This window comes from Salmonella sp. NW38, from assembly GCF_051807745.1.
Lineage (GTDB): Bacteria > Pseudomonadota > Gammaproteobacteria > Enterobacterales > Enterobacteriaceae > Salmonella > Salmonella enterica.
In genome coordinates this window covers 57,672-115,342 of the sequence record NZ_JAMMTO010000014.1, presented here as the reverse complement: position 1 = coordinate 115,342, position 57,671 = coordinate 57,672, and the positions used below count along the sequence as shown (strand labels likewise).

Sequence of the window (57,671 nt, the reverse complement as noted above, 5' to 3'; positions counted from 1 at the left end):
ATCCTGTCCATAACGAAAACTCACGAAGAGAAAGACTATGGAACTCTATCTGGATACCGCTAACGTAGCGGAAGTTGAACGTCTGGCGCGCATTTTCCCGATTGCCGGCGTCACCACCAATCCAAGCATTGTGGCAGCCAGCAAAGAATCTATCTGGGATGTGCTGCCCAGGCTGCAAAACGCCATCGGCGAAGAAGGCACTTTATTTGCGCAGACCATGAGCCGCGACGCGAAAGGGATGGTGGAAGAAGCCAAACGGCTGAATAACGCCATCCCCGGCATTGTGGTTAAAATTCCGGTGATCGCCGAAGGTCTTGCAGCGATTAAATTGCTGAAAAAAGAAGGCATCGTGACGCTGGGCACCGCCGTCTACAGCGCATCGCAGGGCCTGCTGGCGGCGCTGGCGGGCGCAAAATATGTCGCTCCCTACGTCAACCGCGTTGATGCGCAGGGCGGCGATGGCATTCGTATGGTTCAGGAGCTGCAAACGCTACTGGAACATCACGCGCCCGACAGCATGGTACTGGCGGCCAGTTTTAAAACGCCGCGGCAGGCGCTGGATTGCTTACTGGCAGGTTGCCAGGCGATTACCCTTCCTTTAGATGTAGCGCAACAAATGCTCAATACGCCTGCGGTAGAGTCAGCAATAGAGAAGTTTGAGCAAGACTGGAAAAACGCTTTTGGTAATCTGAACCTGTAGGAGAGAAATGTATGGATCGCATTATTCAGTCACCAGGTAAGTATATTCAGGGTGCAAACGTCATCGCGCGTCTTGGCGATTATTTAAAACCAATGGCGAACAACTGGCTGGTTGTGGGCGATAAATTCGTGCTGGGATTTGCCGAAGAGACGCTGCGCAAAAGCCTGACGGGTGCCGGTTTGTCAGTAGAAATCGCCCCGTTTGGCGGCGAATGTTCGCAAAATGAGATCGACAGGCTGCGCGCCGTCGCCGAGAAAAGTCAGTGTGGCGCCGTACTGGGTATCGGCGGCGGTAAAACGCTGGATACCGCCAAAGCGCTGGCGCACTTTATGAACGTCCCGGTCGCTATCGCGCCGACCATCGCCTCTACCGACGCACCGTGCAGCGCGCTCTCGGTTATTTATACGGATGCCGGTGAGTTTGACCGTTATCTGCTGCTGCCGCATAACCCGAATATGGTCATTGTCGATACGCAGATAGTGGCGGGCGCGCCGGCGCGTCTGCTGGCAGCCGGTATCGGCGATGCGCTGGCGACCTGGTTTGAAGCGCGCGCCTGCTCACGCAGCGGCGCCACCACAATGGCGGGCGGTAAGTGTACACAGGCCGCGCTGGCGCTGGCGGAGCTATGCTATAACACGCTGATCGAAGAAGGCGAAAAAGCCATGTTGGCCGCCGAACAGCACGTCGTCACGCCAGCGCTGGAACGCGTCATCGAAGCCAACACCTACCTGAGCGGGGTCGGTTTTGAAAGCGGCGGTCTGGCCGCAGCGCACGCGATTCATAACGGTTTAACGGCGATTCCGGATGCGCACCACTATTATCACGGTGAGAAGGTCGCTTTCGGTACGCTGACGCAACTGGTGCTGGAAAACGCGCCGGTCGAAGAGATCGAAACCGTTGCGGCGCTGTGCCATTCCGTTGGTCTGCCGATTACGCTGGCGCAACTGGATATTAAACAGGATATCCCGGCAAAAATGCGCACCGTCGCGGAAGCCTCCTGCGCAGAAGGTGAAACTATTCATAACATGCCTGGCGGCGCAACGCCGGATGAAGTGTACGCCGCGCTGCTGGTCGCCGACCAGTACGGTCAACGCTTCTTGCAGGAATGGGAATAAGGTCGGCTTGCAATGAAAAATCCCCGCAATTGCGCGGGGATTTTTTTGCCCGGTGGGCATATGAGACGGTAGGCCGGATAAGCGTTAGCGTCATCCGGCATAAGATTTACAACAGATCGAAACGGTCCAGGTTCATCACTTTCACCCATGCCGCGACGAAGTCCTTCACAAACTTCTCGTGCGCATCGCTACACGCGTAAACTTCCGCCAGCGCGCGCAGTACGGAGTTGGAACCAAACACCAGATCGGCGCGGGTCGCCGTGTATTTTACCTCGCCAGTCAGACGATCCCGGCCTTCGAACAGCTCATTAGATTCGTCGGTCGGTTTCCACTCGTAACGCATATCCAGCAGATTAGCGAAGAAGTCTGTACTGAGCACGCCCGGTCTGTCGGTAAAGACACCGTTCTGGCTGCCGTCAAAGTTGGTTCCCAGCACACGCATCCCGCCAACCAGTACCGTCATTTCCGGCGCGGTCAACGTTAACTGCTGCGCTTTATCAATCAACAGCGATTCGGTCGTCGACACATCCAGACGCGCACGATAGTTACGGAATCCATCGGCAATCGGTTCAAGCAGCGAGAACATCTCGATGTCGGTCTGATCCTGACGCGCATCCACCCGGCCCGGCGCAAAAGGTACGCTGATGCTGACACCCGCAGCAGCGGCCGCCTGCTCGATACCAACCACGCCCGCCAGCACAATAATATCGGCCAGCGAAGCTTTATTCGTCGTTTTCTGGATCTCTTCTAATACCGGCAGAACGCGAGCCGCAACGGCGTTGACCTCCCAGTCGCGCTGAGGCGCTAATGCCAGACGCGCGCCGTTAGCGCCGCCACGCTTATCGCCGCCGCGGAAAGTAGACGCGGATGCCCAGGCAACCGAAACCATCTCGCTAATAGAAAGCCCGGATGCAGCGATCGCCGCTTTCAGGTTGATAATGTCTTCCTGCGTTGGCTGGTAGAACGGTTGCGGCAATGGGTCCTGCCAGATCAGATCTTCTTTCGGCACTTCCGGTCCGATGTAACGCGCTTTTGGTCCCATATCTCTGTGCGTCAGTTTGAACCAGGCACGAGCAAAGGCTTCATTAAAGGCCTGCGGATCGTTAAGGAAACGACGGGAAATCTTCTCGAACTCCGGATCAAAACGCAGCGTCAGGTCGGTGACCAGCATGGTTGGCTTACGTTTTTTCGACGGATCGAACGGGTCCGGGATGATGTCCGGCGCGTCTACCGCTTCAAACTGGATAGCGCCGGCCGGACTACGGGTTTGTACCCACTCATATTTGAACAGGTTCTCGAAGAAATAATTGCTCCACTGGGTCGGCGTCTGCGTCCAGACCACTTCCAGCCCGGAGGTGATAGCATCCGCGCCAACGCCGCTACCATAGCTGCTGGCCCAACCTAAGCCCTGCGCTTCAATCGGCGCGGCTTCCGGATCGGCCCCTACATGGGATGCCGCTGCCGCGCCGTGGGTTTTACCGAGGGTATGCCCGCCAGCGATCAACGCCACGGTTTCTTCGTCGTTCATCCCCATATTGCCAAAGGTAGCGCGAATGGCGGCGGCGGCAGAAAGTGGTTCGCCGCTGTGATCCGGCCCTTCCGGGTTAACGTAGATAAGGCCCATCTCGGTCGCGCCCAGCGGCGCTTTTGCCAGCGCTTCAGGGTGTCGGTGAGTCAACCAGGCTTTTTCATCGCCCCAGTTCACATCCAGATCCGGTTCCCAGACATCTTCACGCCCGGCGCCGAAACCGAAGGTACGGAAGCCGGAGTTTTCCAGCGCCACGTTACCCGCCAGAATAAACAGGTCGGCCCAGGAAATTTTCTGGCCATATTTCTGCTTAATCGGCCACAACAAACGACGCGCCTTATCCAGGCTGACGTTATCCGGCCAGGAGTTAAGCGGCGCAAAACGCTGTTGACCACGACCCGCGCCGCCACGACCATCAATAGAACGGTAGGTGCCAGCGCCATGCCAGGCCATACGAATAAACAAACCGACATAGCTGCCCCAGTCGGCGGGCCACCACGGTTGTGAATCGGTCAGCAGCGCCTTGAGATCCCCTTTCAGGGCGGAGTAGTCTAACTTGCTAAACTCTTTGCGGTAGTCAAAGTCTTCACCCAGCGGGTTAGAACGGTTGGAATGTTGATTCAAAAGATCCACACGAAGCTGGTTCGGCCACCAGTCGCGGCTGGCTGTCCCTGCGCCTGCGCTTCGGTCATGCCCCCCCTGATGGAAAGGACATTTTCCAGTGGATAACGTGTTATGGGTATCGTCGGTCGTGCTCATATCTCAGCTCCCTTTTGAAGTGTTACCGTTACGATATACACCAGGAGCAAATAGATATAGTTGAATTAATCCACAGATTCGATAGCTAATACCTTTTATATTTTTAGTTACAGAGATGTAGATCAATATGAGGTGTAATAAAGCTCCCGGCAGGGAGCTGGAGGTTATAAACCCGGTCTTACGCCAAGTGTGTGGCAAATGGCATAACTCATTTCCGCACGATTCAACGTGTAGAAGTGGAAATCCTTCACTCCTTCGCGACTTAAAATTTTCACCATGTCCATCGCAATGTTAGCGCCCACCAGCTTGCGGGTTTCTGCGTCATCATCCAGCCCCTCAAACATCAGTGACATCCAGGACGGAATGCGGACATTGGTCATATCGGCAAATTTTTTCGCCTGTTTAAAGTTAGACACTGGTAAAATGCCGGGAATAATTTCTACGTCGATACCGGCGGAAACACAGCGGTCGCGAAAACGCAGGTAGCTTTCCACATCGAAGAAAAATTGGGTTATCGCGCGGTTAGCGCCAGCATCCACTTTACGCTTCAGATTAAGCAGATCGGCCTGCGCGCTTTTCGCTTCCGGATGTACCTCCGGATAGGCCGCTACTGAAATATCGAAATCGGCCACCTCTTTGAGCAAACCAACCAGATCGGCGGCGTACATCTCCGGCTTACCGCTGCCCGGCGGCAAATCGCCGCGCAAAGCAACAATGTGGCGGATACCGTTATTCCAGTAGTCGCGGGCGATGGTGCGCAGCTCATCGCGCGTGGCGTCAATACAGGTAAGGTGCGGCGCGGCCTCAAGCCCAGTACGCTCTTTAATGCCTTTAATAACGCTATGAGTGCGGTCACGTTCTCCAGAGTTGGCGCCATACGTTACCGAAACAAACTTCGGTTTCAGACTGCTCAGGCGATCGATGGAGTTCCACAGGGTTTGCTCCATTTCACTGGTGCGCGGCGGGAAAAATTCAAACGAAACGTTAATCTGACCCTGTACTTCCGCCAGGCTCTGATTCAGGGCTTCCCGCTGGTTGGCGTGAAAAAAGCTCATACCTTACCTCATCAATCGCATGTTATTATTTGTTGTGTTGTAAACATCTATCCGTTTAGACGTCCAGATGTAAAAATGACGGAAAAGCAGAAGGACGTCAACTGAAAAATCACGCCAAAGAATGAGGAATATTCAGCAAAGTTGAATTTTCTTCATGTCACGCCGCGACACTGAACGCGCCGCGGCAGGGGAAATTACTTCTTCACATCCGCAACGCGCATCCCTTTGAGCTGCTCATCCGTGATGGTGTTGCCCGCCTTAAAGTAATCAACTATCGCATTCGACACATAGTAGCCGCCGGAGGTATTCCGCGCCTGGCCTTCCGTGAACGCCGCAAAACCATCGCCGCCGTCGGCAAGGAAGCTGTTGGTGGCGATGTGATAAACCGCCGCATCGTCAATCGGTTTGCCATTGAGCGTCAGCACGGTAACCCGCTGACCGATAGGTTTGCTGCTGTCATACTTCATCTCCAGCCCTTTAGACACCTGCAATACGCCGTTGCTTAATCCGGCGCCATGCTCCATCAGGCTGCGCAATTGTTTACCGGTTAAATCCATCGTGACCAGTTCATTAGGGAACGGGAAGGTACTGATTACCGCCCCCATCGTCACCGCGCCAGCCGGGATTTCGTTGCGGATACCGCCAGAGTTAGTAAGCGCTAACTGGGTGTCTTTCCCCGCCGTAAAAAGCAGCGCATCCGCCGCCAGATTCCCCAGCGACGACGATTCGCCATACGCGCGGGTCAGCTCAACCGGCGACTGCGCCACCGTCTGCTGCACGACTTTATCGAGCTTTTTGTTCCAGCCGTCGATCACCTGTTTCGTTTGCGGATCTGGCTTCCACTCATCAGCAAAAATGGTCTTCAGCTCGAAGTTCTTCACGGTAAACTGATGCGGCTTTTCCTGGTAGTCCAGCACCAGTTTGCCGACATCAATGCCGCCGCTGTCCGTTGAGAGGATCAGCGTATTGCCGACTTTAATCGGTTCCGGCGTACCGACATGCGCGTGGCCGGTAATCAAAATATCCAGCCCTTTTACCTGACTTGCGGTCTGAATATCTTTATCCAGCGCGCGTCGCACATCGGTATTCCCCATGCTGGACTGGCGGGCCGGGGTGCCCTCGTGGATCAGCGCGACGGTCAGATCGACTTTACCTTTAAGTTCATCAATGTAACGTTGCAGCCACTTAATCTCATCGCGTGCCTCAATGCCCACGCGCGTCGCGGCAGAAACCGTATCATTAAAAGCAAAGACACCGTGTAAGCCGATTACGCCAATCTTGACGCCATCTTTTTCAACAATGGTGTACGGCTTATCCCAGAAGGGTTTACTGCTGTCCTCATAAAAAATATTGCCCTGTACGATAGGGAATTTCGCCCGGCTAAGTTGCAACAATGTATTGTCCCAGCCATGATCGAACTCATGATTACCGATAGTGGCAGCGTCATACTGCATGGTATTCAAAATATCGATAATCGCTTTACCCTTCGTCAGGCTGCTGATATACGGTCCGGTAAAGTAATCTCCGGCATCAAAAAACCACGTCGCCTTATTTTTGGCTTTTTCCTGCTTCACCAACGTGGTGATATTGGCCCAACCGCCAATATCGCGTTTACCGTCAGCAATCCACGGCACTTTATAAGGCTCCACATGGGCGTGTAGATCGTTGGTGTAAATAATGGTGACATCTTTAGCGCAGGCCCAGAACGGCAGCGTGAACAAAATACCGGCAGCAAGCAGTTTTACTTTCATAAATAAGTCCCTTTCAGTCATATAAAGATTCGCTACGTTACGTTCTGAAAGGTTTTTTTATGTGAGAGTCCTCACACCCGCGTACCGTTTTATGAAGGCAGAATCAACGACCTGCCAAAATCGTTGGTAAAATGTATGCCGCCTCTGTTCACCATTAATGCCTGCAAAAGCGCTGGTTGTCGCAATCTTGGGCTGCCTGACTCGCCGGATTATGTGTGGCCGGACTATCGCCTGGGTTATCCGGCATTGCATTGTCGAGCCTGCGGCAGTTATCCACCGCTCTTCAACGAGGGGGAATTTCGCCGCTGGGCGTCTGCTTATATCGCGCAATATGCCAAAGAGCATGGTCACTTTTGCCCCGACTGCTATCAAAAAACATGGATTCGTTATGGACGTAATCCCGGCGGAACGCAGCGACTTCAGTGCCAGTACTGTAAGAAGGTCTGGACGCCAAAACAGCACGCGCTGAATGTCGCCGAAACGCCGGAACAGATTTGCAGTATTCCGCTGCTCGTACCGTTTCAGGGAGCGAATGCCTTCCAGCAATTGTACTTTTTATTCAGTTTTGACGCTGTTCGCGGCAATGTTCTTCACCTTTCCAGCAATTTCACGTTACTTTCTGCCGGAAAGAGTTTGCATTACCACTGGAAAGGAATTGCGCCGCCCGAGGGTGAGGATGGCGATATTATCCACCGTATCGCCATTAAAGAACGGCAATTTTTACAGCGCAGTCAGTTCGATGAGATTCAGTATGGCCCGGCGGCGCTTAAACGTAACGCGCAAGGAACAATACTTCGCCCGGTCATTACGGCGCATGGTCATTTTCGGGTGCTGAAAAACCGCTTTCCTGATGTCACGACACACATCATTGCCCATGAGTGTTTTTTGCGCGGCGCGGTCATTACGGCATGGGCGGAGCGGTTTCGCCAGCGTCTCTCCTCGCTGTGGTTCGTTGAGGAAGAGATAAACGATGACGATTGCCGCGCAGAGTGGCAACTGTTAGGCAAAACATGGCAGGGATGGTGGCAAAATCAGTGGCAACTCTGGGGGCAAGGTCACAACCGCAAAATGGTCTGTTCGTTAACTGGTTCCCACTTAGAACAAGGTGTCGCCGTTAATCTGGCGGCCAGTCGCCGCTTTGTTACCTGGCTATGGCAACAACCTGAATTCCAGCAAAGCGCCCACTATTCCGCCAAACGCGTCACGCAAATTCTGTATTTGCTGACGGAAAAATATAACTCACAATGGAATCACATTTAACCCAATGATGTAATGCCACGCATAAAAAATCACAGAATATCATTCAGGAGGCGTTATAGATTTAATCACCTCACATCCTGCTTTTACACGCTGAAAAAGAATAGAACTATTTGATAAAATGGCCCTTCGTTTTAAGTTAAGATCGGCTATAAACGTTGTTCACATAATCAATATTTATTATCAAGTTAAATAGTTCTATACATTCTTATTTTCTATGGAAAACAAGGGATAAATATGGAAATTACTTTACCGTCAATGTCAGATAAAAAATGGACCTGCGCCGATCTCCTGAGTAGCTATCGATTCTGGGGGATCACTTTTTTCTTTTTGGTGCTCTCTTTTATCAGTTCGCTGGGATCGTCGTATGGTCTTTATTTTTGGAGTAAATCACTGTCTATTCCAGCCGATCGTATTGGTGTTATTCTCGTTTGCGTAAATGGCCCATCTGACGTAGTCAGGCTTATCATAGCACAGCAATATTGTGTCTGACGCTTAGCGGCGAAATCCGAACATTGCTGGCGAATGCAAACGAAAATACGGGGATAAAGAGCGGCTGGGCGCTATTTTGGGCCTTGCTGTTCCCCCCTGTCGGCATAGCCATTATTCAGGCGAAGATGAACCGATTTATCGTCGCCAATGCAGAAAACGCATCTGACGAAGAATAAACAGATACCCCGGTTTGCCCGCTGCCGGATCTGGCGAAGCCGCTATCCGGCAGGCAGGCGTATTACAATAGCTGCGCCAGGCGGTTGATGTCAGACTGAATCGCCCCGGCGGTCACATCGCGACCCGCGCCCGGCCCACGGATCACCAACGGGTTATCGCGATACCAGCGGCTTTCAATAGCAAAGACATTATCGCACGGCAGCAACGCCGCCAGCGGATGTTCCGGACGCACCGCTTCAACGCCGACGCGCGCTTTGCCATTGGCGTCGAAACGCGCCACATAACGCAACACCAGCCCCAGTTCGCGGGCTGCTTCCAGACGCTGTACCATCTGTTCATTCAGCACGTCGCCGTTTTCGAAAAAGTGATCGATAGACCCTTCTTCACAGTGCGCCGGCACCAACGATTCTACACGCACCTGATCCGGCTCGATGTCGTATCCCGCCTCGCGCGCCAGAATCACCAGCTTACGCATGACATCTTTTCCGGAAAGATCGACGCGCGGATCGGGTTCGGTCAGCCCCTGCTGCCAGGCCTGATCCACCAGATCGGTAAACGGCACCGTGCCGTCAAATTGCAGGAACAGCCAGGATAGCGTCCCGGAGAAGATCCCGCTGATCGAGAGAATCGTATCGCCGCTGTCAATCAGATCCCGCACAGTGTGGTTGATCGGCAATCCCGCGCCCACGGTGGCGTTATACAGCCAGTAACGCCCGGTTTTTTCAAACGCGTCATGAATCTGGCGATACTTATCGCTGGCGCTTGCGCCCGCCAGTTTATTGGCGCTAATCACATGAAAACCGTGGCTGGCGAAATCAAGGTACTGATCGGCCAGTTGCTCGCTTGCTGTCACATCCAGCACCACTAAATCATCATACGGATGCGCACGCATCCACAGGAATAGCGACTCTTCGTCCTGCTCAACGGCTTCATCATCAAAGAATGCCAGCGCGCGGCTGGCGTCCAGCCCTTCATAATTCAACAGGCTACGGCGGCTATCCACCACGCCCGCCAGCACAAATTCAAAACCAGTACGCGCGGAAAGCGTGCTTTGTTCACGGGCAAATAGTTCCAGCCAACGGGAGCCGATGTTCCCCTTACCGAACAGCATCAGGCCAATGCGTTTTTCGGCGCGGAAAACAGACTGGTGCAGCCCCTGAATCAGGCTCTCAGTCGGGCCGGTACGCAGCACCGCCACCAGACTGATGCCCTCCTCCGACTGCCAGGTAAACTCCACTGGCTGACCTTTCAACTGCTGCCAGAAGCGATGGCAGTGTAGCGGATTGCGAGTGACGCCCGCACCGACCATCGCCACCAGCGCCAGCCCCTGCCGCAGGCGCAATTCGCCCGGCAGCCCGACATCGTCGAGGAGTTTCAGTACGCTATCCGCTACCTCGGCGGTATAGCAGAACTGTAATAACTGGCGATCGCGATGCACGCCCACCGCCAGCGGACGCACCTGCGCCCGTTTTAAAATGTGGTCGAGCTCTTTATGCGCCAGCCTGAAATCCTGGCTGGCGGGCACCTGAAACTCAATCAGACAGATATCATCGTGACTGGTCACGATACGCGCGCCCGTCCCGGAAGCCAGCACCCGTTCAATTCGGGTTGAACCTTGATCCGGCGTGTAGCTACAGCGCAACTGCAAATCGATATCGCTGCCGGACACTGGCTGTAGCGTGCGGGCGTGCAGAACAGGCGCCGCCAGACGCGCCAGCTCGCTGGCTTCGTCCAAACGCAGCAACGGCAGCAGGCAGGCATCTTTCACTTTGCGCGGGTCGGCACTATAAACGCCCGCGACATCGCTCCAGATGGTCACGCGGGAAACGCCCGCCAGCGCGCCGATTTGCGTGGCGGAATAGTCGGAACCGTTCCGGCCTAACAGGACCGTTTCGCCGTCATGATTGCGGCTGATAAAGCCGGTCACGACCAGACGTTTGCCAGGATGCTGCGCCAGTAGCTGTTGCAATAAAGGATAAGATAGCCCTTCATCAACCTGCGGCTGTGCGGCGCGTTCGGCGCGTAAAAATGCGCGCGCGTCCAGCCAGGCGGCATCCAGCCCCTGCTGATTCAGGACGGCGGACATCAATCTCGCCGACCAAATTTCGCCGTGTCCGACAATCTCGGCATAGACGGCATCCGTTACGCCGCCGTCGAGCAAGGCGGCAAGACGTTCCAGATCGCTGATAAAAGCGCTGGTTAAGTCATCTGCCGCGTCGGCGGGAAGCAGCCCGCTAATCAGATCGCACTGGTAGCGGCGTAACGTCTGTAATACCTGATGCGCAGAAAGGCGATCGGTCTGGCTTAACTTGAGCCAGCTAATCAACTGGTTGGTGGTACTGCCTGCGGCGGACACTACCATCATATCGTCAGGCTGCGAATACTCCGCCATAATGCCTGCGACACGCAGGTAACACTTCACATCCGCCAGACTACTGCCGCCAAATTTATGCAGTTGACGACCTTTCGCCCCTGCCTGCGCAATCACACTCATGTTTACCCCTTGTTTGCAGCCCGGAAGCCATTTTCCAGGTCGGCAATTAAATCTTCGCCATCTTCAATACCGGTGGAGATACGCAGTAGCGTTTCGGAGATCCCGGCGGCGGCACGCGCCTGCGGCGACATACCGGCATGCGTCATGGTGGCGGCGTGCGAGATCAAACTTTCCACTCCCCCTAAAGATTCCGCCAGCGTAAACAGCGACAGCCCGCCCAGAAAACGACGCAGCGTCTCCTCATCCCCATCCAGTTCAAAACTCAACATTGCGCCAAAGCCTTTTTGCTGGCGCGCGGCAATTTCATGCCCCTGATTTTCCGGCAGCGACGGGTGATACAGTTTTTTCACCAACGGCTGGGTTTGCAGGTAATCCACAATCGCCTGCGCGTTGCGCTGCGCCAGCTCCATACGCGGCACCAGAGTTCGCAAACCACGCAGCAGCAGATAACTATCAAACGCCCCGCCCGTCACGCCAATATTATTCGCCCACCACGCCAGTTCAGTGACCATTTCCGGATCTTTAGCAATCACCACGCCGGCCACGACATCCGAATGACCGTTGAGATATTTCGTGCATGAATGCAACACCAGATCGGCACCCAACGCCAGCGGATTTTGCAGCGCCGGGCTTAAAAACGTGTTATCAACGACGCTCACTGCGCCCGCCTCGCGCGCCAGCCGACAGATTTTCGCAATATCCACCACGCGTAACAATGGATTACTTGGACTTTCTACCAGCACCAGCTTCGGTTTTTCTTCCAGCGCCGCCTGTAAGGCGCGTTCATCGCCCTGATCGACAAACCGCACACGATAACAGCCGCGTGTCGCCAGACTGTCAAACAGACGATAACTGCCACCATAGCAATCATGCGGCGCGACCAGCAGATCGCCCGGCTTGAGGAAAACGGTGGTGACCAGATGAATCGCCGACATGCCGGTATTCGTCAATACCGCGCCCGCGCCGCCTTCCAGTTCCGCTAATGCGCGCTGAACCACATCACGCGTGGGATTACCGCGGCGGGAATAATCATGCGCGCGCGGCTCATTGAAACCGGTAAAGTTATAGGTACTGGAGAGATGGATTGGCGGCACAACGCAGCCGTATTGCTCGTCGTCGTTTAATCCGCTACGCACTGCGATAGTGGCCTGTTTACGCGTCATATGAAGATATTCCTGGCTGAGTCGGTGAAAGTCAGGCCACAGATTAACCACTACCACAATAGACGTCAATACATCTGGACATCTAAACTTCTTTGCGTATAGATTGAGCAAACCGCAAATAGCCGTTAAAATTATATGCATTAGCGCACATCTGCGACCGCTAACTTCGTGTCAGGGCCGCGCCACTACGGTAAACTACGCGCGATTATGGTCCGGGCTCAGGTTCAGACCTCAATATTAATGACGAAGAGGATTAAGTATCTCATGGCTGAATGGAGCGGCGAATATATCAGCCCATACGCTGAGCACGGTAAGAAGAGTGAGCAAGTCAAAAAAATTACGGTTTCCATTCCTCTGAAGGTGTTAAAAATCCTCACCGATGAACGTACGCGTCGTCAGGTGAACAACCTGCGCCACGCCACCAACAGCGAGCTGTTGTGTGAAGCATTTCTGCACGCCTTTACCGGGCAACCCTTGCCGGATGATGCCGATCTGCGAAAAGAGCGCAGCGATGAAATCCCGGAAGCGGCAAAAGAGATCATGCGTGAGATGGGGATTGACCCGGAAACGTGGGAATACTGATAGCAAAGCATGCGGTCAGAACGCCTCTGGCCGCGCTTTTTTAACGATTCCCGCCGTACACGGCTATCTCCGACATTTTTCTAAATGTTCATCTTCCCGAATAGCCCTCGGTGGATAAATTTGTCAGACATGATAAGTTTCTCTTCGTTATTTTCCTGAAAAAATTCCCGGCATGCCATAACCGATATAATTTTATTATATTTAAACTTCCAATCTTTATTTAAAGTTTCACGTAGCAAAGCGCACATGAATAATAATACACCACCATATATTTACTGAACAAATAGTATAACGATGAGTATTGTTAAAAAGACCATGGACACCTCATATTTGTGACCAACATCATTATTCCCCTCCGCGGATTGTTTTACTTTTTTAAATGTTTTTTCATCTCCGATAAATAAGAAGGTTAATATACATTCATTTTATCGATAATATCGAATGGGGAAATAAATATGTTATTTACAAGGAAAGTCTTATCTGTATTATGCTGCCTGTGTTTGAGCGGCAGCGTTTTGGCCTCAGGCGTTTTAGACCCAAACAGGCCAATGGTCGCATCAGCAGATGTCATTCCAGTACATGAAGGGCCATTAGGTATGGTCGATGTCGCTCCCTACGGCGGCGTTTTCCCATTAACAGCAATCATTAATAAAGCCAATCATAATGTACAGGACGTGAAGGTTACCGTTTTAGGGAAAGGGGAAAAAGGCATCCCGATCAGTTATGATGTCGGCCCGCAGGCTATAAATACCCATGACGGCATACCTGTATTTGGCTTGTATCCAGATTATGTCAATAAAGTTAAAGTTGACTGGACTGAAGAAGGTAAAAAACAAACTTATACGTGGTCCATTTACGCCGCACCGGTATCATTACCCTCTACTACCGGGCAAACTGCCGTTCTTCCTACGGTAGAACCGGTTAAAGTCGATAGCTCGCTTAAAAATCGCTTATATCTTTTTAACCATATAACAGGGATGCCAAGAGCCGGCCACATTATGCATGTCGCAGGCGGCGCGGCAAACTGGGATTATACCGGTATCAACTGGATTAGCGATACGAATGGCGATGTTCGCGGCTATATGAATATTGATAAATTCCGTAACCAGGATGATATAACGCGCTTTGGTTCCATGATGAGCTTCCATCAGGTTAACGATGGCAATCTTATTTTTGGCCAGGGTCAACGTTACTTTAAATATGATTTCTTAGGCCGCGTTATTTCCGATAAACGACTGCCAAAAGGATTTATTGATTTTTCGCACGCCATTACCGAAACGCCGAAAGGCACCTACCTGCTGCGTGTCGCAAAAGAAAATTATCCATTAAATGGTAAATACACCATCAATACGGTACGTGATCATATTCTTGAAGTTGACCAGAACGGCGATACCGTCGATTACTGGGATCTGCCAAAAATCCTCGACCCCTATCGTGACGACGTTATTCTGGCGATGGATCAGGGAGCGGTATGTTTGAGCGTCGATGCCGAACATTCCGGTCAGGTCATGACCAAAGAGCAGCTTGCAAAGCAACCCTTCGGCGATATCGCGGGTTCCGGCCCGGGCCGCAACTGGGCGCATGTCAACTCCGTCAGCTACGATCCTCGCGACGACAGCATTATCATTAGCTCGCGCCACCAGTCTGCCATCATCAAAATTGGTCGCGATAAAAAAGTGAAATGGATACTTTCCGATCCATCCGGCTGGAAAGGCGAACTGGCGAAAAAAGTGCTGAAACCCGTAGACAGCAACGGTAAACCGCTGACCTGCGAAGCGCACCACTGCGACGGTGGATTTGACTGGACATGGACACAACATACCGGTTGGTTAGTGCCATCCAAAAGCACCGGAGGTAAAACCGTCGTGACCGCCTTTGATAACGGCGATGCGCGCGGCATGGAACAACCGGCCATGCCGTCAATGAAATATTCCCGCGGCGTGGAATATCAGATTGACGAAAAAAATATGACGGTTTCCCAAATATGGGAATATGGTAAAGAGCGCGGTTTTGACTGGTACAGCGCCATTACTTCCGTCACGGAATATCGCCCGGAAACCAAAACGATGCTCATGTACTCGGCTACAGCGGGAATGAGCGGTACAAAACCGATCGTTTCCGTTCTGGATGAAGTCAAAGACGGTACTCAGGATGTGATGCTGGAGCTAAAAGTACACAGTAACCGTGCCGGTATGCTGGGTTATCGGGCGCTGATTATCGATCCAGAGCAGATGTTTAAAAAATAAAGCGAGATAGTAAAAGTAAAACAGGCGGAAGCTAACTTCCGCCTGAATGGTTAAAACGTATTGTAGTTATGACATTCGCCTTATTGCCCTCGAAGAGGAATGCAAAAATATCAATGAATTACCAATCCGGCACCGACCCGATAAACGCAGCGTCATTAGACAAACGCCACAACATACCGCGCCTTTGCTGGTGATATGTCATGAAAAATCTCTTTATCGCCTGGTTAAGTTTACTGCTATATGGCTGCACAACCTTTCCACAAGCCGTAAAACCTACGACAGGCGGACATCCCTCCCCGACGGAAATCTATATCGTCAGTCATGGCTGGCACACGGGAATTATTGCGCCGGCCCATGATGTTAATACCGTTCTGCCACAGCTTAAAAAACGGTTCGCTCAGGAGACGCAGTGGTATGAAATCGGCTGGGGCGATAAGGGCTTTTATCAGTCACAAGAAATAACCACCGCGCTTACGCTCCAGGCCATGTTCTGGTCATCCGGCGCGGTTATGCACATCGTCGCCTTTTCCGGTAAACCAGAACGCTATTTCGCCGGTAGCGAGATAAAATCACTGCTCCTGCACACAAACCAGCGTAACAGTCTGATGCGTTATCTGGGCCGCAGCTTTGCTGCGTGACGCAGAGGGTAATCTGATTCCGTTAAAACAAGGAATTTACGGCGATAGCCAGTTTTACGCCGCGAATGGCCGCTACGGCATACTCAATACCTGCAATAAATGGACAGCGAAGGGGCTGGAAAGCGCGGGACTGACTATAAATCCTTCGTTAAAACTCACGGCAGGAAGCGTAATGAAAGCGATTACGGATCACAGAATGTGTCTGAACAAATACTGTTATCCCTAGAAAACAAAAAAAGCGCCCTGCGGCGCTTTTTTTCTGGCGGTAACTTATTTGCTGCCAGGGATGCTGAAGCGCTTGTTGAAGCGCTCAACACGACCACCGGTATCAACAACACGCTGCTTACCAGTGAAGAACGGGTGGCATTTGCCGCACACGTCCAGGTTCAGGTCGTGACCCACGGTAGAGTGGGTTTTGATAACATTACCGCAAGAACAGGTTGCAGTAATTTCTACGTAATTCGGGTGAATACCTTTTTTCATGGGGAACCTCAGTGTAAGGCCGCGTCGCTCTTCCAGCCCTAACGCCAGACACCACGCGAAGTTAATAGTAAAGGGTTTGATGCTCACAACACGCACCAAAGGCGGCGAATCATACAGAATTTGACCACCGTATGCAAACTGATCCGCGCTCCCTTATCGTAATGTGTATACTACCCGACGAAATTTCAAGTCAGGAAGATGCTATGTCCGTCGCGCACGTTGCCTTGCCCGTTCCGCTTCCCCGAACCTTTGATTACCTGCTGCCGGAAGGCGGGGTCGCCAAAGCCGGGTGCCGCGTGCGCGTGCCGTTCGGCAAGCAGCAAGAGCGCGTGGGCATTGTCGTCTCGGTTAGCGACCACAGCGAATTGCCGCTCGATGAATTAAAATCGGTCATTGAAATCCTGGATAACGAGCCAATCTTTTCTCCCTCCATCTGGCGCTTACTCCTCTGGGCGGCGGATTACTACCACCATCCCCTCGGCGACGTTCTGTTTCACGCTCTGCCGGTTTTATTGCGTCAGGGAAAACCAGCCAGCAACGCGCCCCTATGGTATTGGTTCGCCACCGAAGAGGGGCAAGCCGTCGACATCAACAGCCTGAAACGCTCCGCCAAACAACAACAGGCGTTGGCGGCGCTGCGGCAAGGAAAGATCTGGCGCTATCAGGTAGCCGAGCTTGATTTTACTGACGCCACGCTGCAAACGCTGCGGCGTAAGGGGCTTTGTGAGCTTGCCAGTGAAACGCCCGCGTTTACCGACTGGCGGGAGCATTATGCCGTCACAGGAGAGCGCCTGCGGCTGAATACCGAACAGGCGACAGCAGTCGGCGCGATTCACAGCGCGTCGGACGGTTTCTCCGCCTGGTTGCTGGCAGGCGTAACCGGTTCCGGCAAGACCGAAGTGTATCTGAGCGTACTGGAAAACGTCCTCGCCCAGGGCAAACAGGCGCTGGTGATGGTGCCGGAAATCGGCCTGACGCCGCAAACGATCGCCCGTTTTCGCGAACGTTTTAACGCGCCGGTGGAAGTGCTGCATTCCGGGCTAAACGACAGCGAGCGTCTTTCGGCATGGCTGAAAGCGAAAAACGGCGAAGCGGCGATTGTCATCGGCACGCGCTCCTCGCTGTTTACGCCGTTTAAAAATCTTGGCGTGATTGTCATCGACGAAGAGCACGACAGCTCTTATAAACAGCAGGAAGGGTGGCGCTACCATGCCCGCGATTTGGCTGTGTATCGCGCCCATAGCGAACAGATCCCGATTATTCTCGGCTCCGCCACCCCAGCCCTGGAAACGCTATGCAACGTGCGGCAGAAAAAATACCGGATGCTGCGTCTGACGCGGCGCGCAGGCAACGCCCGCCCAGCCCTGCAGCATGTACTGGATTTAAAAGGCCAGCGTCTTCAGGCGGGACTGGCGCCCGCCCTTATCGCCCGTATGCGCCAACATCTCCAGGCCGACAATCAGGTAATTTTATTTCTTAACCGCCGGGGATTCGCGCCCGCGCTGCTTTGCCACGACTGCGGCTGGATTGCGGAGTGCCCGCGTTGCGATCACTACTACACGCTGCACCAGGCGCAGCATCATTTACGCTGTCATCACTGCGACAGCCAGCGTCCGGTACCGCGTCAGTGCCCCTCCTGCGGCTCCACACATATGCTACCGGTTGGGTTAGGGACGGAACAACTGGAGCAGGTGCTGGCGCCCTTCTTCCCCGGCGTGCCGATCTCACGAATCGACCGTGATACCACCAGTCGTAAAGGCGAGCTGGAGCAGCATCTGGCGGAAGTTCACCGCGGCGGAGCGCGCATTCTGATAGGCACACAAATGCTGGCGAAAGGCCATCACTTTCCGGACGTCACGCTGGTGGCGTTGCTGGACGTCGATGGCGCGCTTTTTTCCGCAGATTTTCGTTCGGCGGAACGCTTCGCCCAGCTCTACACTCAGGTTTCCGGCCGCGCCGGGCGCGCGGGTAAACAGGGCGAAGTGGTGCTCCAAACGCACCATCCTGAGCATCCCCTGCTGCAAACGTTACTGTATAAAGGCTATGATGCGTTTGCGGAACAGGCGCTGGCGGAACGGCAAACGCTCCAGCTTCCACCGTGGACCAGCCACGTCATTATTCGCGCAGAGGATCACAACAATCAGCAGGCGCCCGTCTTTCTCCAGCAGTTGCGTAATCTGATTCAGGCCAGCCCGCTATCAGACGATAAGCTGTGGATCTTAGGTCCGGTTCCGGCCCTCGCGCCAAAACGCGGCGGCCGCTATCGCTGGCAAATTTTACTTCAGCATCCTTCACGGATTCGCCTGCAACACATCATCAGCGGCACGCTGGCGTTGATCAATACGCTCCCTGAAGCGCGGAAAGTTAAATGGGTTCTGGACGTCGATCCGATTGAAGGATAGTCCTCACGATGCGAGGCGGATCGTAAAATTAAAGATCCATCACACTTTTTATGAAAATTCTGTAACCGCTTCCACGCACTATCTGATAAAAATGTTTTCGATGAGTGTTACCAGGGATAGATCTGCGCCAGCAGTTCCCAGGCGAGGAGAAAGAGTGAAATCGAACAAGCAGGTTACTGCCGCTACGATGAAGGATGTTGCGTTGAAGGCGAAAGTCTCTACGGCAACCGTATCCCGCGCGTTAATGAACCCCGATAAAGTCTCCCAGTCGACCCGTAGCCGGGTTGAACAGGCCGCGCTTGAAGTGGGTTATTTCCCGCAGTCGATGGGGCGAAATGTAAAACGCAATGAATCCCGTACGATTTTGGTGATTGTCCCGGATATTTGCGATCCCTTCTTCAGTGAAATTATCCGTGGTATCGAAGTGACCGCGGCAGAACAGGGGTATCTGGTGCTGATTGGCGATTGCGCCCATCAAAACCAGAAAGAAAAAACCTTTCTTAATCTCATCATCACCAAACAGATCGACGGCATGGTACTTCTCAGTTCCCGACTGCCCTTTGACGCCAGCGTTGAGGAGCAGCGCAATTTGCCTCCGATGGTGATGTCGAATGAGTTCGCGCCGGAGCTTGAACTGCCGACGGTACATATTGATAACCTGACCGCCGCGTTCAATGCCATGAACTACCTGTTGGATTTGGGCCACAAGCGGATTGGTTGTATTGCGGGGCCGGAAGATATGCCGCTCTGTCACTATCGCTTACAAGGTTACGTACAGGCATTAAGGCGCAGTGGCATTGTGGTCGATCCGCATTACATCGCCCGTGGCGACTTTACCTTTGAAGCCGGGGCAAACGCATTAAAGCAGTTGCTTGAGCAACCGTTGCCGCCTACCGCCGTCTTTTGTCATAGCGACGTAATGGCGCTGGGCGCCCTCTCCTGGGCCAAGCGCCAGGGTCTGAAAGTGCCTGACGATCTGTCGATTATCGGCTTTGACAATATCGCGCTGGCCGAGTTTTGCGACCCTCCGTTGACAACCGTGGCGCAGCCGCGTTTTGACATTGGTCGCGAGGCGATGCTGCTGTTGCTCGATCAGATGCAGGGGCAAAATGTGAGCAGCGGCTCGCGTTTAATGGATTGCGAGCTGATTATTCGCGGTTCTACGCGCGCTTTACCCTAAAGTAAATAGCTTTAAGACTCACCTGTCTGGTCAAAGGCCCGCCGCTTCAGTAACATGACGGGCTGACGAACGAATAAATACAGCGAAACGATAGTGGCACAACGAGATTATGTACGTCGCGGCCAACCGGCTCCTTCGCGGCGCAAAAAGAGCACCTCACGGAACTCACGGAAGAAGCAAAGCAACATGCCTGCCGTCTCGCCGGCAATGGTCGCGATTGCGGCAGCCGTCCTTGTGACCTTTATCGGCGGTCTGTACTTCATTACTCACCATAAGAAAGAAGAGTCCGAAACGCTACAAAACCAGAAAGTCACCGGCAATGGGCTTCCGCCAAAACCGGAAGAGCGCTGGCGTTACATCAAAGAGCTGGAAAGTCGCCAGCCGGGCGTGCGTACGCCAACGGAACCGTCCGCCGGCGGCGAAGTCATGAATCCGAATCAGCTCACCAGCGAGCAGCGTCAACTCCTGGAGCAGATGCAGGCGGATATGCGTCAGCAGCCGACGCAACTTAACGAAGTGCCGTGGAACGAGCAGACGCCAGAACAACGCCAACAAACGCTACAGCGCCAGCGTCAGGCGCAGCAGCAGCAGCAGCAGCAGCAGCAGCAGTGGGCTCAAACGCAGCCTGTTCAGCAACCACGCACGCAGCCGCGGGTAAACGAGCAGCCGCAAACGCGCACGGTACAGTCCGCCCCGGCGCAACCTGCGCGCCAAAGTCAGCCGCCGAAGCAGACGGCCTCGCAGCAACCTTATCAGGATTTGCTGCAAACGCCGGCGCATACCAGCGCGGCAGCGCCGAAAGCCGCACCCATTACGCGCGCGCCTGAAGCGCCGAAGGCGACAGCAGAGAAAAAAGATGAGCGTCGCTGGATGGTGCAATGTGGTTCATTCAAAGGCGCCGAGCAGGCAGAAAGCGTCCGCGCTCAGCTGGCGTTTGAAGGCTTTGACTCCAAAATCACCACCAATAACGGCTGGAATCGCGTGGTTATCGGGCCGGTGAAAGGTAAAGAAAATGCCGACAGCACCATTAACCGTCTGAAGATGGCGGGCCATACAAACTGCATTCGACTCGCCACCGGGGGTTGAAACCCTCAAAATCTCCCCCATCTATACTTGCATTATGCCCCGTACGCCGTACGGGGCCGCAATTCAGCATTAGTAACCAAGGGGTCTGCTCGTGACAACAATAGTAAGCGTACGCCGTAACGGCCACGTGGTAATCGCCGGTGATGGTCAGGCCACACTGGGTAACACAGTAATGAAAGGCAACGTGAAGAAAGTCCGCCGCCTCTACAACGACAAGGTCATTGCGGGCTTTGCGGGCGGTACTGCGGATGCATTCACGCTGTTCGAGCTGTTTGAACGTAAACTGGAAATGCATCAGGGGCACCTGGTCAAAGCCGCCGTTGAACTGGCGAAAGACTGGCGTACCGACCGTATGCTACGCAAACTGGAAGCGTTGCTGGCCGTCGCGGATGAAACCGCCTCGCTCATCATCACGGGTAACGGCGATGTCGTGCAACCTGAAAACGATTTAATTGCTATCGGCTCCGGCGGTCCTTATGCCCAGGCTGCCGCTCGCGCTCTGTTGGAAAATACCGAGCTCGGCGCGCGCGAAATTGCTGAAAAGGCGTTGGATATTGCAGGCGATATCTGCATTTACACCAACCATTTCCACACCATTGAAGAATTGACCGCCAAAGCGTAAGGACCTCTCATGTCTGAAATGACCCCACGCGAAATTGTCAGCGAACTGAACAAACACATTATCGGCCAGGATAACGCAAAGCGTTCCGTGGCGATTGCATTGCGTAACCGCTGGCGTCGTATGCAGCTTGATGAAGAGCTGCGCCACGAAGTAACGCCGAAAAATATTCTGATGATTGGCCCGACCGGCGTCGGTAAAACCGAAATCGCCCGTCGTCTGGCAAAACTCGCCAACGCGCCGTTCATTAAAGTTGAAGCCACCAAATTCACCGAAGTGGGCTATGTCGGGAAAGAAGTGGACTCTATCATCCGCGATCTGACCGATGCCGCTGTGAAAATGGTTCGCGTACAGGCTATCGAGAAAAACCGCTATCGTGCGGAAGAGTTGGCGGAAGAACGTATTCTCGACGTACTGATCCCACCCGCAAAAAATAACTGGGGCCAGGCCGAACAGCAGCAGGAGCCTTCTGCCGCCCGTCAAACGTTCCGCAAAAAACTGCGCGAAGGCCAGCTCGACGATAAAGAGATCGAGATTAACCTCGCCGCCGCGCCGATGGGCGTAGAGATTATGGCACCTCCGGGCATGGAAGAGATGACCAGCCAGTTGCAGTCTATGTTCCAGAACCTGGGCGGTCAGAAACAGAAACCGCGTAAGCTGAAAATTAAAGACGCGATGAAACTGTTGGTTGAAGAAGAGGCTGCTAAGCTGGTCAACCCGGAAGAGCTGAAACAGGACGCTATCGACGCGGTTGAACAGCACGGCATCGTGTTTATCGATGAAATTGACAAAATTTGTAAGCGTGGCGAAACCTCCGGCCCGGATGTTTCACGCGAAGGCGTACAGCGCGACTTACTGCCGCTGGTAGAAGGCTGCACGGTTTCGACCAAACACGGGATGGTCAAAACGGATCATATTCTGTTTATCGCCTCTGGCGCGTTCCAGGTGGCGAAGCCGTCTGATCTGATCCCGGAACTGCAGGGCCGTCTGCCGATTCGCGTTGAACTTCAGGCGCTGACCACCAGCGATTTCGAACGCATTTTGACCGAGCCAAACGCCTCCGTCACCGTGCAGTATAAAGCGCTGATGGCAACTGAAGGCGTCAATATCGAGTTCACCGATTCCGGTATTAAACGTATTGCCGAAGCCGCCTGGCAGGTTAACGAAACCACCGAAAACATCGGCGCGCGCCGTCTGCATACCGTACTGGAGCGTCTGATGGAAGAGATTTCCTATAACGCCAGCGATCTGCACGGCCAAAACATCACAATTGATGCGGAATATGTGAGCAAACATCTGGATGCGCTGGTCGCAGATGAAGATCTAAGCCGTTTTATCTTATAATCGCGTCCAATGCATTTTCATCACTGTTGATGGGGCTGAAAAGCCCCATTTTTATTGGCGCTAAATATGACTGAACAACAACAAATTAGCCGCACCCAGGCCTGGCTGGAAAGCTTACGACCCAAAACCTTACCCCTCGCCTTTGCGGCGATTATCGTCGGTACGGCCCTGGCATGGTGGCAAGGCTATTTCGATCCTCTGGTCGCACTGCTGGCTCTTATCACCGCCGGGCTGCTGCAAATTTTATCCAACCTCGCCAACGATTATGGCGACGCTGTCAAAGGCAGTGATAAACCGGATCGCATCGGGCCGCTGCGGGGAATGCAAAAAGGCGTCATCACCCGGCAGGAGATGAAGCGGGCGTTAATCATTACCGTCGTGCTGATCTGTATCTCCGGACTGGCGCTGGTGGCGGTCGCGTGCCATACGTTAACCGATTTTGTCGGCTTCCTGATTTTGGGCGGGCTGTCGATTATCGCCGCCATCACCTACACCGTGGGTAATCGGCCCTACGGCTATATCGGGCTGGGTGATATCTCTGTCCTGGTATTCTTTGGCTGGCTAAGTGTCATGGGGAGCTGGTATCTCCAGGCGCATACGCTGATTCCGGCGCTAATTCTCCCGGCCACCGCCTGCGGTTTACTGGCGACGGCGGTGCTGAATATTAATAACCTGCGCGATATTAATAGCGACAGAGAGAACGGCAAAAACACCCTTGTGGTACGACTGGGCGATGTCAACGCGCGTCGTTATCACGCCTGCCTGTTGCTAGGCGCGCTGCTCTGTCTGACGCTGTTTAATCTGCTCTCGCTACACAGTCCGTGGGGATGGTTGTTTATTCTGGCCGCGCCATTGCTCATTAAACAAGCGCGCTATGTAATGCGCGAAAGGGAGCCTGCGGCAATGCGCCCGATGCTTGAACGTACCGTTAAAGGCGCGTTGTTAACCAACCTGTTATTTGTGATTGGGATACTCTTAAGTCAGTGGGCCGTTTAACTGACAAATATCAATTAACAATTGATGATTTTGCCAACAGTATACTTAGCGCGATATACTAAAAATTCTCGCAGCAACTGAACGTTAAGCCTATGAAATACGATACTTCCGAGCTTTGTGACATCTATCAGGAAGATGTCAACGTCGTGGAACCGCTGTTCTCTAATTTTGGAGGGCGGTCGTCGTTTGGCGGACAAATCATCACGGTAAAATGTTTCGAGGACAACGGGTTGCTGTACGATCTGCTCGAACAAAATGGCCGTGGTCGGGTTCTGCTGGTCGATGGCGGCGGTTCTGTCCGTCGTGCATTAGTCGATGCGGAGCTGGCGCGTCTGGCCACGCAAAATGAATGGGAAGGGCTGGTTATCTATGGCGCGGTGCGTCAGGTGGACGATCTGGAAGAGCTGGATATCGGCATTCAGGCGATCGCCGCCATTCCGGTTGGCGCCGCAGGTGAAGGCATTGGGGAAAGCGATGTGCGCGTCAATTTCGGCGGCGTGACGTTCTTCTCCGGCGATCATCTCTATGCCGACAACACCGGGATTATCCTTTCCGAAGACCCGCTTGATATCGAGTGATCAAAAAAGGCGCCGTAAGGCGCCTTTTTTATGCGTTGTCGCTGATTGCCGGATGGCAGCTTACGCCTTATCCGGCCCACCGGTATCCGCATTCTAAATCCTCTATAGATTTCGCGTCAGGGCAAGGCGGCAAGTAAGTGAATCCCCAGGAGCATAGGCCACTATGTGACTGGGGTGAACGCACGCAGCCAACGCCGCCATAACGTGAAATATGACGAGGATTAGACTTCTTCCATACGACCAAGCAGCGCCTGCAAACGTTCCTGCCAGCCGCTCTGCTGTTCCTTCAGAGAATTATTTTCACGCTCGAGTTCTTCACGCTGATGCTGTGCAGACTGCACTTCCTGCGTCAGGCTGTTGTTCTTTTCTTTCAGCTCTTCAATTTCCATCTGTAACAGGGTGATGGTGTCAATCGCCTGCTGTACTTTTGCTTCCAGTTTCTCAAACACTTCTAAAGACATGATCTTACCTCTCCTGAATTGCAAGGCGACGCTTCACGTAAACGCGCACAATATATAGTGTCGATTGTATGAAGCCCCGCTCTCGCTGTCCAGCGACATACCGCGTAGATCGCGGTTTGCAGCAATTTTCATCCATCTCCTGGTAACATTCATTCAATAACTTAAAAGTGTTAACATATTGGTTAATGAAATGATTCAATTCACTCTCTTCTGCTGTCTCAAAATGCGCCTCATGGCGCGATAACGCTCATTTTATTGACGCAGTACACACATTTTGATTTCGATATTTCTCGTTTTTGCTCGTTAACGATAAATTAACAGTGTGCCTACAGGGCATCGTGGATGTCCATGACCTCCTCGCATACCAATAATCATTACATACTCTTCAGGATCCGATTATGAGTCAAACATCAACCTTAAAAGGCCAGTGCATTGCTGAATTCCTCGGTACCGGGTTGTTGATTTTTTTCGGTGTGGGTTGTGTCGCTGCGCTTAAAGTTGCCGGAGCTACTTTTGGACAGTGGGAAATCAGCGTCATCTGGGGTCTGGGGGTAGCGATGGCTATCTACCTGACGGCAGGTGTTTCTGGCGCACACCTGAACCCGGCAGTGACCATCGCACTCTGGCTATTTGCCTGTTTCGACAAACGTAAAGTTGTTCCTTTTATTATTTCTCAAGTTGCCGGCGCCTTTTGCGCAGCGGCGTTAGTTTACGGGCTTTATTACAATCTTTTTGTGGACTTCGAACAAACCCACCATATCGTCCGTGGCAGCGTTGAAAGTCTCGATCTCGCAGGCATTTTCTCAACTTACCCGAATCCTCATATCAATTTTGTGCAGGCCTTCGCGGTTGAAATGGTGATTACCGCTATTCTGATGGGGCTGATTCTGGCGCTGACCGACGACGGTAACGGCGTACCTCGCGGTCCGCTTGCGCCACTGCTCATTGGTTTACTGATCGCCGTTATCGGTGCCTCTATGGGGCCGTTGACCGGGTTTGCGATGAATCCGGCGCGTGACTTTGGCCCCAAAATGTTCGCCGGGCTTGCCGGTTGGGGTGAAATTGCATTTACTGGCGGTAGAGACATTCCTTACTTCCTGGTGCCGCTGTTTGGCCCCATCGTCGGCGCCATTCTGGGCGCGTTTGCTTATCGCAAATTTATTGGCCGTCATTTGCCGTGCGATACCTGCGTCGTGGAAGAGAAGGACTCCACCGCGACCACACAACAAAATGCTTCGCTGTAATCTGATTACGGGACAAAATTATGACTGAAAAAAAATATATCGTTGCGCTCGACCAGGGTACCACCAGCTCCCGCGCGGTCGTTATGGATCATGACGCGAATATCGTCAGCGTATCACAGCGTGAATTTGAGCAAATTTATCCTAAGCCAGGCTGGGTAGAACACGACCCGATGGAAATTTGGGCGTCCCAAAGCTCAACGCTGGTAGAAGTGCTGGCTAAGGCCGATATCAGTTCCGATCAGATTGCCGCTATCGGTATCACCAACCAACGTGAAACCGCGATCGTCTGGGAACGTGAAACCGGCAAACCGATATACAACGCTATTGTCTGGCAGTGCCGTCGTACCGCCGATATTTGCGAACAGCTTAAACGCGACGGCCTGGAAGATTACATCCGCGACAATACCGGTCTGGTCGTCGACCCGTACTTCTCTGGCACTAAAGTGAAATGGATCCTTGACCATGTGGAAGGTTCGCGCGAACGCGCGAAGCGTGGCGAGCTGCTGTTCGGTACGGTGGATACCTGGCTTATCTGGAAGATGACGCAGGGCCGCGTCCACGTTACGGATTACACCAACGCCTCACGAACCATGCTGTTCAACATCCATGATTTGGACTGGGACGATAAGATGCTGGACGTGTTGGATATCCCACGCGCGATGCTGCCCCAGGTACGTAAGTCCTCCGAAGTCTACGGCCAGACCAATATTGGCGGTAAAGGCGGTACACGTATTCCTATCGCCGGGATTGCCGGGGATCAGCAGGCCGCGCTATTCGGCCAACTGTGCGTAAAGGAAGGAATGGCAAAGAATACCTACGGCACCGGCTGCTTTATGCTGATGAACACCGGCGAGAAAGCGGTAAAATCGGAAAACGGCCTGCTGACCACCATCGCCTGCGGCCCAAGCGGCGAAGTCAACTATGCGCTGGAAGGCGCGGTGTTTATGGCGGGAGCGTCCATTCAATGGCTGCGTGATGAAATGAAGCTCATCAGCGACGCGTTCGACTCCGAATATTTCGCCACGAAAGTGAAAGATACCAACGGCGTCTACGTGGTTCCGGCCTTCACCGGTCTGGGCGCGCCGTACTGGGACCCGTATGCCCGCGGCGCCATTTTTGGCCTGACTCGCGGCGTGAACGCTAATCACATTATCCGCGCGACGCTCGAATCTATCGCTTACCAGACCCGCGACGTACTGGAAGCGATGCAGGCCGACTCCGGTATCCGCCTGCATGCTTTGCGTGTGGACGGCGGCGCAGTGGCCAACAACTTCCTGATGCAGTTCCAGTCAGATATTCTCGGCACGCGGGTGGAACGCCCGGAAGTGCGCGAAGTGACCGCGCTGGGCGCCGCCTATCTGGCTGGTCTGGCCGTCGGTTACTGGCAGAACCTGGACGAGTTGCAGGAAAAAGCCGTCATTGAACGAGAATTCCGCCCCGGCATTGAAACCACCGAGCGTAACTACCGTTACAGCGGCTGGAAGAAAGCAGTTAAACGCGCAATGGCGTGGGAAGAGCACGACAAGTAAGGTCGCCATCCGGCAAAATCTTTGTGCGGGGGCAACTCCGCACACACATCAATTATTCCCTCCTTCCCCTGTGCTACACTGCGCGCCACTCCTTTTTGCTACGAGTTTGTTATGAGACGAGAACTTGCCATCGAATTTTCCCGTGTGACCGAAGCGGCGGCGCTGGCTGGCTACAAATGGCTGGGACGCGGCGATAAAAATACCGCGGACGGCGCGGCGGTCAACGCCATGCGTATCATGCTCAACCAGGTCAACATTGACGGCACCATCGTGATTGGCGAAGGCGAAATCGACGAGGCCCCGATGCTCTATATCGGCGAGAAAGTCGGTACCGGCCACGGCGATGCGGTAGATATCGCCGTCGATCCGATTGAGGGCACGCGCATGACGGCGATGGGTCAGGCGAACGCGCTGGCGGTGCTGGCGGTCGGCGATAAAGGCTGCTTCCTGAACGCGCCCGATATGTATATGGAAAAACTGATTGTCGGTCCGGGCGCCAAAGGGGCGATCGATCTCAATCTGCCGCTGGCGGATAACCTGCGCAACATCGCGGATGCGCTGGGTAAACCGCTTGGCGATCTGACCGTGACCATTCTGGCAAAACCGCGTCATGACGAGGTCATCGCAGAGATGGCCAAACTGGGCGTACGCGTGTTTGCCATTCCTGACGGCGACGTCGCGGCCTCAATTCTGACCTGTATGCCGGATAGCGAAGTCGACGTGCTGTACGGGATTGGCGGCGCACCAGAAGGCGTGGTATCCGCAGCGGTGATCCGCGCGCTGGACGGCGATATGCAGGGGCGTCTGCTGGCGCGCCATGACGTGAAAGGCGACAGCGAAGAAAACCGCCGCATTGGCGAACAGGAACTGGCGCGCTGCAAAGCAATGGGCATTGAAGCGGGCAAGGCGTTATGCCTGGGCGACATGGCGCGTAGCGATAATGTTATTTTCTCCGCGACCGGCATCACGAAAGGCGATCTACTGGAAGGAATTAGCCGGAAAGGCCATATTGCCACGACGGAAACGCTGCTGATCCGCGGCAAATCACGCACCATCCGCCGCATTCAGTCGATCCACTATCTTGATCGTAAAGATCCGGATGTGCAGGCGCATATCCTCTAGCGCATTTGTTAGTTAGAGCCTTCCAGCCTCGCGGGGCTGGAAATCTTTCTCCTGACGAACGAAGATAAGGTTAGCGATTCAGAACAGGAGAAAACCATGGCCGATTGGGTAACAGGTAAAGTCACTAAGGTGCAAAACTGGACTGACGCACTGTTCAGCCTGACCGTTCACGCCCCCATTAATCCTTTTACTGCAGGCCAATTTACCAAACTCGGACTGGAGATCGATGGCGAGCGCGTTCAGCGCGCGTATTCCTATGTGAATGCGCCTGACAATCCGAATTTAGAGTTTTATCTGGTGACGGTGCCGCAAGGAAAGCTCAGCCCGCGGCTGGCGGCGCTAAAACCTGGCGATGAGGTGCAAGTGGTCAGCGACGCGTCGGGTTTCTTTGTACTGGATGAAGTGCCTGACTGCGAGACGCTATGGATGCTGGCAACCGGAACCGCTATTGGCCCGTATTTGTCTATTCTGCAATATGGCCAGGATGTCGCGCGCTTTAAAAATCTGGTCTTAGTCCACGCCGCACGCTTCGCCGCCGATTTAAGCTATCTGCCGCTAATGCTGGAACTACAACAGCGTTATGAAGGCAAGCTGCGCATCCAAACGGTGGTCAGCCGGGAGAGCGTGCCAGGCTCGCTCACCGGACGCGTGCCAGCGCTCATTGAAAACGGCGAGCTGGAAAAAGCCGTTGGATTACCGATGGATAAAGAGACCAGCCACGTCATGCTGTGCGGGAACCCGCAGATGGTGCGCGATACGCAGCAACTGCTGAAAGAGACCCGACAGATGACTAAACATCTGCGCCGCCGACCGGGGCAGATGACGGCTGAACATTACTGGTGATGTTTTACCGAATAGCGGCTGGGGCTTATCCGGCCTCCTGCAAATCATCACCAATCTGTGGGCCCGGTAAGCGTCAGCGCCACCGGGCAAATTACGGTTTACCGCCCGTTTACGGTTCTGCTTTAAACTTCACGTCCTGTGTCGCTTTCCCAAACTTATTTTCCCCCTGAACACCGACAAACGCGCCCAGATCGATAAGCATCATCACCAGGATCAGCGTCGGAATAAATCGCCCGACGACCCACTGCCACATCCCCGGCAGCATCACCCAGTTTCCGGCCAGCAGCATCCACGCCAGAATCATCAGCAACGCCCACGCGCCGGAACGTCCCCGGTCATGCAGACGTTTGACCATGACGGCGGCGGTCGGCCACAGCAGGCACACCAGGCAAAATGCCGCCGTTTGGATATCAAGCAGGTTTTTCCCCGCCAGCGAAAATAGCGCCAGCATCCCGGCAAACCAGAGGCCGATCCAAATCCAGAAATCACGGCGTCCGATACGCCCTTTAAATGAGAATAACCATTGCTGTATGGTCATGTAAGTTCCTTATATTTTGCCTTCCGCTACAGTTTACCCTTTTGACAAGCCCGACAGTTATCGTTTTAATCGTGAGCAGTCCTAACGAAAGGTAAGATTGATGAAGCCAGGATGTACTCTGTTTTTACTGTTGTTTTCTGCTCTCACCGCCAGCATAACGGCGCACGCGCAGCTCTCTTCATCGACCACGACAGCGCCCTATCTGCTGGCGGGCTCGCCAACCTTTGATCTTTCTATTAGCCAGTTTCGTGAGAACTTTAACCGCCAGAATCCCGATCTGCCGCTCAATGAATTTCGCGCCATTGAGAATAGCCGCGATAAGGCGAATCTGACCCGCGCCGCCAGTAAGATTAACGAAAATCTGTATGCCTCCACGGCGCTGGAGCGCGGTACGCTCAAAGTGAAAAGTATGCAGATTACCTGGCTGCCCATTCAGGGGCCGGAACAGAAAGCGGCGAAAGCGAAAGCGCTGGAATATATGGCCGCCATTATTCGCACTGTCGCCCCGTTGCTGACAAAAGAGCAAAGCCAGAAAAAACTGCAAAAGATGCTTATCGCCGGTAAAGGTAAACACTATTACGCCGAGACCGAAGGCGCAGTACGTTATGTTGTCGCAGATAACGGCGAAAAGGGGCTGACCTTCGCGGTTGAACCGATTAAGCTGGCGTTATCTGAAAATCTGGAAGGGGCGAATTGATGACAAAAAGCAAAGCCTTTCCGGGGATGAATCTCTATACTGTTTCACAGACCATGCTGCTCTGACGAGCGGCCATCTTCCTTAATTCGCTGACTAAGCGTGGAGAAATGAAATGCGACATCCTTTAGTGATGGGTAACTGGAAACTGAACGGCAGCCGCCACATGGTAAACGAACTGGTGGCTAACCTGCGTAAAGAACTGACGGGCGTAGCAGGCTGCGACGTGGCAATCGCTCCGCCGGAAATGTATATCGATCTGGCGAAACGCGCTGCTGCCGGCAGCCACATCATGCTGGGCGCGCAGAACGTTGATCTGAATCTGTCTGGCGCATTCACCGGTGAAACTTCGGCTGAAATGCTGAAGGATATCGGCGCGCAGTACATTATTATCGGCCACTCCGAGCGTCGTACTTATCACAAAGAATCTGACGAGCTGATCGCCAAAAAATTCGCCGTACTGAAAGAACAAGGTCTGACGCCGGTACTGTGCATCGGTGAAACCGAAGCGGAAAACGAAGCGGGCAAAACAGAAGAAGTGTGCGCACGCCAAATCGACGCGGTACTGAAAACGCAGGGCGCGGCAGCCTTTGAAGGCGCGGTTATCGCTTATGAACCCGTATGGGCGATCGGTACCGGCAAATCTGCAACTCCTGCGCAGGCGCAGGCAGTGCACAAATTCATCCGTGACCACATTGCTAAAGCTGACGCGAAAATCGCTGAACAGGTTATTATCCAGTACGGCGGTTCTGTTAATGCCTCCAACGCAGCCGAACTGTTCGCGCAGCCGGACATCGACGGCGCACTGGTAGGCGGCGCTTCTCTGAAAGCTGACGCCTTCGCCGTGATCGTGAAAGCAGCAGAAGCTGCTAAACAGGCTTAATTGCCAATCAATGTCTGATGGCGCTGCGCTTATCAGGCCTACCAGCCGAGTGCTTATGTAGGCCTGATAAGGTAAAGCCGCCATCCGGCATTTATGCTGTGGAGGGTAAGAAAGTAGTATCCCCGGCAACCTTAAACATCGCCCTCCAGCTCCGCGTATTCTCAGCCAGCCGATCATCACGAAATAACGCACTACCAGAAACAACACGATCGATGCCCTGTGCAATCAACGAAGGCAATTGATCCTGCGTTAACGACCCATCAATAACGATAATTTTACCTTCGCGTTTATCACCAAGTAGACAGAGAAGCTGCGCCACGCGCTCGTGCAAATCACTGGAGCGCATTTTACTGCCGTATCCAGGGTTCACTGCCAGTAGTTGAATAACCTCAACGTCGCTCAGAATAGGGATAATGACATCCAGAGGCGTTGCCGGGCATAAACTAATCCCCCGAATCACCGGCATTTCACCGCCAATAACGGGCACGGTCTGCTGACCAAGCCAGCTTAGCGTATGATGCAGATGAATATCGCCTTCAGCCTGAAGCGTGATGCAGTGTGCGCCCGCCTTCACGCAGGCTTGCGCCGCCGTCCATTGATCCGCTACCATCAAATGAACATCTTTGATAAAGGTTTGCGGCAGTTGTCCAACTGCCCATGGCCCAACGGTAAACTGCGGGCAAAATTGACCGTCCATCAAATCCAAATGCAACAGCGGCTGGTTTAGCGCTTCCAACTGCTGCAGATAGCGATGCAACGCAATCCACTGCCCTGCCAGAATACCCACACTAAGCGGATATGACGCTAACAATGCCACACATGCTTCGCGCGTTAATCCGGCAAACTGGCTGTTCATGAGCGCTCCTTAAGGCATCAAACCCATAAAAACTTTTTTTGTCCGCGGACCGGTCATTAACGGTTCAAGCTGCTCCACGCAAGTTTTGTAGTGTGGCGTTGTCTTGTGAAAAGCGACGGCCTGTTCATCAACGTAGGCTTCATAAATATAAAATCGCGTAGGCACCTGCGGATCCTGCAGAACATCAAAACGCAAGTTACCCGGCTCTTTAATTGAACCCAGATGATTCTGCCGAAAAACATCGATAAATTGTTCAACCTTGTCATCATGAACGTTAATTTCAACCAGCGTAACGTGCATCATTACCCCCCTGATTATTCCAAATAAAATAACAGTCATCCCCATCTCCTCGCATCGGTAAAAGATGGGGAAGCGATCTCATTTAACCTTTCTCACTCAAAAAAAGCTCATAAGCACGCTCTGCTGTTTCGTTATGATGAACGACAGCATGTACCGCTTTAATCATGGCTACCGGATCTTCTGACTGGAATATATTACGCCCCATATCTACGCCAGAAGCCCCCTGGTCAATCGCCTGATAGCACATTTCCAATGCTTCACGTTCAGGCAGTTTTTTACCGCCGGCGATGACAATCGGCACCGGACAACCTGCCGCAATACGCTCAAAACCTTTATCGACATAATACGTTTTGATAATTTGCGCCCCCATTTCCGCAGCGATACGCGTTGCCAGTGAAAAATAACGCTGGTCGCGAGCCATATCTTTACCCACCCCGGTCACTGCCATTATTGGCATCCCGACGCGTAACCCGGCATCAATCAGTTGAATAATATTTTTAATCGACTGATGTTCATGCTCACTACCAATATAAACCTGTGCGGCAGCAGCACAGCTATTCAACCGCACGGCGTCATCCATCGCCACCGCAACCGCCTCATTGCTTAATTCAGTGAGAATAGAATTCGCCCCGGACGCACGTAAAACGACTGGTTTATTGATTGCCGGAGGTACCACACTGCGTAATATGCCGCGAGTACACATTAAGACATCAGCATATTCAAAGAGCGGCGCAATATTGATATCAATACGCTCAAGTCCGGTTGTCGGCCCCTGGAAATATCCATGGTCAAAGGCCAGCATGACCGTTTTTCTGGTTTTGGGATTAAAAATCCTCGCCAGTCTGGACTGCATTCCCCAATCCAGCGCGCCACAGCCTTTTAATGCGAACAAAGTGTTAGTTTGTGGTTTATCGGTGTGAAAATCTTTGCCATCTTTAATATCATCTAAATCAGCCATTCTTTACTCCGTCGATACATAACAGTTATCAGAAATCATATTTGTCGATATTGTCTTTGTTGAAAATGACACGCTCCGGCAATAACACAATGCCGTTACCTTTTGCCTCATAGTGATATCCCTGCTCACTATTAGGTGAAACGGTGACTTTGCCGATGCCGGGAATATCCAGTGAATCACCGACATTCATTGGCATATTTTTCAGCAACGCGTTGGCGACATATACGGAAATTTTTCCCTGTTGGACGACATCCCACAGGCCAAACTCTTTAACAGTGCCGCGCTGAACATAAGGGCGCATTACATTCGGCGTACTAAAACCAACAATCGCGAGATTATTGCGTTTAAGGTTCTCCGCCGCCTGTGCCGCAGCAGGTAAAGCGTTAGCGTCAGGCGCGATGATGGCATCCAGATCGGGATACGCTTTGATGATACCTTCCGCCGTCTGGAGCGATTTCGTGGCATCGTTATAGCCAAACTGGGTAGTGACTATCTCCCACCCCGGATGTTCCTGACTAATTTTGGCTTTAGCTTCTTTCACCCACTGGTTCTGGTCGGTCACCGTTGGGCTGGAATAGAAGAAAGCGACTTTCGCTTTCTCTTTGTCCACCTGATGAGCGGCCATCTCTACCAGCATGCTGCCGAGCTGTTTTGGCGTCCCTTGATTGATATAGTAAGAACGGCACTCCGGCTTGGTATCGGAATCCCAGGTTAATATTTTCACGCCTCTTTGCATTGCCCGCTTCAACGCCGGGCACAGGCCATCAGGCGAAACGGCAGAAACGATAATGGCGTCATACCCCTGATTGACAAAGTTATTCACCAGTTGAACCTGGCCTGAGACGCTGGGCTCTGTAGGGCCATCGTAAGTTACGTCAATGCCCAGCGCTTTTCCCGCTTCCTGCGCGCCATTGCCGCCGCTGGTAAAAAAGCCCACGCCAACCAGTTTGGGAATAAAAGCAATCCGCTCTGCCGCCTGCACGGTCATTGCCGCAGATGCCAGACCAAACGCAGTGAGTAAGGCGATCATTTTAATGCTGTGTCTTGCCATTTTTTTCTCCATAAATTTCAAAAGGAAATCATGCCTGATGCGCATTGCGACGGCGTGAGTACCATTCAAGGATTTGGTGACGATGCAAACTGACGGAACGACCAACGACAACAACAATGAGAAGCGCACCGGACAATGCGCTGGAAATTTGATTTGGCACTCCGGCCATCTGTAGCCCCTGCTGTAAAAATCCCACCAGCAGCGCCGCCAACGCGGACCCCATAATCGACCCGGAGCCGCCATAAATATTGGCGCCTCCCAGCACAACCGCCGTAATGGCCGGCATCAGGAAAGAGGCGCCCAGATCCGAACGTGCGGAGCCAAAGTAAGAAACCAGTAATACGGCGGCGATCGCGGAGGCGCATCCGGTCATGGCATACACGGTATACAACGTGCGATTCACCGGGATCGCGCTGTACTGCGCGACACGGGCGCTCTGGCCAATCAGAAAAACGTTGCGTCCCATATGCGTACGATGCATGAGCAGCCAGAAAAACAGACAGCACACAAGAAAAAAAATAAGCGGCATGGGAATACCAAGAAATGAAATATTGGCAAAGTCAGTGAACGCTGTGGGAAATCCACCAATACCTTCATAACCCGTGGCGCCAGCCATACCAGATAACAATAATGCGCTACCACCAAATAAATACATGGTTCCCAGGGTAATCACCAACGGGTTTACGCCGGTATAAATAATAAGTCCGGCATTTATCAGCCCACATATTGCGCCGAGTAGTAGGGTAATAATAATCGCTAAAGGTAGCGGCATACCGAGCTGAAACAGCACACCCAGGGTAATCGCACATAGCCCGATTGTAGAACCAAATGAAATATCCATACCACCGCTGACAATAACCATTGTTAGCGGCAAAGCGACAATACCGATACAAATAAAATCGCTAGTGCTAAAAAGTAAGACATTAATATCTAATAAACGTGGATTAATCAGACCGAAAGCCAGAATTTCAAAGATCAATAAGGCTGCCAGCGCAATTTCCCAGCTATAGCGTCGCCATGGATTCATCATGCCACCTCTTTGTTTTTATTCTGTTGTGCGTGCGTTTTTGCTTCCGCCAGTAGTGGAGTGGGTGGTGATATAAAACGGGCATATTTCTGGCGGCGCAGATTGCGTTGTAATGCGCAACGCAGCCGCCCATCGAATACCAGTACGCCCAACAATACCAGGCCAGCAATAAAATCGTTCCACCAGGCGGGGATGCGCAGCAGCACTAACACACTATCGATTTGCGTAAGAAAATAAGCGCCGAGAATAGCGCCGATGACCGTGCCTGACCCGCCTAACAGGCTAATTCCCCCCAATACGCAGGCCGCGATGGCTTTCATTTCCAGCCCCGTGCCGGTTTGATTGGGAATGAAGCCAATCTGCGAGGCAAACACGATTCCAGCCAATGCCGCCATACCGCCATTAAGTGAAAATGCCATGATGCGTACCATCTCGGTACGGACACCCAATTGCCGGGCGCCCTGCAGGTTATCGCCGGTGGCGTAAAAATTGCGGCCAAAGGCGGTTTTCGCCAGGAGCCAGGCCATAAGCAGCGCTAACACCAGGGTAAACCAGCCGATTGCGGAAATTCCCAGAAACACCGGAGCAGAGAGTTGCTTTAAGCCTGCGGGTAATCCTTCAATCCATTTCCCCCCTGTCCATAGCAGCATGATCCCACGATACAAGCCCAGCGTTCCCAGCGTGGCGACAATGGCGGGTATCTTCAACCAGGCAACCAGTACGCCATTAAAAAATCCGGCGACAATTCCTAATATTAGTGTGGCCAGGCAGGCGACCGGCAGGCTATAGCCGGCGTTTAACATCACTCCCAGCAATACCGCGCACATGCCTGTCGTCGAGCCCACCGATACATCAATATTGCGGGTGAGCATTACCATCGTCGCGCCAATCGCCAACAGCATCAAAATTTGCGCGCTACTGAAAACCATTGTCAGCGTTTGCACGCTCAAATACTGGCTATCCAGCGCGCCAGGAAACACGAATAAACAGACTATTGCCAGCAGCGCCGTCGCTTCCCGGTTATTTTGGATGAATTTCAACATGTTGCCTCCGACGCACCATGTTCGCCAAACGCAACGTGCATGATGGTATCAACGTTAATTTCCTCGCCGCATAACGCAGGCCCCCCCAGTTCCCCCTGGTGCATGACATATACGCGATCGGCCATCTGCTCTATCTCTTCCAGATCGGAGGAAATAAACAGCACCGCGACATTTTGTTGCGCGATACTGCGCAACAGCTGATAAATATCGCTGCGGGCGGAGACATCGACACCGCGGGTCGGTTCATCGACAATCAGTAATTGCGGAGAGGCCTCCAGGCATTTGGCAATCAATACTTTTTGCTGGTTACCGCCGGATAAAGTACGCGCCGCCTGTTCGGCATTATTGAGTTTGATATTTAACGCGCGGTGGTAACGTTCAAGGGTGGCGTTATCCCGCTGGGGCTTTATCCAAAATCCTTTTTGGTTGTGGGTCAGCGAACAGACATTCCATGCCAGGGATGCGTCAAGATACAGCCCGGATGACTGCCGATCTTCCGGCAAATAGACCAGGCCGAGCTGCAACCGCTGTTGGGTTGTCAGGGCGTTAATTTCTTCACCATTGAACAGCATCCGCCCCGCATTGACCGGTCTAATACCGTACAGCGTTTCAGCCAGTTCTGTGCGTCCCGCGCCGACCAACCCGGCCAGACCAAGTATTTCGCCTGCCCGCACCTCAAGGTTGATATTCATAAAACCTTCGCCCGTCAGCGACTCCAGCGCTAATACCGTCGCGCCGCGTTCGTTCTGCGGGCGGCTGCCAGGCAATTCCAGCCACAACTTTTGATTCGCGGAAAGACTGACGCCCTGCGTTGCCGGGGTGATAGCTTGAATAATCTCGTCGGTAGAAAGGTCATGCGTTTTTCCGAATAATGCGATTTTACCGTCACGCATCACGCTAACGCAGTGAGCTAACTGTCTAATTTCTGGTAGCTTATGAGAAATAAATACAATTCCGACACCCTTTTTCAGCAACTCTTGCAGACGCGTAAATAACCGGTCAGTTTCGGCTGGCGTTAACGACGCCGTGGGCTCATCAAGAATTAAGATTCGCGAGTCGCGCATCAAGCCGCGCATAATTTCAACGATCTGGCGGTCTGCAACATCAAGCGTACCCGCAGCGCTCGCCGGATCGAGTTGGCATCCCATCGCCTTTAATAGCTGCTGCATTTTTTCCGTGGAGGCCTGGCGTCCCTGCAAGCCAAACAAGATATTTTCCCGCACAGATAAACTCGGAAATAACAGAGGCTCCTGGGGAACCAGGTAAATGCCATACTGGTGCGCCTTCAGAGGCGTTAAATGACTGCAACGCACACCAGCAATATCGATAGTCCCTCCATCTGGCGGGACTATACCGGCAATAATCTTCATTAATGTTGATTTACCCGCACCATTGCCGCCAAGCAATGCGTGCACCTCTCCCGCATGCAGAGTAAAGTCAATTCCCTTTAGTACTTCGACGCCGGAATAACTTTTATAAATGTTCTGCACACAAATCAGAGGGGATGCAGTATTGTGACTGATTTGCATGTTGCCTCCGCTCCCTCAATGTTGACTGACGGGACTGAACAAATGTTTTTTGAAAAAGAAATTGTTCAAAACGGTAGTAGTTATTTGGTCAAAAAACTCTCATCCAGATCACGTTTTCTGAATAAATGAATTTTTAGATGATAAATGTTCAGATTTGACGCGTTTTTGTGGCGTTAATCACGGTTATTTCGGAGTGATAACTGAACAATTGTGTTAATGATTTAGAAATGTTCAAAGTAAAGCCAGGTTATGACAATGAGCGATAATACGTTGGTATCTGATTATGGAATGTGCGAAGAAGAGCAGGTGGCGCGTATTGCCTGGTTCTACTATCACGATGGATTGACGCAGAGTGAAATCAGCGAGCGTCTGGGGCTAACCCGGCTAAAGGTTTCTCGTCTGCTGGAGAAAGGGCATCAGTCCGGTATTATTCGCGTACAAATCAACTCCCGCTTCGAAGGGTGTCTTGAGTATGAAAATGCCTTGCGCAACCACTTCGCATTGCAGAATATCCGCGTGCTGCCGGCATTACCCGATGCCGATATTGGTCTGCGCTTAGGAATCGGCGCCGCCCATATGTTGATGGAGTCTCTGCGGCCACAGCAACTGCTGGCCGTCGGCTTTGGCGAAGCCACGATGACCACATTAAAACGCCTCAGCGGATTTATCTCGGCGCAACAAATCCGACTGGTCACGTTATCCGGCGGCGTGGGGCCGTATATGACCGGAATAGGCCAGCTTGATGCCGCTTGTAGCGTAAGTATTATGCCCGCGCCGCTGCGCGCATCATCGCAGGAAATTGCCTGCACGCTGCGCAATGAAAATAGCGTGCGGGATGTGATGCTCACAGCGCAAGCTGCCGATGCCGCCATCGTGGGGATTGGGGCAATTAACCAGAAAGATCAAGCCAGTATCTTAAAATCCGGCTATATCACTCAGGGTGAACAACTCATGATTGGCCGCAAAGGCGCAGTAGGCGATATTCTGGGCTATTTTTTTGATGCTCATGGCGAAATTATTCCAGACATCAAAATCCATAACGAATTAATTGGCCTGAAGTTAAATTCACTTTCCACGATCCCAACCGTGATTGGCGTCGCCGGCGGCGAACAAAAAGCAGAAGCTATTATTGCCGCTATGCGCGGTAACTATATCAATGCGCTGGTTACCGATCAGAAAACCGCAGGGAAAATAATTCAACTTATTGAAAAATAAAAAATAAAACAACACTTACCTCAATTCAATAAACAATAACTGACAGGATTTTATGTAACGATGTAAAAATAGCCGAGGATAAAAAAATGGCTCGACGCTGTACCCATACTGAATCAGGACATTACCTGATGGCTCTTGACGCCGGTACCGGTAGCGTCAGAGCAGTAATTTTTGATCTACAAGGAAAGCAAATAGCTGTCGGTCAAGCGGAATGGCAGCATCTGGCCGTGCCGGATGTGCCTGGTTCGATGGAGTTTGATCTTGCCAAAAACTGGCAACTGGCTTGCCAGTGTATTCGTCAGGCACTACAGAAAGCCGCCATTCCTGCAACGGCTATCGCTGCCGTATCGGCCTGTTCGATGCGTGAAGGCATTGTTATTTATGACAGTAACGGCGAACCAATTTGGGCCTGCGCTAATGTTGACGCCCGCGCGGCGCACGAAGTCAGTGAATTAAAAGAGCTGCACGATAACACCTTTGAGGAGGAAGTTTATCGTTGCTCCGGGCAAACGCTGGCGCTCAGCGCTATTCCGCGTCTGCTCTGGCTTGCCCACCATCGTCCGGATATTTATCATCGCGCGTCAACCGTCACTATGATCAGCGACTGGATGGCCTTTATGCTCAGCGGCGAACTGGCGGTCGATCCCTCCAACGCAGGCACGACGGGGTTATTGGATCTGGTGACCCGCAACTGGAAACGTAGCCTGTTACAGATGGCGGGCCTGCGTTCTGACATTCTCTCGCCGGTAAAAGAAACCGGGACGCTGCTCGGTCACATTTCACAGAAAGCGGCTGAACAGTGCGACCTGCAAGCGGGTACGCCGGTCATCGTTGGCGGCGGCGATGTGCAGTTAGGCTGTCTGGGGCTGGGCGTCGTACGCCCGGCGCAAACGGCCGTGCTGGGCGGAACCTTCTGGCAACAGGTCGTCAATCTTCCCACGCCGGTCACCGACCCAAACATGAACGTTCGCATCAATCCTCATGTGATCCCCGGTATGGTACAAACCGAGTCTATTAGCTTTTTTACTGGGTTAACGATGCGTTGGTTCCGCGACGCCTTTTGCGCCGAGGAAAAACTAATCGCTGAAAGGTTAGGTATTGATGCGTATTCCCTGCTGGAAGATATGGCCAGCCGGGTTCCTCCCGGCGCGCACGGTGTGATGCCCATCTTCTCTGACGTTATGCGTTTTAAACGCTGGTACCATGCCGCGCCGTCGTTTATCAATCTGTCTATCGATCCTGAAAAGTGTAATAAAGCGACCCTATTTCGCGCGCTGGAAGAGAATGCCGCCATTGTTTCCGCCTGCAATTTACAGCAAATTGCCGCATTTTCCGGCGTACAGGCCGACTCGCTGGTTTTTGCCGGCGGAGGATCTAAAGGCAAATTATGGAGCCAAATCCTTGCCGACGTTACGGGACTCACCGTTCACGTACCTGTCGTCAAAGAAGCTACCGCGCTAGGGTGCGCTATTGCCGCAGGCGTTGGCGTGGGTATCTGGCCATCGCTGGCGGAAACGGGAGAAAAGCTAGTGCGCTGGGATCGGGAGCATAAACCTAATCCTGAAAATTTCGCTGTCTATCAGCAGGCCAGAGAAAAATGGCAGGCCGTTTATCAGGATCAACGCGCGCTGGTCGATGGTGGCTTAACGACATCCCTCTGGAAAGCGCCAGGCCTGTAACAGGAGAATAAGCATGCAAAAAACGAATGAGAAGAATCATGAATACCGCTTTGGCGATAATGGCCCTAAATACTTAATCCGTGGGCCGGGCTGCGATATGGGCGTCGTCATACTACAACCAGGGCAGTCATTCCCTAACCATCGCCATAATACCGCTTGTGAGATTTTTTATACCCTAAGCGGTGAAGTGTGCCTGTATCTGGAAGGAACACCTCATATCCTGCAAACTGGAGATGTTTTACAGTGCGAACCTGGGGAGGCGCATTATCTCATTAATAACGGCGATAAACCCTGGAAAGGCGTGTTTATTAAATCGCCGCATCTGGAAAATGACAGCCACCCCGCGGATCCACCGGCCTGGTAACGCCTGCGCCATCGCCAGATTTTGCCGGATAGCGCCACGAGAGCCTTGTCCGGCCTCCAAACGGCATTCGTTAATGCAATATCAAGCTGTCATTTGATGACCTGTTGGTTCAAGATATCACACTGATGATCCTGAATTTCCTCGGCAGAAGCGCGATTGAAGATCAGTAAATTACGCTCGGTCGCCAGCAGGACAAAAGAGCCATCGCTTTGGCGTATCACCGCCAGCGCGATACATCACAGCATCCCCGCCCGCGCAGGAACTTTCCCTGGTCCCATCGCCACAGCAAAAAATAGCAGTACGGTCATAAACTCCGGCAGTAGCGAAGTCGCCCACAGAAGGATAGTAACGCCAACGATGATGAAAGGGAGGAACAGAGGATGGGACAACCAGAGCGACATACCTGTCTCCTGACGATTTTTTCAGCAAGAATACGACGGACAGTCAGGCAGGTAAACGCCAGATATAATGGGGTTATCGCAGGATTAAGCGGACAGATCAGTGATAATGAATTTCACCAAAGTATTCAGACAGCACGTAATAGCGGCAATACTCAAAAGGGCTGTCCTTCCCGGCCTGAAACGTCTGTCTGGCGACAGATAACAGCGGTTTATTGGCGGCGATTTGCAATTTTTCGCACAGGTCAGCGGAAGGTAAAATCGCCTCAACTTTTTCTATCGCCGAGTCGCTTGTGACGTTTAATAACGAATAAAGCGACGTATGCTCCAGCGCCTGCGGTGTGAGTTGCAGATCGGGAAAGAAGCTAAGATCGAGATAAATTTTCTCATGGTTAAATGGACGGTTATTCAGGCAACGAATACGCGAAATATAGAGATAGTGATGCTGTGCGGGCAGGCTCAAGCCGTCTGCCTGAGCGTCGCGCGCGCGGCGCGGCGCGATTTCCAGAATACGGTTCTCAATCGCCACGCTGGCGTCCTGGAGATCGCGGGTAATACCGCGAAACGTGTGACCATAGCTCACGCCTTCCGGTACGGAGCACACCACAGAACCACTCCCGCGCTGCGACGAAATAATGCCCGCATTGATCAGTTCGCTCCAGGCCTGTTTAACCACAATCAGCGAAACGTTATAAGCCCTGGCGACCTCTTTTTGCGTCGGCAACTGGCTGCCTAAAGGCAAAGACCCGTTCTGGATCTGCTGACAGATGATAAAAAATAGTTGCTTATAAAGCGGAGTAAAGCTCGTTTTATCAACCTGCAAGCTGCGCACCTCACGTCTTCGCCAGCAGGGGACGTTTTACCGTCCCCGGCAGGGTGAATTCGCTACCCTGCGATTTGCCTGGCCAGTTCTGCCAAATCGAAATGATTCATACGATCCAAAGTCGTTAAATAATCGGCGGGAAAAGCCTCCACGCCATGGAATGCGCCGGAAATCGCCCCAACCATGGTGGCGACAGTATCAGTATCATTGCCGATATTAACGCCGGAGATAATAGCATCTACGGCAGAATTCGGACAACACGCGAACAGGCCAAAGGCCGCCGGCACCGCTTCACTCACGTGCAGCCCGGAGCCAATAATATCAGCAAGTTCCACCACCGCCGTTTCCCAATGGCGATGACGTTTACCGATATCTACGGCCAGCTCAATGCGTCGGGCAACGGAAGGACCTGCCACCATCATCGCACCTTGCTCCTGCGCCAGCAGATAGCCTCTTTGCGCACCGTAAATACCGGCGGCAATAATGCTGTCTGCGTTGGTCTGCGCTCTTAACGCCTCGCTGGTTGCCGCCGCCATCGCCGCTGCGCCGGACATCGCCAGCACGTTATTATGGGTAAAGCGGCAAATCTGCAGCGCGCAGTCAATCGCCGCGTCAATATCACCCGGATGCAGCACCGCCGCTGGCCAAATCTTCATGGCGGCGCCGTTCGTTGCCTCCGCGTTACCCTTATTAATAATCTGTACCGACTGTTTCTCGCCTTCCAGCTCACCCTGTAAAGAGGCACGGTTATCATTGAATATTGCCTTCATTGCCGCACGCGTCGTCGGGCCGGTAAAGTTGGCGTAGTACGGGTAATCCAGCCACTGCTGAAAAGCCTCGCGCATCGCCTCGTCGCTGACCTGGCGTTGATGGCGCAGCAGCGCGTCCATAATGTACTTCGCCTGAATAAAATCATCCGTGCACATCCCTGCTTCGTTGCAGCGGCCAAACGTGTCCGCAGGCGGTTTTTGAAAGGTCGTCACCCAGCCGCCAAAATAGTCTTTTATTTGCTGCTGGGTGCGTACTTCCGTCGCGGCTCCCATCGCGTCCGCGGCGGCGGCACCCACCAGGCATCCCAGTATTTTGTTTTGATCAACGTGCATGATGACTCCTTATTTCACGGTCATGGCTTGCGCCAGCGAATGGCTGGACAGAAAAGTGTTTAGCTGGTCGGGAAACGGCAGAGCGGTCATTGCGCCTTTTGCCGTCACCGCCATAGCGCCGCAGGCATTGGCATTGCTGATGGCTTCCGCCAGCAGGGCATGATCCCAGCAATTTGCGCGGGAAAGGGTGAACAGCAGGCCGCCGACAAAAGCATCGCCTGCCCCGGTGGTATCGACGACATCGACGCGCGGTGCGGGAAAATGGAGCTCCCCCTCGGCGGTAATCAACAGCGCGCCATCGGCCCCCAGCGAAATGATGGTGGTGTCGCAGCCCAGATCGCGCAGGTAATAACGCGCATCCTGCCAGTGGCTGGCGCCGCTGAGCTGGCACAGCTCATCTGCCGAGACTTTACAGATAGAAGCCAGCGCGGTGGAGCGGGCGATCAGCTCAGGGATTTCATCGGTATTGCGCCACATTTTGCTGCGCAGATTGACGTCAAACAGTACGTAACCACCCGCTTCACGCATTCTTCTCGCTCCCTCAAGACATGCTTCGCGAGCGGGCCTGTCGGTGAGGCCAATTGAGCTGAAGTAAAACCATTCGTGCTGCCTGAACGGCGGCAGGTCCTGCGGCGAGACGTAGGTATCGGCACCCGGATGCACCAGATAGGTAAAGCTGCGCTCCCCATCAGCCGTCAGGTTGACGATCAGCACCGCGCTGGTCAGGTCCGCATCCAGCCGCAGCGAAGAGACATCCACGCCGTTATCCTGGAAAACCTGGCGCAGGAAGCGGCCGGCGTCATCGTCGCCAAGACAACCGATAAAACCGCACTCCCCGCCCAGCCTGGCAACGCATACCCCCACGTTCGCCGACGCTCCGCCGGGGCATTTCAGATAGCTGTTCTGTTTTTCCGGCACCAGATCAACGGAAGCATCGCCGATAACCCAAACCTTATTCATGGCCTTCATTTGCGCCTCCTTATGCCTGTTTCTGCGCCAGGGCAAGCTGAATATCTCGATAATATTCATTATTAATCAGATACTTTTTCATAAGCAGCCCAACCGCAAGGTGGAACAGAGCCGGAATGAGCGTCATCATCAGCGCAATACCGGTGAGCGAACGTGCGGTCTGTTCAACATCGGCCTGATAGCCAAAGTGGCTCAGCAGGAATCCGAGTATCCCGCCCGCGATCCCCATCCCAAACTTCTGGAAGAAGAGGATGCCGCCAAACGCCAACCCGGAAACGCGCAGGCCGGTTTTCTTTTCTCCGTAATCCACCGCTTCGGCGATAGAGGACCAGAACACCGGCATTTGCATATCGCAGAAGAAATTAATAAGAAAATAGAACGCAAACGCCAGGACAAGATTTTCACGCCCGACGGAGAAATACATCAGCGCGCTCAGGATAAAGGTAATAATCTGGGTGTAGCGGAACATCTTAATTTTGTCCCAGAACTTGGTTATCCAGGTGGTGGCGATCATCGCTAAAATTGAAGCGATGACGCCGGTAGTCAGGAAGGGTGAAATCAGGCTATCTCCGCCGTTCAGATAATACTTAGCGTAATAAGCGGCAACGGAACCGCGAATAACATAACCGCACATCAGCAGCAGAATAACAACGCCGAGAATAATCCACTGATCGTTACGTAACAGATATTTAAACTGTTTCCCCACCGATAGCGAGGTAATTTCCGGCTCGCTGCGTTCACGCGTGGTAAGAAAACAGAAGATAAACAGCAGGGCGCCCATCGCCCCCATCAGCCCCATCGAAAACTGATAGCCCAGCGCCTTGTTGCCCTGCCCCAGCCAGACGGCAAGCATCGGTACGACGATAGTCACCAGGAAAGCGGCAATCTTGGTCATCACAAAACGATAACCGTTGGCGCTTAACCGTTCGACGGGGTCGCTGGTAATCACGCCAATCATCGAAATATAGGGAATGGTGATCGCGGTATAGACCAGGGTCATAAGAATATAGGTGCCATAGGCCCATGCCAGCTTGGCCATATAAGCCATATCAGGCGTAATAAACATCAAATAAACGGCGAAGCCAAAAGGAATGGCAAACCACAGCAGCCACGGGCGGTAACGCCCCCAGCGCGTGTTCAGTTTATCGGTCAGAACCCCCATGGCCGGATCGATAATGGCATCAATCATCCGCACAACCACAAACAGTACGCCAACATCAGCGGCGCTCAGGCCGTAGATATCGGTATAGAAATAGGCGAGGAGCAGCTGCATGGCGATAATCACAACGTTTATCGCCATATCTCCCGCGCCGAAGCCGATTTTTTCCACGATAGAAAGTTTCATGTTGATATTCCTTTACGCTTAACAGCGCAAATCTGGTGAACAATTAATGATGTCACTACATGAAATAAAAACGTTTTTATATATAAGCCATCCGCCAGACAATCTATGGAGGCTATGAAGAGAGTGTAACTAACCACAAAAAGATATAAAGGTATACCTTTATATCTTTTGATCGGTTTCACATATTTTTATAGACACGATCTTACCCCAGTTTTAAACCGGGATAAGAATCAATAAGATAATGAGCAGAGGGTGGAACGAAAATCAGCGGGAAGACAAAATGGCGCAACTATGGTCCTGAATCTCTTCCGCCGATGCGCGATTAAGCGTCAGCAGGTTACGCTCGGTCGCCAGCAGGACAAAAGAGCCATCGCTTTGGCGTACCACCGCCAGCCCATAGCGTCCCATATGATCGCGCGCTTCCGGCACCTCTTCCGCCAACATCATAAACGGACTACGCTGCGCCAGTTCGCTCTCGGTTACCCGGCGCGCCAGGTATTCATGCCCCATCAGGTCGCCCGGTAGCGGAAGCCAGCGAGTGCTGATGCGCGTGAGATCGTTATCCAGTTGTTCCCGAACGTCAGGACGGATGCAAGAAATATGGATATGCAAATGGTCCTGTGAACGACCAAGCCGCGAATTAATCGCCAGCGAGACTGCGCTATCCGGAATATCATGCCCGTATTTTTTACTCATATAGCCGCGAGCCTGCCAGGCCAGCCAGAAAAAGTTGGGCGTAGCGGGTTCCAGCAATAGCGGGCTTTCTGTACCGTTGATACGGTAGGTGGGCATCAATAAATATTGCAACGGACCGTGACGATCTTTAAAGACGACATAGCCGGCGCGAGGTTTGACTTCCGCGCAAGGCGCTGGATTTTGATGCTGTAACTGATCGGGCAGGCATTGTTCAAGCACGATTTCCCGTAATGCATCAGGATTGCCGGAAAATTTCCAGTAACCGACGCCCGCCGCGGCAACAATCACTATCACCGCCAGTAAAAAGTAACCTGTTTTTTTCATGTTATGCGTTCCCTGTGACCCATAGACGGGGAAGAGTAACGCAAAATTGTGGCAAAGAAAAAACCCGGTAACATAATACGTTACCGGGTTTATAAACGGTTTAGCGTTTGCTGATTTGGTCGAACGTACCACCATTAGCGAAGTGATCTTTTTGCGCCTTCGCCCAGCCGCCAAACACCTCGTCAATGGTGAAAAGCTTCAGCTTCGGAAACGCATCGTCGTATTTTTTCGCCACGTCAGCATCGCGCGGACGGTAGAAGTTTTTCGCTGCTATCTCCTGCCCTTCCGGCGAGTAGAGATACTTCAGATACGCTTCCGCCACCGCATTCGTCCCTTTCTTCTCAACGACTTTATCCACCACGGACACGGTCGGCTCTGCGAGAATAGATTCACTCGGGGTCACTATCTCGAATTTATCTTTACCCAGTTCATTCGTCGCCAGTAGCGCTTCGTTTTCCCAGGCAATCAGCACATCACCGATACCGCGTTCAACGAAAGTATTGGTTGAGCCGCGCGCGCCGGAGTCCAGCACTTCAACGTTTTTAAACAGGGCTTTGACAAAGTCCTGCGCTTTGGCCTGATCGTTATTGTTGTGGTGCAGGGCGTAGCCCCATGCCGCCAGATAGTTCCAGCGTGCGCCGCCGGAGCTTTTCGGGTTTGGCGTAATCACCGACACACCGGGTTTAATCAGATCGTTCCAGTCATGAATTTGTTTTGGATTGCCTTTACGGACCAGGAAAACGATGGTGGAGGTGTAAGGTGCTGAGTTATCTGGCAGACGCTTAATCCAGTTTTTATCGATACGACCACGTTCCGCAATAGCGTCCACATCGTAAGCCAGCGCCAGCGTCACGACATCGGCTTCAATGCCGTTAATAACGGAAGTCGCCTGTTTACCCGAACCGCCGTGCGATTGGCGGATCACGACGTTGTCGCCGGTTTCCTGCTTCCAGTGCGCGCTAAACGCTTTGTTGTACTGCTCGTACAGCTCACGCGTTGGATCGTACGATACGTTAAGTAACTGAATATCCTTTGCCAGAATGCTGGTTGACGCCAGCAATAATGTGAACCCCACGCCCCACTTTTTCATCGCCCGACTCGCTTATGTTGTGTTGTGATGAGCAAAGCGTGCCAGAAAGAGATCCAAACATTAAAGAATAAAAAAAGATTGGCTATAACTTCGAGGAATAAATCTGAGGGATTGCCGAATGGCGGCTAGCGCCTAATCCGGCCTACACGTTTCTGCAACCTGTAGGCCTGATAAGCGTAGCGCCATCAGGCGCGCAAAAACAATCAGTACAGTTTTTTCGCGCACTCCATCCAGTCGCTTTTGAACGGACGCTTCATGTTTTCAATCGCATCGATGATGTCATGATGAACAAGCTGCTCGTTCTGGATACCAACACAACGACCGCCATGGCCTTCCAGCAGCAGGTCAATAGCATACGCGCCCATACGGGAAGCCAGAATGCGATCGTAAGGTACCGGGGAACCACCGCGCTGAATGTGGCCGAGCACCGTCGCACGCGTTTCACGGCCCGTTTCTTTTTCAATAAAGTGCGCCAGTTCGTCAACATCACACATATGTTCGGTGATAGCGACGATAGCGTGTTTTTTCCCTTTCGCGATCCCGGCTTTGATTTCCGCCACCAGATCTTCGCGATTAAATTCAACTTCCGGCACCACGATAAACTCACAGCCGCCAGCAATAGCCGCCGCCAACGTCAGGTCGCCGCAATAACGGCCCATCACCTCAACGATAGAGATACGCTGGTGAGAAGAGGAGGTGTCACGCAGACGGTCAATCGCTTCCACTACAGTGCCGAGAGCAGTGAAGTAGCCGATAGTGTAGTCGGTGCCTTTGATGTCGTTATCGATAGTGCCTGGCAGACCGATGCACGGGAAGCCCATTTCAGTCAGACGTTTTGCACCCATATAAGAACCGTCGCCGCCAATAACTACCAGCGCATCGATACCGCGTTTTTTCAGGTTTTCGATCGCGACAGCGCGAATATTTTCGTCACGGAATTCCGGGAAACGGGCGGAACCGAGGAAAGTACCGCCACGGTTGATCATGTCAGATACGCTGTAACGGTCAAGCTGAACCATACGATCTTCATACAGGCCCAGATAGCCGTCATAAATGCCCATGACTTCCAGCCCTTCCGTCAACGCTGCGCGCACAACACCGCGGATTGCCGCGTTCATGCCCGGCGCATCACCGCCGCTTGTCAACACACCGATTTTCTTAATCATGACTACCTCTGAACTTTGGAATGCAAAATGAAATCTATTGCCGGAAGCCGATTTCGCACTTCGAAACGATCCAACGAATATACAGATAGTATAACAATCCCTTCCTGCTGAATTGATTCAGGTCAGGCCAAATGGCGGTAATTTATACACAAAATGCTGGCCTGGCTCACTTTTTAACAATCAATTATACAAGCTCGAACTTCTTGCCTTCCGTGGGGACGACTGAACAGGGATCCTGATGAATAATGACATCTGAACCCGGAAAACGCCGCAAAATCGCCTGCTCTACCTGTTCAGCCACTAAATGCGCCTGAACGAGCGGCAGATTATCTTCCATTTCCAAATGAATCTGAATAAAGCGGGTCGGCCCTGACTGCCGCGTGCGGAGATCGTGCGCGCCGCTGACTCCCGGCCATGACGTCACGATATCAATAATTTCCTGTCGTTCCGCATCGGGCAGCGCGCGATCCAATAATGACTGCACCGCCTCATACCCCATACGTAACGCGCTATACAAAATATAGATGCCGATACCTAACGCAAACAGGGCATCCGCACGATGCCAACCGTACCAGGATAACCCCAGCGCGATAAGAATCGCTCCGTTCATCATAACATCAGACTGATAATGAAGCATATCCGCCCGTACCGCCTGACTTTGGGTCTTGCGTACCACCCAGCGCTGAAACGTGACCAGTATAATAGTGCATATCAGAGCGATGACGGTAACGCCAATCCCCACGCCGGGGTCGTTCATTGGCGTCGGCTTAATCAGATTCTGGATACTGGTCAAAAACAGAAACAACGCCGAACCGGAAATAAACATACTTTGCGCCAGTGCCGCCAGCGACTCCGCTTTACCGTGCCCAAACGTGTGTTCATCATCTGCGGGTTGCAGCGAATAACGCACGACCAACAAATTCGTCAATGACGCGGCAATATCCACCAGCGAGTCCACCAACGCCGCCAGAATACTCACCGATCCCGTATACCACCACGCAAAAATTTTGATCAAAAGTAACGCTGATGCCATCGCCGTTGCCGCGATAGCCGCCCGGCTAACCAGCCGTCCATAGGTTTGATTCATAAATACTCCCGCTATCTTCTGCCGGTAGTATAACGGATGGTTTAAAACAGTAAGCTAATAACAGAATGACAAACTGGAGATAAAAAAACCCCCACATCATGTGGGGGAAGACAGGGATGGTGTCTATGGCAAGGAAAACAGGGTTGTTACTGGGAACGTGAGTTGCTACTACTCAATAATTTCAACGATGAACTTTTTTGCCATTGCGCCACGTCGCGCAGTTGCTCCATTCGTTGCTGATGCTTTTCATTCAAAACCGCTTGCTGCTCCGGCGTTAACAGGCGATACATCTGGTTACGCACGCGGGCCATTTCGACCTGGCGGGCGACCTGCTCTTGCGCCATTTTTTCTGCCTGAGCGCGCACAGCGCTTTCATCAAATTTTTCTGCGGTGACAAGCCGATGCATTGTCTCCATTTCGCTAACATTAACAGGAGGCTGTTCGTGCCTTGCCTGTTGCATAAGATCTCGCATCTGCTGACGCTGATGTTCGGTTAAACTTATGCCGTCAAACATATGATTTTGCGCGCTACGCTGCGTGGCCCCGTCACCGGGGTGCCAGTTATCGCTTGTAACAACTTCAGCTGCGTGGCTTAAAAAACTGAATGCCAGCGTTGAGGCCATAACAGCAGCGGTAACTTTGCGCATCGCTTGCTCCCAAAATCTTTTCTGTCGCGATTCAACGAGAGACAGTTTACGATTCGGGCTGCAAACATGCGTCAGGGGGTGTAAAACAACGTAAAGTCATGGATTAGCGACGCCTGATGACGTAATTTCTGCCTCGGAGGTACGTAAACAATGAATAAAATCCTGTTAGTTGATGATGACCGAGAGCTGACTTCCCTGTTAAAAGAGCTCCTCGAAATGGAAGGTTTTAATGTCCTGGTGGCCCACGACGGCGAGCAGGCGCTTGAGCTTTTGGATGACAGCATCGATTTACTTTTGCTTGACGTCATGATGCCGAAGAAAAACGGTATCGATACGTTGAAAGCGCTTCGCCAGACACACCAGACGCCTGTCATTATGCTGACCGCGCGCGGCAGCGAGCTGGATCGCGTTCTCGGCCTTGAGCTGGGCGCGGACGACTATTTGCCCAAACCGTTTAACGACCGCGAGCTGGTAGCGCGCATCAGGGCTATTTTGCGCCGTTCCCACTGGAGCGAACAGCAGCAGAGCAGCGACAACGGCTCGCCGACGCTGGAAGTCGATGCGCTAAGCCTTAATCCGGGCCGCCAGGAAGCCAGTTTCGATGGCCAAACGCTGGAGCTGACCGGTACGGAGTTCACCCTGCTCTATTTGCTGGCGCAACACCTCGGCCAGGTGGTTTCCCGTGAACATTTAAGTCAGGAAGTGCTGGGCAAGCGCCTGACGCCGTTCGATCGCGCTATTGATATGCATATTTCTAACCTGCGCCGCAAACTGCCGGAACGCAAAGACGGTCACCCGTGGTTTAAAACATTGCGTGGTCGCGGCTATCTGATGGTTTCCGCTTCATGATAGGAAGTTTAACCGCGCGCATCTTCGCCATCTTCTGGTTGACGCTGGCGCTGGTGCTAATGCTGGTCCTGATGTTGCCCAAGCTCGATTCACGCCAGATGACCGAGCTGCTGGACAGCGAGCAGCGCCAGGGATTGATGATAGAGCAACATGTAGAAGCTGAACTTGCGAACGATCCACCCAACGACCTGATGTGGTGGCGTCGCCTGTTCCGCGCGATCGATAAGTGGGCGCCGCCTGGACAGCGGTTATTACTGGTGACCTCTGAAGGACGCGTGATCGGCGCTGAACGCAGCGAAATGCAGATCATTCGTAACTTCATTGGTCAGGCGGATAACGCCGATCATCCGCAGAAGAAAAAATATGGCCGCGTAGAGATGGTGGGGCCGTTCTCCGTTCGCGACGGAGAGGATAATTACCAGCTTTACCTGATTCGACCGGCCAGCAGTTCGCAATCCGATTTTATTAATCTGCTGTTTGACCGCCCGCTTCTGTTGCTCATTGTCACGATGCTGGTCAGTTCGCCGCTCTTGCTATGGCTGGCATGGAGTCTGGCGAAACCGGCGCGTAAGTTGAAAAACGCGGCTGATGAAGTGGCGCAAGGCAACCTGCGTCAGCATCCGGAACTGGAGGCGGGTCCGCAGGAGTTCCTCGCCGCTGGCGCCAGTTTTAACCAGATGGTGACGGCGCTGGAACGGATGATGACCTCGCAGCAGCGTTTGCTGTCAGACATCTCCCATGAGCTGCGAACGCCCCTTACGCGCCTGCAACTGGGTACCGCGCTGCTGCGTCGTCGTGGCGGCGAAAGCAAAGAGCTGGAGCGTATTGAAACCGAAGCGCAGCGTCTGGACAGCATGATCAATGACCTGCTGGTGATGTCGCGTAACCAACAGAAAAACGCGCTGGTCAGCGAAACGATGAAAGCCAATCAGCTATGGGGCGAAGTGCTGGATAACGCCGCCTTTGAAGCCGAACAGATGGGCAAGTCGTTAACGGTAAATTATCCGCCGGGGCCGTGGCCGCTCTATGGCAACCCAAACGCGCTGGAAAGCGCGCTGGAAAATATTGTTCGTAATGCGCTGCGCTATTCACATACGAAGATTGAAGTCGGCTTCTCGGTGGATAAAGACGGTATTACGATCACGGTCGATGACGACGGGCCGGGCGTCAGCCCTGAAGACCGTGAGCAGATCTTCCGTCCGTTCTATCGCACTGATGAGGCGCGCGACCGCGAGTCTGGCGGCACCGGGCTGGGGCTGGCGATTGTTGAAAGCGCCATGCAGCAGCACCGCGGCTGGGTGAAGGCTGACGATAGCCCACTGGGTGGGTTGCGGCTCACGCTGTGGCTACCGCTGTACAAGCGAACCTAAAAACCATCGGCCTGCGAATGCAGGCCGATTTTTTATCTCGCCATCAAGATTTACCGGGAAATGTCTGGCGCTAAAATCCACTCGGCGCTGTCATTCCACACGTCCATCCGGGTAATTTTGCCATCGCGCACTTCGAAGCGGTCGATAAAGCGGTTATCGGCAAACGGGCGACCGTCGGGCCATTCGCCATACAACGTACCGTTGGAATAAATCACAACGTAATCATCATGCTGCACCGCATCAAACTCGCCCAGCGCCTTCTTCACCCACTTGTAGCGAGCGCCGTTAAACTGCGCTATATCTGCCGCGCCCGCCATCGCCCGGCCTCCGGTGAAGGTAATTTTCACCTCCGGGTGCATATACGTTGCGGCGCGTTCAGCATCAGGAATCATCGAGGCCACCAAAAATTCTTTTACGATCGCCACCGCATTTTCAGCTTCAGTCATAACCCTTCCTTTCATTTTGGCGGAGTTTTATCACCCCACAGCCGTCTGGCGCTATCTTCAATTTTGCCGCTCAAACGACGCTTCTGCATGGTGCGGCTCCAGCTCGCCGACAGCCCGGCGGCGCTCAGCAGCCGATGATATTGTTCGTCATCAAACGGCATAGACCAGGCGATAACACCCGCTTCATGAACCGAGACATCGCTCAGACGCGACGCCAGTTCCAGCGGCGCATCGCTGGAGACCTTACCTGGCGCAATGACCCGATACAGCCAGCCGGTTTTTCCGCTGTTCTGCATAAGGAGGGCCATGTCGCTGATGGCAAAGTGGAAATTAAGTTTAAAGCATGGAGAGCGCGGCTGAGTGACCTGGATCAACGCCTCGCCCCAGCGGTAGATGTCGCCAATAAACACGTTGTGTTCGGTCATTCCGTCCGTCGACAGATTCTCGCCAAACGCCGGGGCGCAAAACAGCGTCGCCTGCTCGGGGAACTGGCGAATCCAATCAGCATAGTGTTCACGGGGGTAATGGCATAGCGCGCGGTCGGGGCCGCCGTGGATTTTCTTTTCGGCCTGCTGATCGCCTGCCAGACCCAGCTCGGTCAGCATAAGTTCGCCGTCGATTTGCACCTTGGCGATAGCGCTCGGGCGGCTGCCGTCATAGTCACGAATTTTGCCAATAAACACGTCAACCGGATAATGCATCTGCTGCTCCTTACGCGGATACAAAAAAAGCGAGTCATCAGACTCGCTTCTACAGACGTGCAATGCAAATTATTTTTTAGCGGCGAAACGCGCTGCTGCTTCGTCCCAGTTCACCACGTTCCAGAACTCTTTGATGTAGTCCGGGCGGCGGTTCTGGAATTTCAGGTAGTAAGCGTGTTCCCACACGTCCAGACCCAGGATCGGGAAGCCGGAAGCGCCGGAAATGGCTTCACCCATCAGCGGGGAATCCTGGTTTGCGGTAGAAACCACAGCCAGTTTGTCGCCTTTCAGCACCAGCCACGCCCAGCCGGAGCCGAAACGGGTTGCTGCTGCTTTTTCGAATTCAGCTTTGAAGTTGTCAACGGAACCGAAGTCACGCTCGATAGCCGCTTTCAGGTCGCCCTGCAGAGTGGTGCCTTTTTTCAGCCCTTTCCAGAACAGGCTGTGGTTAGCGTGGCCGCCGGCGTTGTTACGCAGCACGGTTTTTTTGTCCGCTGGCACCTGGTCCAGTTTAGTAATCAGTTCTTCAGCCGGCAGGTCAGCAAACTCAGGCAGGTTTTCCAGCGCCGCGTTAGCGTTGTTGACATAGGTTTGATGGTGTTTGGTGTGGTGAATCTCCATCGTCTGCTTATCGAAGTGCGGTTCCAGTGCATCATAAGCGTACGGCAGGGATGGCAGTGTATAACTCATAATCATCTCCATTATTGTCGAGCGGCACAGTGTTAACGCCGCGTAAGCAGTTGGTTCATTATAGTTAATTAAATGATATTGAAAATGATTATCAATGCCGTACTTTTTCCAGGGTTATAAACGTTACGGCATCCGCTGAAAAAAACCGTTTTTTACGCCTCCAACCGAAACCGCCTGTTGATGAATTCCTGGAAATCATGAAATGTGAAACAGGGTTTCAAAATCTTTCTTTTGGTGCCAAATTTTGTCATCGGTGGCAAAATCAAGAAGGTTATAATTTCACCATGCAATTACATTCCCGGTAAATTATTACAATTGCGAGGGAATTATGAAGCAACCTGGTTTTATACGTCTGGCTACGTTGGCCTTACTCTCCACACTCTCTTTCTTCTCCCACGGCGAAACCATTTTGCGCCTGGCCTACGCTGAAAATAGCCAGCCGGTAAAAGATGCGTTGCACTTCCTGGGGCAGCAAGTTGAAGAGAAAACGGGCGGCGATATCAAAGTACAGTACTTCCCGGACGGACAGCTTGGCGGCGAGCGCGAACTGGTGGAGTTGACGCAGGTCGGCGTCGTCGACATCACTAAAGTGTCGTCCGGGCTGATGGAGAGTTTTTCGCCTGAGTACGGCGTGTTCTCACTTCCCTACCTGTTTGCCACCGTCGATGAATACTACCGCGTAATGGATAACCCACAGGTGATGGAGCCTGTTTATCAGTCCACCGCCGCACAGGGGTTTGTCGGCGTAGGCTGGTATGATTCCGGCGCGCGTAATTTTTATATGAGCAAAGCGCCGGTTAAACGCATTGAGGATTTACGCGGGAAGAAGATCCGCGTCATGCAGAGTGAGACGGCGATCCAAACTCTCAAACTGCTGGGCGCTTCGCCCATCGCCATGAGCCAGGCGGAGGTCTATACCTCGTTACAACAAGGCATTCTCGACGGCGCGGAAAACAATGAGTTCGCTCTCACCATCGCCCGCCACGGCGAAGTCGCCCGTTATTACACCTACGATATGCACACCCGCATTCCCGATATCCTGCTAATGAGTACCCTCACGCTGGAAAAGCTGACGCCGGAACAGCAGCGCATCGTCGAAGCCGCCATCAAGGCGTCGATCGAATTTGAGAAAGCCGCATGGGACAAGGAAATAGAGAAAACCAGGCTGGCGGCGGTAAAAGATTTCAACGTTGAATTCTACGAGATCGACAAAAAACCCTTCCAGAAGGCAGTACAGCCTATTTACGACGGTCTGAAAAACAAACCGCGGCTTTACGGGCTGTATCAACGTATCCAGACAGCAAAAAATTAATCTAATCAGGAAATTAAGATGAACACATTCAGAAAAGGACTTGATTTATTGCTGGGCGCTATCTGTTGCCTGGTGCTGGCGATAATGGTTGGCATCGCCTGCTGGCAGGTGGTGAGCCGCTACATTCTGGGCGTTCCCAGCACCCTTACCGAAGAGATGCTGCGATTTCTCCTGGTGTGGGTATCAATGCTGGGCATGGCTTTTGTCGCCGGTCAGAAACAGCATATTAGCCTGACTCTCTTACTGGATAAGGTGTCGCCGACGATTCGCGGCTGGTGGGATATTATCCTGCAGGTCATTTTTATCGCATTTTCCATTTGGGTATTGATTATCGGCGGCTTAAAGATTTCTGCGATTTCTATGCTGCAAATCTCCCCTGCGCTGGGCATCCCGATGGGGAAAATTTATTACGCGCTCCCCTGCGCGGGCGTACTGATCATCCTCTATGGGCTGCTGAATATCGTTGACGCCCTGAAAGCTATCCATTCCGCCACGGATACCACTGAGCACACTCTGGAGAAATCACATGATTGACCCTATTTTTGCGTCCTGTACGCTAATTGCCGTCTTTGTTGTTTTACTGGCCATGGGCGCGCCTATCGGGATCTGCATCGTTATCGCCTCTTTCAGCACCATGATGCTGGTACTGCCTTTCGATATTTCGATGTTCGCCA

At 52.8% G+C, this 57,671-nt stretch carries 53 protein-coding genes and 4 pseudogenes (1 of these 57 only partly in view); 28 read left to right on the top strand and 29 right to left on the bottom strand.

Going from position 1 to position 57,671, the window contains the following annotated elements:
• The first annotated feature begins 37 nt into the window (after positions 1-37).
• Both fsa and gldA read left to right on the top strand, forming a co-directional pair.
• Entirely contained in the window at positions 38-700 is a 663-nt protein-coding gene (fsa, locus tag NA624_RS21235) for a fructose-6-phosphate aldolase (RefSeq protein ID WP_000424862.1), read from the top strand.
• Positions 701-711: 11 nt separating this feature from the next.
• A complete protein-coding gene (gldA, locus tag NA624_RS21230) occupies positions 712-1,815 on the top strand; it encodes a bifunctional L-1,2-propanediol dehydrogenase/glycerol dehydrogenase (protein WP_000374041.1) in 1,104 nt (367 codons plus the stop codon).
• 106 nt (positions 1,816-1,921) lie between these two features.
• Here gldA and katG read toward each other — a convergent pair whose 3' ends face one another.
• The 3 genes from katG to NA624_RS21215 all read right to left on the bottom strand — a co-directional run bounded on the left by katG (position 1,922) and on the right by NA624_RS21215 (position 6,908).
• Entirely contained in the window at positions 1,922-4,102 is a 2,181-nt protein-coding gene (gene katG, locus NA624_RS21225) for a catalase/peroxidase HPI (protein WP_000108100.1), read from the bottom strand.
• Positions 4,103-4,266: 164 nt separating this feature from the next.
• Complete coding sequence (gene metF, locus NA624_RS21220) at positions 4,267-5,157, bottom strand: methylenetetrahydrofolate reductase (protein ID WP_000007507.1); 891 nt, start codon at positions 5,155-5,157, stop codon at positions 4,267-4,269.
• Between the two features lie 194 nt (positions 5,158-5,351).
• Positions 5,352-6,908 carry a bifunctional metallophosphatase/5'-nucleotidase gene (locus NA624_RS21215; protein WP_000865245.1) on the bottom strand — a complete coding sequence of 519 codons (1,557 nt, stop codon included), beginning with the start codon at positions 6,906-6,908 and terminating at the stop codon, positions 5,352-5,354.
• A 135-nt stretch (positions 6,909-7,043) separates the two neighbouring features.
• Here NA624_RS21215 and NA624_RS21210 point away from each other — a divergent pair, with 135 nt between their 5' ends.
• Together NA624_RS21210 and NA624_RS21205 are read left to right on the top strand one after the other, a co-directional pair.
• A complete protein-coding gene (locus NA624_RS21210) occupies positions 7,044-8,168 on the top strand; it encodes a hypothetical protein (RefSeq protein WP_001134815.1) in 1,125 nt (374 codons plus the stop codon).
• Positions 8,169-8,402: 234 nt separating this feature from the next.
• Positions 8,403-8,833: pseudogene (locus tag NA624_RS21205) on the top strand (hypothetical protein).
• A 62-nt stretch (positions 8,834-8,895) separates the two neighbouring features.
• Here the strand turns inward: NA624_RS21205 and metL are convergent.
• Positions 8,896-11,328 (bottom strand): bifunctional aspartate kinase/homoserine dehydrogenase II, encoded by a 2,433-nt coding sequence (gene metL, locus NA624_RS21200; protein ID WP_000110808.1) that lies wholly within the window; start codon positions 11,326-11,328, stop codon positions 8,896-8,898.
• 2 nt (positions 11,329-11,330) lie between these two features.
• On the bottom strand, positions 11,331-12,491 hold the full coding sequence (gene metB, locus NA624_RS21195) for a cystathionine gamma-synthase (RefSeq protein WP_000197211.1): 1,161 nt from the start codon (positions 12,489-12,491) through the stop codon (positions 11,331-11,333).
• Positions 12,492-12,755: 264 nt separating this feature from the next.
• On the opposite strand from metB, the gene metJ reads away from it, so the two are divergent.
• From metJ to NA624_RS21180, 3 genes and pseudogenes are all read left to right on the top strand, one after another.
• Positions 12,756-13,073 carry a met regulon transcriptional regulator MetJ gene (gene metJ, locus NA624_RS21190; protein ID WP_000852811.1) on the top strand — a complete coding sequence of 106 codons (318 nt, stop codon included), beginning with the start codon at positions 12,756-12,758 and terminating at the stop codon, positions 13,071-13,073.
• A 455-nt stretch (positions 13,074-13,528) separates the two neighbouring features.
• Positions 13,529-15,319 (top strand): aryl-sulfate sulfotransferase, encoded by a 1,791-nt coding sequence (locus NA624_RS21185; RefSeq protein WP_000899650.1) that lies wholly within the window; start codon positions 13,529-13,531, stop codon positions 15,317-15,319.
• Between the two features lie 200 nt (positions 15,320-15,519).
• Positions 15,520-16,183, top strand: a pseudogene (locus NA624_RS21180) (TIGR02117 family protein).
• 44 nt (positions 16,184-16,227) lie between these two features.
• Here the strand turns inward: NA624_RS21180 and rpmE are convergent.
• Entirely contained in the window at positions 16,228-16,440 is a 213-nt protein-coding gene (gene rpmE / locus NA624_RS21175; RefSeq protein WP_000715284.1) for a 50S ribosomal protein L31, read from the bottom strand.
• Between the two features lie 203 nt (positions 16,441-16,643).
• Here rpmE and priA point away from each other — a divergent pair, with 203 nt between their 5' ends.
• The 7 genes from priA (at position 16,644) to rraA (ending at position 24,645) form a co-directional block, all read left to right on the top strand.
• Positions 16,644-18,842 (top strand): primosomal protein N', encoded by a 2,199-nt coding sequence (gene priA, locus NA624_RS21170; protein WP_000109395.1) that lies wholly within the window; start codon positions 16,644-16,646, stop codon positions 18,840-18,842.
• Positions 18,843-18,996: 154 nt separating this feature from the next.
• Entirely contained in the window at positions 18,997-20,022 is a 1,026-nt protein-coding gene (cytR, locus tag NA624_RS21165) for a DNA-binding transcriptional regulator CytR (protein ID WP_000841337.1), read from the top strand.
• A 93-nt stretch (positions 20,023-20,115) separates the two neighbouring features.
• Positions 20,116-21,108, top strand: a complete 993-nt coding sequence (gene ftsN, locus NA624_RS21160; RefSeq protein WP_000068798.1) for a cell division protein FtsN — start codon at positions 20,116-20,118, stop codon at positions 21,106-21,108.
• 91 nt (positions 21,109-21,199) lie between these two features.
• Complete coding sequence (gene hslV, locus NA624_RS21155; protein WP_000208240.1) at positions 21,200-21,730, top strand: ATP-dependent protease subunit HslV; 531 nt, start codon at positions 21,200-21,202, stop codon at positions 21,728-21,730.
• A gap of 9 nt (positions 21,731-21,739) precedes the next feature.
• Positions 21,740-23,071, top strand: a complete 1,332-nt coding sequence (hslU, locus tag NA624_RS21150) for an HslU--HslV peptidase ATPase subunit (RefSeq protein WP_001293360.1) — start codon at positions 21,740-21,742, stop codon at positions 23,069-23,071.
• 66 nt (positions 23,072-23,137) lie between these two features.
• Positions 23,138-24,067, top strand: a complete 930-nt coding sequence (menA, locus tag NA624_RS21145) for a 1,4-dihydroxy-2-naphthoate polyprenyltransferase (protein WP_000139641.1) — start codon at positions 23,138-23,140, stop codon at positions 24,065-24,067.
• Positions 24,068-24,159: 92 nt separating this feature from the next.
• A complete protein-coding gene (rraA, locus tag NA624_RS21140) occupies positions 24,160-24,645 on the top strand; it encodes a ribonuclease E activity regulator RraA (RefSeq protein WP_000872918.1) in 486 nt (161 codons plus the stop codon).
• A gap of 221 nt (positions 24,646-24,866) precedes the next feature.
• Here the strand turns inward: rraA and zapB are convergent, their stop codons facing one another.
• Positions 24,867-25,106 (bottom strand): septal ring assembly protein ZapB, encoded by a 240-nt coding sequence (gene zapB / locus NA624_RS21135; RefSeq protein ID WP_000051370.1) that lies wholly within the window; start codon positions 25,104-25,106, stop codon positions 24,867-24,869.
• A gap of 398 nt (positions 25,107-25,504) precedes the next feature.
• Here zapB and NA624_RS21130 point away from each other — a divergent pair, with 398 nt between their 5' ends.
• From NA624_RS21130 to fpr, 4 genes are all read left to right on the top strand, one after another.
• Positions 25,505-26,350, top strand: coding sequence for an MIP/aquaporin family protein (locus tag NA624_RS21130; RefSeq protein ID WP_000084285.1), 846 nt, complete (start codon positions 25,505-25,507; stop codon positions 26,348-26,350).
• 20 nt (positions 26,351-26,370) lie between these two features.
• Positions 26,371-27,879 carry a glycerol kinase GlpK gene (gene glpK, locus NA624_RS21125; RefSeq protein ID WP_000136807.1) on the top strand — a complete coding sequence of 503 codons (1,509 nt, stop codon included), beginning with the start codon at positions 26,371-26,373 and terminating at the stop codon, positions 27,877-27,879.
• A 111-nt stretch (positions 27,880-27,990) separates the two neighbouring features.
• The gene (gene glpX, locus NA624_RS21120; protein WP_001250624.1) at positions 27,991-29,001 is read left to right on the top strand and encodes a class II fructose-bisphosphatase; all 1,011 of its coding nucleotides are present in this window, start codon (positions 27,991-27,993) and stop codon (positions 28,999-29,001) included.
• A 96-nt stretch (positions 29,002-29,097) separates the two neighbouring features.
• A complete protein-coding gene (fpr, locus tag NA624_RS21115; RefSeq protein ID WP_000796304.1) occupies positions 29,098-29,844 on the top strand; it encodes a ferredoxin--NADP(+) reductase in 747 nt (248 codons plus the stop codon).
• A gap of 109 nt (positions 29,845-29,953) precedes the next feature.
• On the opposite strand, the gene NA624_RS21110 is transcribed toward fpr, so the two are convergent.
• Entirely contained in the window at positions 29,954-30,382 is a 429-nt protein-coding gene (locus tag NA624_RS21110; protein WP_000155237.1) for a DUF805 domain-containing protein, read from the bottom strand.
• 100 nt (positions 30,383-30,482) lie between these two features.
• On the opposite strand from NA624_RS21110, the gene NA624_RS21105 reads away from it, so the two are divergent.
• Entirely contained in the window at positions 30,483-31,079 is a 597-nt protein-coding gene (locus NA624_RS21105; protein WP_000802241.1) for a YiiQ family protein, read from the top strand.
• 112 nt (positions 31,080-31,191) lie between these two features.
• Positions 31,192-31,959 carry a triose-phosphate isomerase gene (gene tpiA / locus NA624_RS21100; RefSeq protein WP_001216339.1) on the top strand — a complete coding sequence of 256 codons (768 nt, stop codon included), beginning with the start codon at positions 31,192-31,194 and terminating at the stop codon, positions 31,957-31,959.
• Between the two features lie 91 nt (positions 31,960-32,050).
• On the opposite strand, the gene NA624_RS21095 is transcribed toward tpiA, so the two are convergent.
• The 7 genes from NA624_RS21095 to lsrA form a co-directional block, all read right to left on the bottom strand.
• The gene (locus NA624_RS21095; RefSeq protein WP_001088047.1) at positions 32,051-32,815 is read right to left on the bottom strand and encodes an epimerase; all 765 of its coding nucleotides are present in this window, start codon (positions 32,813-32,815) and stop codon (positions 32,051-32,053) included.
• Between the two features lie 9 nt (positions 32,816-32,824).
• Positions 32,825-33,115 carry a (4S)-4-hydroxy-5-phosphonooxypentane-2,3-dione isomerase gene (gene lsrG, locus NA624_RS21090; protein WP_001543603.1) on the bottom strand — a complete coding sequence of 97 codons (291 nt, stop codon included), beginning with the start codon at positions 33,113-33,115 and terminating at the stop codon, positions 32,825-32,827.
• A gap of 82 nt (positions 33,116-33,197) precedes the next feature.
• Positions 33,198-34,073 (bottom strand): 3-hydroxy-5-phosphonooxypentane-2,4-dione thiolase LsrF, encoded by an 876-nt coding sequence (gene lsrF / locus NA624_RS21085; protein WP_000774146.1) that lies wholly within the window; start codon positions 34,071-34,073, stop codon positions 33,198-33,200.
• A gap of 28 nt (positions 34,074-34,101) precedes the next feature.
• Positions 34,102-35,124: an autoinducer 2 ABC transporter substrate-binding protein LsrB gene (lsrB, locus tag NA624_RS21080; protein ID WP_000090737.1), complete on the bottom strand. Its 1,023-nt coding sequence runs from the start codon at positions 35,122-35,124 to the stop codon at positions 34,102-34,104.
• Positions 35,125-35,152: 28 nt separating this feature from the next.
• The gene (gene lsrD / locus NA624_RS21075; protein ID WP_000981826.1) at positions 35,153-36,154 is read right to left on the bottom strand and encodes an autoinducer 2 ABC transporter permease LsrD; all 1,002 of its coding nucleotides are present in this window, start codon (positions 36,152-36,154) and stop codon (positions 35,153-35,155) included.
• Positions 36,151-37,194 (bottom strand): autoinducer 2 ABC transporter permease LsrC, encoded by a 1,044-nt coding sequence (lsrC, locus tag NA624_RS21070; RefSeq protein ID WP_439040291.1) that lies wholly within the window; start codon positions 37,192-37,194, stop codon positions 36,151-36,153. The genes lsrD and lsrC overlap by 4 nt, the downstream gene beginning before the upstream one ends.
• Positions 37,188-38,723, bottom strand: coding sequence for an autoinducer 2 ABC transporter ATP-binding protein LsrA (gene lsrA / locus NA624_RS21065; RefSeq protein ID WP_001167248.1), 1,536 nt, complete (start codon positions 38,721-38,723; stop codon positions 37,188-37,190). The genes lsrC and lsrA overlap by 7 nt, the downstream gene beginning before the upstream one ends.
• Positions 38,724-38,978: 255 nt before the next feature.
• Here lsrA and lsrR point away from each other — a divergent pair, with 255 nt between their 5' ends.
• The 3 genes from lsrR to NA624_RS21050 all read left to right on the top strand — a co-directional run bounded on the left by lsrR (position 38,979) and on the right by NA624_RS21050 (position 41,981).
• Positions 38,979-39,938, top strand: coding sequence for a transcriptional regulator LsrR (gene lsrR / locus NA624_RS21060; protein ID WP_001283049.1), 960 nt, complete (start codon positions 38,979-38,981; stop codon positions 39,936-39,938).
• Between the two features lie 86 nt (positions 39,939-40,024).
• Positions 40,025-41,617, top strand: coding sequence for an autoinducer-2 kinase (gene lsrK, locus NA624_RS21055; RefSeq protein WP_000113842.1), 1,593 nt, complete (start codon positions 40,025-40,027; stop codon positions 41,615-41,617).
• Between the two features lie 13 nt (positions 41,618-41,630).
• The gene (locus NA624_RS21050) at positions 41,631-41,981 is read left to right on the top strand and encodes a cupin domain-containing protein (RefSeq protein WP_001173080.1); all 351 of its coding nucleotides are present in this window, start codon (positions 41,631-41,633) and stop codon (positions 41,979-41,981) included.
• An 89-nt stretch (positions 41,982-42,070) separates the two neighbouring features.
• On the opposite strand, the pseudogene NA624_RS21045 reads toward NA624_RS21050, so the two are convergent.
• The 11 genes and pseudogenes from NA624_RS21045 to cpxP all read right to left on the bottom strand — a co-directional run.
• Positions 42,071-42,211 (bottom strand): annotated as a pseudogene (locus NA624_RS21045) (CDP-diacylglycerol diphosphatase); the annotation flags it as partial.
• A 45-nt stretch (positions 42,212-42,256) separates the two neighbouring features.
• Positions 42,257-42,382 (bottom strand): annotated as a pseudogene (locus NA624_RS21040) (hypothetical protein); the annotation flags it as partial.
• Between the two features lie 97 nt (positions 42,383-42,479).
• Positions 42,480-43,202: a GntR family transcriptional regulator gene (locus NA624_RS21035; RefSeq protein ID WP_001518326.1), complete on the bottom strand. Its 723-nt coding sequence runs from the start codon at positions 43,200-43,202 to the stop codon at positions 42,480-42,482.
• Between the two features lie 62 nt (positions 43,203-43,264).
• Positions 43,265-44,305, bottom strand: coding sequence for an ADP-ribosylglycohydrolase family protein (locus tag NA624_RS21030; protein WP_000557882.1), 1,041 nt, complete (start codon positions 44,303-44,305; stop codon positions 43,265-43,267).
• Between the two features lie 9 nt (positions 44,306-44,314).
• Positions 44,315-45,274 carry an aminoimidazole riboside kinase gene (locus tag NA624_RS21025; RefSeq protein WP_000646491.1) on the bottom strand — a complete coding sequence of 320 codons (960 nt, stop codon included), beginning with the start codon at positions 45,272-45,274 and terminating at the stop codon, positions 44,315-44,317.
• Positions 45,275-45,284: 10 nt separating this feature from the next.
• On the bottom strand, positions 45,285-46,619 hold the full coding sequence (locus NA624_RS21020) for an MFS transporter (protein WP_000777310.1): 1,335 nt from the start codon (positions 46,617-46,619) through the stop codon (positions 45,285-45,287).
• A 264-nt stretch (positions 46,620-46,883) separates the two neighbouring features.
• Entirely contained in the window at positions 46,884-47,639 is a 756-nt protein-coding gene (locus NA624_RS21015; RefSeq protein ID WP_000750758.1) for a CDP-diacylglycerol diphosphatase, read from the bottom strand.
• Positions 47,640-47,739: 100 nt separating this feature from the next.
• Positions 47,740-48,729 (bottom strand): sulfate ABC transporter substrate-binding protein, encoded by a 990-nt coding sequence (locus tag NA624_RS21010; RefSeq protein WP_000758714.1) that lies wholly within the window; start codon positions 48,727-48,729, stop codon positions 47,740-47,742.
• A gap of 203 nt (positions 48,730-48,932) precedes the next feature.
• The gene (gene pfkA / locus NA624_RS21005; protein WP_000591793.1) at positions 48,933-49,895 is read right to left on the bottom strand and encodes a 6-phosphofructokinase; all 963 of its coding nucleotides are present in this window, start codon (positions 49,893-49,895) and stop codon (positions 48,933-48,935) included.
• 184 nt (positions 49,896-50,079) lie between these two features.
• Positions 50,080-50,982, bottom strand: coding sequence for a CDF family cation-efflux transporter FieF (gene fieF / locus NA624_RS21000; RefSeq protein ID WP_001077322.1), 903 nt, complete (start codon positions 50,980-50,982; stop codon positions 50,080-50,082).
• Between the two features lie 146 nt (positions 50,983-51,128).
• Entirely contained in the window at positions 51,129-51,629 is a 501-nt protein-coding gene (gene cpxP / locus NA624_RS20995; protein ID WP_001233463.1) for a cell-envelope stress modulator CpxP, read from the bottom strand.
• A gap of 150 nt (positions 51,630-51,779) precedes the next feature.
• Between cpxP and cpxR the strand changes: the two genes are divergently transcribed.
• Positions 51,780-52,478: an envelope stress response regulator transcription factor CpxR gene (gene cpxR / locus NA624_RS20990; protein WP_001033731.1), complete on the top strand. Its 699-nt coding sequence runs from the start codon at positions 51,780-51,782 to the stop codon at positions 52,476-52,478.
• On the top strand, positions 52,475-53,848 hold the full coding sequence (gene cpxA / locus NA624_RS20985; RefSeq protein ID WP_000580402.1) for an envelope stress sensor histidine kinase CpxA: 1,374 nt from the start codon (positions 52,475-52,477) through the stop codon (positions 53,846-53,848). Before cpxR ends, cpxA begins: the two co-directional genes overlap by 4 nt.
• Positions 53,849-53,898: 50 nt before the next feature.
• Here the strand turns inward: cpxA and NA624_RS20980 are convergent, their stop codons facing one another.
• From NA624_RS20980 to sodA, 3 genes are all read right to left on the bottom strand, one after another.
• Complete coding sequence (locus NA624_RS20980; protein WP_000133441.1) at positions 53,899-54,294, bottom strand: nuclear transport factor 2 family protein; 396 nt, start codon at positions 54,292-54,294, stop codon at positions 53,899-53,901.
• An 11-nt stretch (positions 54,295-54,305) separates the two neighbouring features.
• Positions 54,306-54,995: a 6-hydroxyaminopurine reductase gene (yiiM, locus tag NA624_RS20975; RefSeq protein ID WP_000559225.1), complete on the bottom strand. Its 690-nt coding sequence runs from the start codon at positions 54,993-54,995 to the stop codon at positions 54,306-54,308.
• Positions 54,996-55,064: 69 nt separating this feature from the next.
• Positions 55,065-55,685: a superoxide dismutase [Mn] gene (gene sodA / locus NA624_RS20970; protein ID WP_000122628.1), complete on the bottom strand. Its 621-nt coding sequence runs from the start codon at positions 55,683-55,685 to the stop codon at positions 55,065-55,067.
• Positions 55,686-56,013: 328 nt separating this feature from the next.
• On the opposite strand from sodA, the gene NA624_RS20965 reads away from it, so the two are divergent.
• The 3 genes in view from NA624_RS20965 to NA624_RS20955 are tightly spaced (at most 18 nt apart) and all read left to right on the top strand, a layout consistent with a single transcriptional unit that may run on beyond the window.
• Entirely contained in the window at positions 56,014-56,997 is a 984-nt protein-coding gene (locus NA624_RS20965; protein ID WP_000812816.1) for a TRAP transporter substrate-binding protein, read from the top strand.
• A gap of 18 nt (positions 56,998-57,015) precedes the next feature.
• Entirely contained in the window at positions 57,016-57,531 is a 516-nt protein-coding gene (locus NA624_RS20960; protein ID WP_001091413.1) for a TRAP transporter small permease, read from the top strand.
• Positions 57,524-57,671: the 5' end (the start) of a TRAP transporter large permease gene (locus NA624_RS20955; protein WP_000566800.1), read on the top strand. Its footprint extends 1,160 nt past the window's final position; only the first 148 of its 1,308 coding nucleotides appear in the window; it begins with the start codon at positions 57,524-57,526; its stop codon lies off the right edge, out of view. The genes NA624_RS20960 and NA624_RS20955 overlap by 8 nt, the downstream gene beginning before the upstream one ends.

Coding starts and splice junctions, on each gene's coding strand:
- fsa (WP_000424862.1), top strand. CDS start 38: ATGGAACTCTATCTGGATACCGCTAACGTAGCGGAAGTTGAACGTCTG.
- gldA (WP_000374041.1), top strand. CDS start 712: ATGGATCGCATTATTCAGTCACCAGGTAAGTATATTCAGGGTGCAAAC.
- katG (WP_000108100.1), bottom strand. CDS start 4,102: ATGAGCACGACCGACGATACCCATAACACGTTATCCACTGGAAAATGT.
- metF (WP_000007507.1), bottom strand. CDS start 5,157: ATGAGCTTTTTTCACGCCAACCAGCGGGAAGCCCTGAATCAGAGCCTG.
- NA624_RS21215 (WP_000865245.1), bottom strand. CDS start 6,908: ATGAAAGTAAAACTGCTTGCTGCCGGTATTTTGTTCACGCTGCCGTTC.
- NA624_RS21210 (WP_001134815.1), top strand. CDS start 7,044: ATGCCGCCTCTGTTCACCATTAATGCCTGCAAAAGCGCTGGTTGTCGC.
- metL (WP_000110808.1), bottom strand. CDS start 11,328: ATGAGTGTGATTGCGCAGGCAGGGGCGAAAGGTCGTCAACTGCATAAA.
- metB (WP_000197211.1), bottom strand. CDS start 12,491: ATGACGCGTAAACAGGCCACTATCGCAGTGCGTAGCGGATTAAACGAC.
- metJ (WP_000852811.1), top strand. CDS start 12,756: ATGGCTGAATGGAGCGGCGAATATATCAGCCCATACGCTGAGCACGGT.
- NA624_RS21185 (WP_000899650.1), top strand. CDS start 13,529: ATGTTATTTACAAGGAAAGTCTTATCTGTATTATGCTGCCTGTGTTTG.
- rpmE (WP_000715284.1), bottom strand. CDS start 16,440: ATGAAAAAAGGTATTCACCCGAATTACGTAGAAATTACTGCAACCTGT.
- priA (WP_000109395.1), top strand. CDS start 16,644: ATGTCCGTCGCGCACGTTGCCTTGCCCGTTCCGCTTCCCCGAACCTTT.
- hslU (WP_001293360.1), top strand. CDS start 21,740: ATGTCTGAAATGACCCCACGCGAAATTGTCAGCGAACTGAACAAACAC.
- menA (WP_000139641.1), top strand. CDS start 23,138: ATGACTGAACAACAACAAATTAGCCGCACCCAGGCCTGGCTGGAAAGC.
- rraA (WP_000872918.1), top strand. CDS start 24,160: ATGAAATACGATACTTCCGAGCTTTGTGACATCTATCAGGAAGATGTC.
- zapB (WP_000051370.1), bottom strand. CDS start 25,106: ATGTCTTTAGAAGTGTTTGAGAAACTGGAAGCAAAAGTACAGCAGGCG.
- NA624_RS21130 (WP_000084285.1), top strand. CDS start 25,505: ATGAGTCAAACATCAACCTTAAAAGGCCAGTGCATTGCTGAATTCCTC.
- glpK (WP_000136807.1), top strand. CDS start 26,371: ATGACTGAAAAAAAATATATCGTTGCGCTCGACCAGGGTACCACCAGC.
- glpX (WP_001250624.1), top strand. CDS start 27,991: ATGAGACGAGAACTTGCCATCGAATTTTCCCGTGTGACCGAAGCGGCG.
- fpr (WP_000796304.1), top strand. CDS start 29,098: ATGGCCGATTGGGTAACAGGTAAAGTCACTAAGGTGCAAAACTGGACT.
- NA624_RS21110 (WP_000155237.1), bottom strand. CDS start 30,382: ATGACCATACAGCAATGGTTATTCTCATTTAAAGGGCGTATCGGACGC.
- NA624_RS21105 (WP_000802241.1), top strand. CDS start 30,483: ATGAAGCCAGGATGTACTCTGTTTTTACTGTTGTTTTCTGCTCTCACC.
- tpiA (WP_001216339.1), top strand. CDS start 31,192: ATGCGACATCCTTTAGTGATGGGTAACTGGAAACTGAACGGCAGCCGC.
- NA624_RS21095 (WP_001088047.1), bottom strand. CDS start 32,815: ATGAACAGCCAGTTTGCCGGATTAACGCGCGAAGCATGTGTGGCATTG.
- lsrG (WP_001543603.1), bottom strand. CDS start 33,115: ATGCACGTTACGCTGGTTGAAATTAACGTTCATGATGACAAGGTTGAA.
- lsrF (WP_000774146.1), bottom strand. CDS start 34,073: ATGGCTGATTTAGATGATATTAAAGATGGCAAAGATTTTCACACCGAT.
- lsrB (WP_000090737.1), bottom strand. CDS start 35,124: ATGGCAAGACACAGCATTAAAATGATCGCCTTACTCACTGCGTTTGGT.
- lsrD (WP_000981826.1), bottom strand. CDS start 36,154: ATGATGAATCCATGGCGACGCTATAGCTGGGAAATTGCGCTGGCAGCC.
- lsrC (WP_439040291.1), bottom strand. CDS start 37,194: ATGTTGAAATTCATCCAAAATAACCGGGAAGCGACGGCGCTGCTGGCA.
- lsrA (WP_001167248.1), bottom strand. CDS start 38,723: ATGCAAATCAGTCACAATACTGCATCCCCTCTGATTTGTGTGCAGAAC.
- lsrR (WP_001283049.1), top strand. CDS start 38,979: ATGAGCGATAATACGTTGGTATCTGATTATGGAATGTGCGAAGAAGAG.
- lsrK (WP_000113842.1), top strand. CDS start 40,025: ATGGCTCGACGCTGTACCCATACTGAATCAGGACATTACCTGATGGCT.
- NA624_RS21050 (WP_001173080.1), top strand. CDS start 41,631: ATGCAAAAAACGAATGAGAAGAATCATGAATACCGCTTTGGCGATAAT.
- NA624_RS21030 (WP_000557882.1), bottom strand. CDS start 44,305: ATGCACGTTGATCAAAACAAAATACTGGGATGCCTGGTGGGTGCCGCC.
- NA624_RS21025 (WP_000646491.1), bottom strand. CDS start 45,274: ATGAAGGCCATGAATAAGGTTTGGGTTATCGGCGATGCTTCCGTTGAT.
- NA624_RS21020 (WP_000777310.1), bottom strand. CDS start 46,619: ATGAAACTTTCTATCGTGGAAAAAATCGGCTTCGGCGCGGGAGATATG.
- NA624_RS21015 (WP_000750758.1), bottom strand. CDS start 47,639: ATGAAAAAAACAGGTTACTTTTTACTGGCGGTGATAGTGATTGTTGCC.
- NA624_RS21010 (WP_000758714.1), bottom strand. CDS start 48,729: ATGAAAAAGTGGGGCGTGGGGTTCACATTATTGCTGGCGTCAACCAGC.
- pfkA (WP_000591793.1), bottom strand. CDS start 49,895: ATGATTAAGAAAATCGGTGTGTTGACAAGCGGCGGTGATGCGCCGGGC.
- fieF (WP_001077322.1), bottom strand. CDS start 50,982: ATGAATCAAACCTATGGACGGCTGGTTAGCCGGGCGGCTATCGCGGCA.
- cpxP (WP_001233463.1), bottom strand. CDS start 51,629: ATGCGCAAAGTTACCGCTGCTGTTATGGCCTCAACGCTGGCATTCAGT.
- cpxR (WP_001033731.1), top strand. CDS start 51,780: ATGAATAAAATCCTGTTAGTTGATGATGACCGAGAGCTGACTTCCCTG.
- cpxA (WP_000580402.1), top strand. CDS start 52,475: ATGATAGGAAGTTTAACCGCGCGCATCTTCGCCATCTTCTGGTTGACG.
- NA624_RS20980 (WP_000133441.1), bottom strand. CDS start 54,294: ATGACTGAAGCTGAAAATGCGGTGGCGATCGTAAAAGAATTTTTGGTG.
- yiiM (WP_000559225.1), bottom strand. CDS start 54,995: ATGCATTATCCGGTTGACGTGTTTATTGGCAAAATTCGTGACTATGAC.
- sodA (WP_000122628.1), bottom strand. CDS start 55,685: ATGAGTTATACACTGCCATCCCTGCCGTACGCTTATGATGCACTGGAA.
- NA624_RS20965 (WP_000812816.1), top strand. CDS start 56,014: ATGAAGCAACCTGGTTTTATACGTCTGGCTACGTTGGCCTTACTCTCC.
- NA624_RS20960 (WP_001091413.1), top strand. CDS start 57,016: ATGAACACATTCAGAAAAGGACTTGATTTATTGCTGGGCGCTATCTGT.